Here is a 57,671-nt window from a genome sequence, read left to right on the forward strand (position 1 = left end):
CCGTGCGTGCGCGAAGCTGGTGGCTCGAATTCCGTGAAATCATCCTCAAAGCCACCGTCTACAACCTTCGCCGGAGCGTCCGATATCCGTGAAATCCAGCGCAGTGTACCGAAACTACAGAGCCGAAGACGCTAAATTCTGATCGAAATCAAGAAGCTACAACCGCCTCCTCGGTAAGCCCAAGCTCCAGTACAATTGGCGACTCAACAGAAGTCAAGACATCTCCGAAGTCACGCAAGGACATCGGGAATGCCTCTCAACAGCAATCGCAAAAACCGGCAGTCGTGGATTTAGAACAACTATCCTACGATTGGCGATACTCCCAAACTACGTTTGTGGATATCGGCGGGTACTACGAGGTGAAAGAAGCGCTAAATCAGCGTGTTCTAAAGCCACTGAGGACCACACTCGAAGGCGATGATCGGTACGAGCGGTTCGGAATCCAGCCGTCTCGAGGGATCATGTTCTACGGGCCGCCAGGAACAGGGAAAACGATGTTCGCTCGGGCACTCGCCGGCGAACTCGGGATTCCCTTCGTGGAGCTGTCACCGGGCGATGTCACTAGCAGATGGGTCAACGCCAGTACTGAACAGATTCAGGTCCTGTTTCAAGAAGCGCAAGTGCTGGGCCCCTGCGTGATATTTATCGATGAAGCGGAACATCTCTTCGGTGCTCGTACTCTCGGCGACGGGACGATTCATGCAGAGGATCGCAAAGTGACCTCGGAATTCCTCGTCCAACTCACGAAAGAGAATCGCGAAGCTATCGTTGTCTCAGCCACGAACCGCCCTGCCGATATCGACTCAGCAATACTCCGTCCGGGTCGACTATCGGCTCACTTTGAGGTCGGCCTCCCCGACGAAGAGGCACGTCATGCCATACTGAACGTGCATCTCGCCGCTGTTCCATCGGAACTCTCCGGTGAAGACCTGACCGAACTCGCAAGCCACACTGCAGGACTCACCGGGGCAGAATTGAAAGACATCGTCGAAGATGCGCGGAGAAAGGCAGCTGAACGCGATGCGGAGTGTGTTGAGCGAGAGGACTTCCCACCGAATGAGGAATTAGAGGAACTCTCCGATATGAGGAATCACGACATCGAGGAGCTACCCCGTGTTGACGAAAACAATGCGACGGGGACTAGTACGCCAGACACCACGGATATTGATGCGGAAGACTTCGAAGACTCTGGACAAGGCACGCGCGGGTATCACTGATATGGCGATTCGTGCGGTGTTACTGGGAGAATGGATATTGCACGCCAGATTATTTTTTTAGTCTGTTCTTCTGATCCGGCTGTCAGAATTAGTATGCGTATTTGTCAAACCCGATTGCTCGCGCTCAGCCCCATATTAATTCTGGAGCCAATATGAGGAGAACAAGAAAGACAACGAGGATACCAAGCCCAAGCATCCGTAATATTCCTGCTGAACGTTGTCGGTTCGGCGGAAGAAATTCGGCTAACCCAGAGAACGCAAAGGCAATACCCAAAAAGAGCATGTTGTGAGGACCGTCGAGTACAATACCGAAATACACCCATCCAAGGATGCAAATGAACGAGAAGAGTGCAAAGAGGAAACCCTTCTGTCGTCCGTCAGGCTCACGAAATAATATCCGTTGAACTGCCGCCATACGTACTAACACAAGGGTGACACGATAAAGCGTTTGGCTTTAGACAGCGTTCTCCTCGACGCTGTACCACTCTCCGCAGTTTCCACAGGTCGTAGATCGGCGGACCTCCCCTCTCGAAAGTGGGTCATGAAGTTCAAGATTTCCACAACTAGGGCACTCTGCCGGCTGCTTGTTATTACGAATAGCAACCCCGGCGGCGTGAGTCTCCCTCAATTTCTCGCGGTAGAAACCAGATCCCGTCTCATCGAGCAGCCACTGGACCAACGGGACTGTTATTTCATACTTTGTAATTTCGCGGTCACTAGTCGAAAAGCTCTCTGTCCCGCGGAATCTGGCCACCCAGGGCGTTTTCTCCCATTGTTCGCGGGGGGTGGGAAGCACCCAGTCTTTGATGATTTCAGCATGCACCTCGACGGCTGGGAATTTGCCAGTCCATTGCTTTTCGATATGATCGAAAGCGGAGATCCCCCACCACTCTCGTTGTTTCGGGACGTGTTCGGGCCAGACGGCGTCACGAGCGAGCTTGCGAATGTCCGCCTCGTTCAGTCGACAGTGATCGGTGGCGTAGTCGTCTTCAGAAGTCCAGACCGCCGCAAATCCTTGAGCGATGTAGTCCGCCGTCGTCTCATAGATGTCCTTTGACTCGTTCCGGTGTTGGACTTCGATGACGACGCCGTTGCCGAGTTGCTCGTCGGGCGTCTCGAACTCAACTACGGCGTCTCCGACCCGACGGTCTTTCCCCGATACCGGCGCGGCCAGCTCACGTTCCATCTCACAATCCTCAACGTTCCCTTGGAACAGTCGCTCCAGACGGTCCGCTGCAAAGGATTTCCAGACCCGGTGTTTTTGAGATTCGCCAACTGACTCACAGGCCGCTCCGCCTCCTCCCACTCCGCTGAAGTTCTCGATATGCCCGAAATGGCGAGCTTTCCCATCGCTAGATTTTCGCCAAACACGCATGGTTTCTCCACACTCTGGACACTCAACGTCTTCCCGAATGGGAACCTCTCGGGGAACGGCTTTCTCCCCATCGTAGATTGCGACCCAGGGCACATCACAAAATCGGTCCGGTCGCTATTAGATATTCAGATGCCAGGGTGAAAGTGGTAGGGAAAGACAACTGGATCCCTGTGGCTCAAGTAGAATAAATTCGCAAATTGTTCACTGCTCTTCAGGTATTGACCGATACACAGTCCTGATTGGAGTTGGAGACCACTGACTGAAATACGCTCTTGATTCAGCACGGAATCAAAATATTGTCAGTAGCTAGTGATTTAGACAAGGCCAAGATTATCCCGAAATAGAGTCTATTTCGAGGTACGGTTGGGTACAGACATAACGGGCCGGCATGGACGGCGCAGTCCGGACCGTTTAGTTCGTAATCCCAACGGTGACCCTACATGAAACTGGAAGACACACGAATCGCGATGTTAGTCGGACCCGGATTCGAGGACCTGGAGTTCTGGGCCGTCTACATGCGCATGGAAGAGGAAGGGGCAGATATCGACGTCGTCGGCATGGAGGCCGGCGTAGAGTACACGGGCAAGAGCGGCGGACTCACCGCCGAGACCGAGGTCGCGGCCAAGGAGGTCGATACGGGGGCGTTTGACGCGGTCCTCGTGCCCGGCGGCTGGACGCCAGACAAGATTCGCCGCGACCAATCAGTGCTCGACCTCGTAAGGGACGTCTACGAGGACGGCAACATCGTCGGGCTGATCTGTCACGCCGGGCTGGTCGGCATTTCCGCCGGCATCGTCGAGGGTTCGGACGCGACAGGGTCCCTGGGCATCAAAGACGACCTCATAAATGCAGGCGCGAACTGGGTCGATGAACCCGCCTTTCGCGACGGCAACATCGTCTGGGGGCGCGTCGTCGCGGACATCCCCGATTACAACCGCGTCCTGGTGAACACACTGGCAGAGCACTCTGCATAGGAACCAGTCTCAGTTCACGGTGCGCGTGGCTGCATCCGAGGTAGCGTCCACGCACGAGTGCAGGTGTTCTACTTCCAATGGCCTGATACGACGAGCGGGTTGGCTAATTTTTATTACACCACCTTAGGTACGGTCTCAGTGGGACACGGATCTGAGGTCCAAACCCCCCTGATAGCTCCCGACCTCAAATCCGAATCCCGTGTGTCTTTGGCTGGACGTTGGTTACGTTCAGCCAGTCGTCGACGTCGCCAGCAATTGGAATAGAAGAAACTCACCACAAAACGTATATCTGGGGTAGAGAATTTTTCCGTGTGGGCGGTGGTCCCCGCGAGTTTCACACCTCCAGTTTCCAGTTGCCGGGACCTCGCCCAACTGCATCCCGCCGGGTGTTGCCCACGCCCGGTTTTCTGATACTCGTTTCGGGAGGTGACACTGGTGTTACGGGAGAATTTATGTCGTCCGCAAGTAATGTACAGATGCCGATTGGATAACGGCTGTCAGAGGCACCGGTAGATGGTCTACACACCAGCTACCGTTTCGAAACTCAGACTGAAAGCTGCTCAATTCTCCCAGAGCGTTTGGATACGCCCCTCGATAGCATCAAGAACCGTAGAGTAGACATCTAGCGGATGGCGCGATGACAGTGACAAGTCGGTGGCTTCCACTGCGGTTGGTGGTTGGTGGAAGTGTAGGCGTGCGTTGTGTGGATTGGGATGGCGATCCCAGCGGCACTCCCATCGGCTATCATCCTCGTGTGTTTCGACGTAGTGGAACGAGAAATCGCCCGTCGTGAACCAGCGAATATCGAGTCGAGCGGCTACGACGCCCTCGGGGTACTGTCCCGCGTCGACCAGTGCGTGAAGCAGGCGAGGCTCGTAGCTGTCGGGATCGAATTCCGTCTCGACAATGAGTGCCTCAGTTCGAAGGTGCCGGGCTAGGAGTTGCAGCGTCTGTCGGTCGGGTGGACCGGGAGAACCTGAATTCGGTGTGGTTGGGTCTGGCCCCATCTATGCCGGGATGAGGTGCCCATCGTTCTCTGCGAGCTGGCGGGCGAGTTCGTACAGTCGAATATCCCGAATGACACCGCGCCACTCACTGACTGCAGTCATCCGGTCATGAATAGCCTCGTGACTGTCCTGGTCGTAAACGCTCACAGCAGTTGGATCGGTAGCGTCAAATTCGTCTTCATAGTCGGCCCGTTCTTCTTCGAGCTCACTGACCCGTTCGATAATCTCCTCGACGGTCAGTTCGTCAGCAATCCGGCTGGCATCTTGCCATTCTAGATACCCCTCGTTGCGTTCGTACTGCACGGGCCGGCCGTCACGGTTCACACTGACGATACCCATCTTCGCCAGTCGATCAAGATGCTTTTTGGCAGCGTTCGGAGAGCAATCTGCGACATCTGCAATCTCGGCAGCGGGGGTGGGTGACGTAATCCCCATAGCGACATCGTAGACACGACTGAACGTATCCTCTCCCTGCTGCCACCGTGGCTCGGTGGCTGTTGACTCTGGCGCCGGATCAAACTCCGTCATAAGCATGGATAGGGTACGAAGCGCAATATATCTTTGCGAGAATCAGATATGTGCGTTTTATCGAGCGATATACCTTGGACGGAGATGAGACCTAGTCGCTAGCGATAGGAGCGCGGTACGGGCCGGGCTCGTTCATCACAAGATCGTCGAAGTGAGCAGTCCGGGCGACTAATCGGGGTACGTCGGGTTCCAAGTCAGTCGTCAGCGAACCAGCGAAACCAGGCTCTGTGAGATAGATGTAAAAAGCCAATTCGACGATCGCGTGGACAGCGTACAGCATCTCAAGAGAGTTGACGCCGGGAATGAGTCTATCCTCAGCGAACGCGTCCGTACTGGGAGAGTCTGCTGAAAGGCCACCAGGCATACCACTCCCCAACTCGGAGCTCCGAGTTGCGAACGGTTCCTCAGCGAGCGAGTGCTGCCATGCGGGGTCGACGACGCAGAGAAATTCATCGAGTATCGTCCGGACGAGACTGCCGCTCGCGAGCATGATTTCATCGAATCCAGGAGAGTGGTCCGTGAGAGCTTGGGTCGGCCCTTTCTTGGGTTCGGAATGAGTGTCGATGTGAAGATATTTCGAGGATTTCGCTTTGTTCGCGAGTTCTACAGAGAGGAAGGCGCCACCCTGTGCGGTCGACAGCGCGAGCTGGAGTTCATCGAGGGCTTGAGAGACCACAGGAATGTACTCTTTCGAGTAACCAAGTTCGCCAATAGCAGCGTGTGTCGAACTGAGTGTGACTGGGCTGTACTTAGGCGTATTGCTGGGGGTATCGACGTCTGATGACCCGTTGTTTTGGGAGGGTGCAGTCATATGCGGTGGTTAGTTACGCCGGCATCGGATATGAACTCGCGCAGTAGCCACGTGCCGCAGCAGGATATCCGAAGCAATTCATCCATTTAGTGCTAGAGTCTGAAGATTGCTAGCGAACACCCCCCGTGTGCGATATGTATTCTCGAATAAAATGGCACTCAGCCCTGACTTAACCAACAATACTATGCATTTAGTCGCCTTGTTGGTTAACGCGAGGCGACTACTGATGTCCTACGAGCCACCGACGCCGCCGGCCGAACTCCCGACAAGCATCATCGACACGCTGAACGGGTACTCTCCAGACCAGCTCCAACACATCGCTCACTACGCCGAGGAGCTAGCAGAGCACAAAATTCGTGAGGCCCGGATAGAAGATGAGTCGGCTGGTGACGAGATCGAAGACCGGCCCGATGACTTTCCGGACGACGTCCCATCAAAGGCCACAATCACAATCAAGGAAATCAATGACAACCGCTACTATTACTGGCAGTGGCGGGAAGGCGACAAAGTGAAGTCGAAATACAAGGGACCGGTCAACCCGGACGAATGAATCAGAGTCCGCCTATGGTCCTGTGATGTCTCCACGGAAATCCACCAATTGGATTGCTCTGGGGCGTTACTGAAAAAATAGAACTACTCCAGATACTCGCACTGTAGAGCCAAGGCTTTAACCAACATTGAGTGATGTAATGTTGGTTAATATAGTCTGTCAGCGCACCAACCACACCGGGTTTCCGGTGAAAAAGGACCATTATGTGACGAGAATGGACTGTAGGAATCTCAGGCGTGGCACACCACGTTTCCGGTGAAATCCGCAGCGTACAGCCGAATATCGACGTTTATCCTCTATCGAGAGACACCGGATTTCCGGTGAAACTGGATGCATCCCAGAGATTCAGAATAGTGGTATCTCGCCGAGTTTCCAAAATCGGTTCAGCTGATAGTATCTTCGAGCACCTGTTGTACGACATCTGGGTCCTCCAGAAGCTGGTGCTCTGTATAGCTCCCCTCTGCACTACCACCACTATGGCGCGTCTGTTCGATGATATCCAAGAAAGCATGTTCCTTGAGAAGGTCGCGGACGCGTCGTAACGAAAGCGACTCAGAACCTTCCTGACGGCAAATTTCTTCGTATACATCGTAGACTCGGGTTGTTCGGAAGCCGATATCCTCAGCGTTATTGTCAGCATTGTCAACCGAAAGGATAGTCAGCGCCTGTAGTACGTATCGAGAATGCGGCGTGGAGCCGCTAATGAGCTCACGGAACCGATCAGTCTCAGCCCGCTCTCGAGCTTGAACAACGAAGTCTTCGGGAACCGTCTTCATGTCCGACGATTGGGCGATTTCACCTGCATATCGAAGTATATCAATCGCTTTCCGTGCATCGCCGTGCTCACGAGCCGCCAGTGCAGCTGCCCGAGGGATAACACCATCTTCGAGTACCCCCTCTCTGAACGCATCGCTCCGCGCACTCATGATCTCATTGAGCTGATTAGCGTCATAGGGCGGGAACACAAATTCACGCTCGCAAAGACTGGACTTGACCCGCTCGTCCATCCGGTCCTTATACTTGATTTTGTTGCTAATCCCAATAACACCAATCTTACAATCTTCAATCTTTCCAGCCTCACCAGCTCGTGACAGCTGCATCAGGATGTCGTCGTCTTCGAGTTTGTCAATCTCGTCGAGGATGATGAGGACAACGTCATAACGCATATCGAGAATCCGCCAGAGACGCTTGTAGTAGGTTGCAGTGCTAATGCCCTTGTCGGGAATGTAGATATCATTCTCGTCGGTATTTACTGAGTCAGCAATCGTCTGTACAGATTGAGTTTCGGTGCTATCTTGAGCACAATCCACATACGCGTAGGCAGCGTTGATACCCTCTTCAGCTGCGGTATCGACCAGTTGGCGGGAGACATATTTTGCACAGAGAGACTTCCCAGTTCCAGTCTTCCCATACAGGAGAACGTTGCTAGGACTCTGGCCAAAAATGGCGGGATTAACCGCGTTAGCCAATTGCTTGATTTCTTCATCACGACCAACAATGCGGTCCTCTTCCGGAAGATGGCTGATTTCAAGCAGTTCCTTGTTCACGAAGATTGGGTCTTCAAGAATGAAGAGATCGTCAGAGTCGGACATTGCTTGTACACCGGGTTTCCGGTGAAACGTCTTGATACTTTCCCCGAGACACGCACACCACGTTTCCGGTGAAAACCGTTCAGAGGGTGTCTAGTGTCCAGATGAAACGGGGGTTAGGATACACCGGAAACCTGGTTTTGTTACTATCTGCCTCAACCGCATTGGCGAAACAGCCCGTGAGCAGCAGGAGATGAATATACTGAAACAGCCGAAATAGACTGGATAGAAGCGTTCTATTCAGTGATTTCGATTGGAGTGAGTACAAACCACAAGCGAGAACAACCTCGCTTGAAACTTTAGAAAGCGATTCAGTTACTGGAATATCACGCTAGGATAGTATTTAAAACTATGTCAGACAGCGCAATAAAGATAATTTCTAGTCATTTTCTTGCTTGTGTGAGTTCTATACTGTTCTATCTCCTGTGGACCTCTTTGAATCCGCTGAAAATAGGGTTAAATCCTTCTCTGCTACAACTGGGCTTAGTGGCTACCCCCTCTCTATTGGGCTATTTCACCGGAAATCTGGTGTGTCTGTACTGCGGTTCCGAGATCACGCTGTAGTTGTTGGTGCTAAGCGTTCTTGATTACTGCCATTGCTCTCTGTTTCACCGGAAACCCGGTGTGCGTGTGGCTTAATTCCGAAGACAATTCTGGGGTGGCTTAGTTGAGTTGCATTTCACCGGAAATCCGGTGTGCGTGTGGGATCTCAGTATCTCTCAGATTTCACCGGAAACCCGGTGTCCCCCTATCATGTTTCAGCAAAAGTCTCTTAGCCGACTCGTAGTCGTTTCAGCGAGTTCCCGTCGAATATCTGTCTGATCCCACCCTTTTGGAGAGAGGACACTCTCGACCGCTCGAACGAGCTGTGTCTCGTAGTACTCGGGATCGTATTCCTCAATCTCTTCATGAGCTAGGGCGACACGGTCCCGAGATGATTTCTGATCGTCGACGACCACGTACTCGATGTCCTGTCCCGGATGGACGCCCAATTCTTGATCTCGTGCCCGTTTGAGCGCGGCCACGTTCTGCGTGTTCTGGGTATACCCTTCCAGTGGTTTTGAGACTCGATTCCGTTCGACAAGTTGGTCGGCAACAACCTCCCCGGAATGCAGTCTCGCAATCGCCGCTTTGAGCCGGTGGATGACTACGTCTGCTGACCGTGTCTCATCAAGCACCTCTATACACTCCCGTTGTACCGCTTCGATGAACGGCGGTGTCGACCGCTGGCGAGCTTCGATGCCACGGAGCTTGAACTCCTCCTCGCCGCTGACTTTTCCAAAGTACTTCGTCAACGCGCCGGCGTTGCTCTCTCGCTGCGGGACGAACGCCACCCAATCGTAGTGAGCTTCGTACTCGAGGCGAATCTCGACTTCGTCGGTAATGTCCATCGCGAGCGTTTCGAGGTCCTCGCGGTACGCGTTGTCGACGTCTGGATCCGGCGTGACCCAGATTGAGTCGACGATACCATGGACGACGCGCCAGCCGCCCGCCTCCAGGCGCTGTTTCGCCAAGAGCAATATCTCACGAGCGTAGGCGTTGATGGCTTCGTGGCACTCGATACGACCGAATTTCGCGTTACTGAACCCCTGATAGCCGAAGCATGCGACGAGGATCCACTTCAGCGCTCCCGAGCGACCCTCGAGCTCGTCGAGGCGCTTTTCGTCGGGCTCGTCACGTTGGCGTTCTCGACGGATGGCTGCCTTGATCTCGTCTCGGGCGTCGATAATCGGCTGGAGGACGTCGACGAGGTAGCCACGCTCGTCACAAATTGAGTACCCCAACCCGGGCACATCGTCACGATCGCTGTGGCAGTCACAACGGATGACGTCTGGTGAGACGTTTCGCGTACAGATGATGTTCGGATACAGACTCGAAAAGTCGAGTTCGTGAACGTTCTCGTGGAAACCGACCTCCGGCGCGAAGATGAAGCCGCCGCGGTCGGCGTCGTGCAGCGTGCCCATCGGCTTGAAGAGTTCATGACGCCAGGAGTTCCACGGGACGAGCACGCCGCGGTCGTGGGCTTCACAGATCTGAATCGCCGTCAGGACGTTCCCGATAGATGCCCAGGCGAGTTCTTGGACGGGCTTTTTCGAGCGCGACACGAGGTCGAGGACACCATCGAGGTTCGTCTCTCCGTAGAAGAACGTGTTCGACTCGTCGATGATGGCCCGGCCCGGAACATTGTACCGTGCTGGTGAGTGGCCCACTTGGCCGTAGCTGGCGTAGGTCGACGCACCTGCGAGTTGCTGGTAGTCCACGTCCGGCCACCGACTCAGCGAGAAGTCGTCGACGCCGGCGTCTGTTCCCATCTCGTAGAGTGTCGGGACAATCTCACTCGTCGAGCAGACCAGGACGTCCGGATCGTATGCGTCGAATGCTGCCTGTACGGCGGCCAAGAGCTCCGAGGGCGAGCCGGTGACGGTGTCGCCGGCGACGGACAGCTCTCCATAGATATCGTTGCTCGTTTCGGTCACCGGGACACTGAGCCGGAGCGTCGACAGCTCGCTCGCCGGCGTGGGATTGACGCCCTTCTCCAAGCAGTACCGGAACTCCCGCGAGAAATCAACATTGAAGCATGCGAGATCACCGATCGGATAGTCGGACAGCTGGCGTACCTGCCGGGCGAGTGGAGTGACGCGGTCGATGTGGGCGGCGTCGACGGCGAGGACTGTCTCTTTGTCCCGTCGAAACCCGGGCCGTCGCGCAACCGTCTCGGTCGCGACGACGTCCGGGTGCTGGTCGTACACCGATTCGAGTGTCGTGAGGTCGAGGTCGGTCTCTGGGTCGCGAGGGGCGACGTAGAAGCGTGGGGTGTAGTCATCGCGCTCGGTCGCGACGGCGCCGTCGTCGGTCACTTCCCACTCTAGGACGCGGCCGTCATCCAGGAAGTCGATAGTGAACACCATTGCCTGTTACCCTCTCCAGCGATATTTTGAGCAGTCCAATATAGCGCGTGGCGTGTCGTTTCCGGATTTCTTAGTATCGCTTGGATTCCGGTTTTGACGACGGCTACCTGTGTCTCTGTATCGTCTGACCGTGTTTCCGGAACGTGGGTGGGATTTGTTATCGCCGGCTGTTAACCAACACTTCTGACGAATCTGCATAATGTTGGTTAACGTCCTTACTGCTTCCAGAATCAAATCGTATACTGTGAGCATGGAGATTAAATATTCCAATCACGCAGTTCGACCACGAAACGACCGTGGTAGGGCTGATAGGCGGTAGTCTTGTTGGACTATCAATTGCGTCAGGTATTGCGAGTGTCGGATTAGCGCTGTACCTATCCAGACACCGTGGGCGACCTGGTGCGACGTGGTTCATGGCCTCGTTGACTGCACAAGGTATCTGGGCGGTCGCATACGGGCTGGGACTCACACTGACTGACCCAGGACTTCGAGCGGCAGCAGAAGCGCTGGCTTGGATCGGAATGAACTGCACTGGCCCGTTCTTCCTCGCCTTCGCACTCGAGTATACTGGGCGCAGTACAGTGACACAGAATCGATGGGTGCCTGTACTCCTTCTCTCGCCGATGGCGACGCTGGGACTCGGGGTGACACACCCGCTCCATACGCTACTCTGGCGAGACTTTCGGTTTGCATCGGTATTCGACCTTGGGACGGTCCTGTACTCGATTCAGCCGCTGGGCTACGTGACGGTTATCTTGAGTCTCTCGATGGCGGGTATTGGTGTGCTCTTACTCGTCGAAACCATGCTCGCCTATGGGAAAATCTATCGCCGGGAGACCGTTGCTATCGTGCTCAGTCCGATCCCCGCCTCGATACCACTGCTCGTATGGCTCGGGCAAATCGGTCCGTATCCACAGCTCAATTTCACGCCTGCACTGCTGCTCACGCACGTGACCCTTGACGCGTATGCGTTTTCGAGTACGTCGATGTTCGAGACGAATCCGGTGACACAACGAGCGGCCGAACGCAGTGCTGTGGATGATTTGGATGACCCACTTCTGGTGGTCGATGGGGATCAACGTGTTGTGAAGCTCAACGACAGTGCTCAGGCTCTTTTCGAGATCTCGATGGAGCAACTCCCACGTAGTTTTGCAGCACTCGTTGGAACCGATTTAGATACACTCCGGACCACCGGAGACTTGTCGCTCGACTCGCGTACCTATGGCGTCTCGTATACTCCATTAGAGACACCTGACGGCGGGCGTGTCGGCGGTATCGTCGTCCTGTATGATATCACCACTGAACGGAACCAACGACAGCAACTGTCCGTGCTCAACCGTGTGTTGCGACACAACCTCAGAAACGAAATGACGATTGTCAGAGGACATGCCGACTCGGTACAATCGAACTGGACTGATTCACAACTGCTCACACAGATGAATTCTATCATCGGGGCAAGCGACCGGTTGCTTTCGATTTCCGAACAGATGCGCGATTTCGAACAGGTCGTGGATAGAGAGATTGAACAGCAGGCGGTCGACTGTTTGGATTTCATAGAGACAGTCCGTATGGATGTTCGTGACACGTACCCTGAGGCGAGTGTGGCCGTAGTGGCCGATGCAGCACCCGATCACGTTCGGACTGATCCGACAGTCCTCTCGCTCGCGCTGTCCACTCTTGTAGAGAACGCGATTCGACACTCCGATGACCCTGTCCCGACTGTCGAATTATTTTGTAGCGATGATGACGCCGACGAGACGGTCATATTCCAAGTGAAGGATACTAACGACCGGATTCCCGAGAATGAGCTAGCAGCGCTGGGGGCAGATGAGGAACAACCGCTTCAACATGGTCGCAGTATCGGCCTCTGGATCGTCAATTGGGCCGTCACGGCAGTCGGTGGGCAACTCAGGTTCCAGTATGAGAGTGGGAACGTCGCTACAATTGAACTCCCTGCCGATACCCACAGAGACTGAACTCGAGTGTCTTGTTACAATCGTGACTTACGGAGCGTTCGTTGTGGCTGTGCTGAACGCGGCGAACGTATGAAACTGGCCGCAAGATGCTTCGAAGAATCGTGCCGAGTGCTCGGTACAATGGGTGTCCCTTACAGAACTGCAGCAGGCTGTCCGGAGGAGCCATTACCGAGCGGCACCAATTCCACGTGACCCACAGATGGAGCATGATCCCCGGTTTCAGGAAGTACAGCGATTTCGTCAGCCATGGCTCTGGGTACTTTTAGGTGGGGTCGGACTTCTCACGCTTGTATTAGGGCCCATCTCGTGGGGAGGGCTCGCTATCATTGTCGTGGTTGCTGGACTAATCTACAGTCTTCGCCTCCAGACGGCGGTAAGAGACGACGGTATCTATTTCAAAATGTGGCCGCTCCACCGTTCGTTCCGACGCATTCCGTGGTCGGAGATTGCGCGATACGAGTCCAAACAGTACGGCCCACTTCGCGAGTTCGGCGGCTGGGGAATTCGGTGGGCTCCTGGGAAAATAGCGTACAACGTCAGTGGCAATCGTGGAGTCTGGATTGAACGGACGAATGGACGTGCAGTTCTTCTCGGATCACAACATGCCGAAGAGTTTGTTCGGGCTATCGACGAAGTAACTCCGTAGTTCTCTGGATTTGTCCCTTGGACCCTACGAGATTCAAGGGATGCAACGTCACTCAATGTCGCACGAAACTGTACCGAGGCTCGTCATCAGTTTTCTTCCTCCTGCAGCTCACTGCCTGTGACGTTGCTGTCTTGTACGCTCCCCAGCGAAGCTTCGAGTTCGTCAAGCCGGTCTGCGTGGTCGTCGAGACGCGCCTCTTGCTCAAGGTCGATACTGAACAGTGCCGGCAGCATCGGATTCTGGTGGTTCAACAGCCCGCTCGCGTCGGCGTGCTCGCGGGCGTACTCGAACAGTCGATCAAACTGAGGCTGGTCGCGACGCCGCAGTGCCCGGCGGAACTCCGCCCAGCGCTCTTCGATGGCTCGGAGCGCATCTCGGTACGTCGGGTTCGTGCGCCCCATCGCTATCGACCTCCTGTTCCGGTTGCCGTCCACGCATCGAGTAAGGGGTCCGCGGTGGCCGATACCGTCTCACCGTCAGTTGTGACGCCTGTCCCGACACCCTCCGTGGTCGGCGTCGACGCGGCTGGCGTCGTCGGTTCCATACCGACCCGCGTAGCGCGTGCCGCGAGCAACTGTCGCCAGTAGGCAAACGTCGTCTGGTAGTACGTGCCGCCGTCGACGGGATAGACGAGTGTCTCGAAGCCCTCCCCACTGATTCTTGGCCCCATCCGGGTTTGCTCACACTCCAGATGGTGGTCGGCGGCCGTCGCGACCGGCGCGGTGAACTCGTCGCGCTTGCTTCGAGTGACGAGCACGGGGATGTCGTACCCCTCGGCGTAGGTCGCTAACTTTGCGAGCGCTCGGGCTTGGAGGGTCTCGGTGTGTGCCTCGCCGAGGGTATCGTTGGCACGGTACTGTGCATCGACGGCTGGGGCGACGATGAGCGAGGGTGTGTGAGGAGACGTCTCCCCATCGCAATCCGTGGACTGTCGCTCTCGCAAACCATCCACGGTCGTCGATTCCTGAATACAGTGGTTCACTGCCGTCGGGAGATCACAGACAGCGCCGTAATGTTGGTAGGCGGTGAATCCGCGTGCAACGTGGATCCGGTCGAGCAACCGTTGGCTGGGAGCAATTCGTGAGAGCGTGGTGGTCGTGGCGTGTCCGTTGGCGTCGACCCAGAAAGCGGGCCCGTTGTGCATGAGGAGATGGTCAAGTACTATCGACTGCAGGATAGGCACGCCCCGACTGCCGTCGACGTCCAACAGCGTGATGCCGTCCTCAAGTGAGGGAAGTAGGACGTCGCCGCTCGCTGTATCAGGTTGGCTGGATATGGACCGATTCCGGTCAGCTCCTCGCGTTGGTTGCTCAATTTCCAATCGATTCGAGGGTGGGTGGTCTGACATACATGAGTAGAGGTTCACAGACCCGATAATCTGCGGCGTGTCGCTTCCGAGTTTCAGGAAATCGACGGGAGCAATCTGGAATAGACCGTTGTACCCGGGATTTTGAGTGTCTCGCCCGCTTCCGCGAAACTCTCCGAAATCGTCTGCAACAGTTTAACCAACAAAACGAGCCAAGGCAGTCCGAATGTTGGTTAACAGGGCAACTCTAGCGTCGAATCGCTGCGTGGGACTCAGTTCGCCGGCGAACTGACTGGTTCGGTGACGACGGAATACTGCCGGTCTCGGCTCGTCCCGTTGGCTTCTAGAAGGTTGTACTGGACCATCTTCGAGAGGTACGTCCGAATCGTCCGTTTCGTTCGCGGGTCTTCGACGGCGTCGCGATAGCGCTCGTGGATGGCTCCTGGTCCGAGGGGACCATCCTCATGAACGATTTCGTAGACGGTTTGTTGGTGTGGTGTGAGTGAATCGAGGCTCGTCTGCCTGATTTGTGCCCGGGCGTCATCCGCAGCGTCCAACAGCATGTCGTCTGTGATTCGCTCTTCATCTTCTCTATCAGCCTCGCTAGCGGCGGTACGGAGAATCCCTATCGCGAGACGGGCGTCGCCGGCGGCCGCATCGGCGATGCGATAGAGCTGGTCGTCGGTGATGACATCCTCGTCGAGACCCCATTTCGCACGGGCACTCAGGATGTCGTAGAGTTGCTCGTCGTGGTACTTGTCCATCCGGACGTGTTCGCTGGAGCGGAGTCGGCTCACGAGCCGGTCGTCGACACGGCTGAACAGCTCCTCTTCTTTGTTAGCGATACAGACAAGCGCGAACTGCTCCAAGCTGTGCAGGTCGTAGAGGATGCCCGGATCTTCCAGCTGGTCGACCTCGTCGAGGATGATCACCGTTCGCGGTCCATCGTACTGTTGGATCCGGTCGACGAGTTCGTCGTGGGGTGTCGACTGCCGATGGATATCAATGGTCTGGCCGAGGTCGTCGAGAATCTGGTAGAGCGTTCGGAAGCGGGTGTAGTTGCGCCAGCAGTTGACATAGGTGGTCTCGATGTCCAGCACTTCCTCTCGCAGACGCTCGGTGACGAACTTCGAGATGCACGTCTTCCCGGCGCCGCTGGGGCCTGTGACGATGGCGGTGTCGGCGGGTTCCCCGTTCGTAATCGGTTCCAGAACGCTGGAGAGGTGGTTCAACTCGGCGTCGCGATGTTCGATTTCCTTCGGTATGAACCCCGCCCGAAGCACACGAGCATCGCGAATCATGGATTGATTAGTAGATTGGTTTTCTAGCGCGGTATATAATGGTGGCTGGGTAGTTTCCGGAAATTGGGGTCTACAGTTTGTTCTTATCGCCAACTCCGCCGTTGTCATGCGGTTCTGTTTCCGGTAAACCGTCGCTTCCAGGATTTCCGGAAAGGATGCGAAACTCCCTGAGTGCAGTCCCGATTACGGCGATAATCGTGACCAATTCTTTTTCAGATACAGTCGTCAGGGACAGTCAACACCTGTGATTAGTGTGAGACGAATGTGCGGCAATCGAATACGTAGACAAGGAATCAAAGGGCCGTTCTCAAAAGGTCAATTCGAAAATTATTGGGACGAGCCGGCTCTTTAGTAGCTTATCAACACACCATCTACGGCTACCAACCCACTGCCACAATATATTCAGCTCAAGTCTTATTATAATAAGCCATGAGATATTTTCAGATGGCCATCGTGGCGGTTGTGGTCGGTATAGCCATGGGCCTCGGTAATTTCGATGACTGGGGCATCGCAATCAGTGTCGTGGCCATCTGTGGTGGGGGACTCGCGTTTCTGCTTGGGGCCGCACAGAACCACCGTCAGCAATTGTTCGTCATTGGCGCAATGGTGATGCTGGGATTGCTGTTCGTGGCTGCAGGGATTTACGAAGCGACCATCAGTGTACAAAAGGAAGGAATCCCGATGATGATCGCGATAGGGTTCACTCCGCTAGCGATGTTGGTCTCGTATCCGCTGTATCACGCCGGAGCCATGTTCCGGAGAGAGCCTGCCAACAGAAGCCACAGACTCCTCCTGACAGCTGTGGCGCTTCCCTGGATTATCGGTGGTTTCGGGTACTTCACCCTCCAGCAGGTTCTGAGAGCGACCCAGTCTCTGTACAGTTCGGAAGATCTATTCATACGATCCTTGTTCGATATCTGGCCCACTGTCGGCATCATGATGATAGGAGCAGTGTTTGTCTACGGTGTTCACCGAGCGAGACGACCCGATTTGCGGTAGCTGTCCTGCTACTGGAGCAAGGAGAGTGCATGGCTTGATCAACTCGTCGTGAACAGGCGAAGTCTCCCAACCTCTGGCTGTGTACACCCGGCGTCATTTGGAGAAAATCCTGTGTACTCTCTGTACTGACCGGTGGTCTGCTCGGTTGAGCATGCGGTAATAATCACGACCAGTTTTCTGGAGAGAAGTTCTATCTCTGCTTAACGTGAGAGGTAAGAGCAGAAATCGAATAAGCAGGTACAAGGCTAAAGGACAGTTCTCACAGATATCAGTTCTCCGCAGCTTCTGTCTCGAGTACATCGAGAAGTAGGTCGACGTAGTGGAGAATCTGCATGGCACGCTTCTGATCAATAGATTTCTCATCACGGTGACTAGGAGGATTCCGTAAAGCACCGAACCCTCCTGCATATAGATACATCCAACCAAGCTTCTCTGCTTCCACGTCGGCAAAAGTAAGCGGGCCGTGGTCAGCGTTGAAGGCATCTTGAGCCAGACTCACTCCGGTGTCATCTTGAGAAAAATCGCCCTCCTCCCTGATCCGCTCTTCGAGGACTCGGAACGCAGTCCGGACGGAGCTCTGGTAGTGCCCGTCAACGTACTCGGGAACTGCATCACTGCGTAGATCTGGATGTTCCAAGTGCAGAATCGGTTCTTCATTCGTATCCTGGAACAGTTCATCGACCATATCGAGAAACGCCATAGCGTTTCGCCGGTCCTGATGTGTGTAGTCCACGGTCTTGCTGTAGTGGCGTATCTCGCCTCGGTGCCCGTTTGCATCCACCTCAAGCCCATAGTCATCTACTGTGAACCTGGCCTCCTCAATATCCTCTATATGCCTTCCAAGTCTGCTATTGAATCCGTTTCCAGAATCCAGAGGAACAGTTATCGACCGCTTTTGATCATCCTGCTCGCGGATGTAACGCTGCAGTAGTTCAGCTACGTCCTGAAGGTCAGACCAGTCTGAGAAAACAAAGGTCCCTCCAAAAGATTGGGTCGCCGTACTATCTCCTGGATAGTGTTCGTGGGTGCTGATGTCGAAAACGCTCTCCTCACTGTCCAGGCTCAGGATCGTCTCGATCCGGAAACCAGGTTCATCATCTTCTACGGCCTGCTCCGAAGGATACTGTTCAGAAATAAACTCCCGTGAGATACGCATCTTGGTCAAATGGTGAAACGAGAGTGTAATAGGCGTTCCCTCAGAAGTCGGGTCCACCAGTTCTTTCAGCGATTAGAGGTCAGTCGGCGGCATGAGATTATAGAGGATAGGAGCCTGATTGGGAAGCTCAATATTATTACTGGCCTCACCATTTGCTAAGTTATTCTGATTTACTGAACATTAGGGAGTTCAGGAATGCTGGGATAATCACGACCAGCTCTTCAAACAAGCCGGTACTGGAAATCCCTCTTCGTTTCAGCGTCTGTTGAGCGAATATGTTGCTCACTGCTGATGCGCACGCCTCAGTCATCCTTTCGAAGGCCGAAGACGTCTATTTTCGACCTCTCACCGATTCTATCTCTAATCAGTAAACTTATTGACGAGTCGAAATACGCGATAACCAATGCCCTACACACCGCTATTCGCTCCGGATGAGTTTTTCGCTCCGGATGAGTTTTCCGCTCAACGGCCTCCGTCACTAGCCGGTGCCGCGATCATCTTAATTTTCACAAGTGTCGTCGCCGTTGCGAGTGGGGTGCCGTACGCAGACCAATTTCCGTCCGAATTCACGCCCGAAGGACTTGTGTTCGTGTTTCTCATTGCCGGTTTAATCGGCGGTGCTGCTCTCTGGACCGTATTGACAGTTCCCGTGTATCTCCTGACCGCGATTGTTGGCGGCACTGGCTCGATCGCCCGGACTGCGGCAAACATCGGATGGGCATCGCTTCCGCTCTTGTTGCGACACACGATTCTGACACTCACTATCTGGGTCCTCACGCTTACCGGAGACGCTCCACCGATAGCGATGACTCAGATGCAGCCTCCGTCTCCGTTGTTCCTATTTAATCTCCTCACCGGCGTCATCGCCTACGTTTGGCTCGGGTATCTTTTCACGTACGCCATCCGGGATGCTCGAAATCTGGATATTCGACGCTCGGCTGGCGTCGCAGGAATTGTCATTATGATCCCGCTGCTTAACACTGCTTTGAGCCTCTTTGGAGTGTTTTAGCAGTAGTTTCGATTCTGATGATCTGCTGAAACCCTCCAGAACTGAGCGGAAATGGTTGTTGGGTACAGAGGATGCACTGATCGTTGAACGGCTTGGTCGAACATTTGGCGATAAGCACGATCAGTTTTCCTGAGAGTGCTGCTATTTCTGCTGCTCTATATTTTGTAAGCCAGCCGGTGCCAATCTCACAATGGCTACTGTCGGCGCGTTCATCCCGCTAATCGGCAAGCTCGTATTCATCTGGAACCTTCTCCAGTCCCGGTTGGAGGAGCCAAAAATCGAAGATGGCGACCCTTGGAACCTCGAACGCGACGGGATGCTAGACATGGAGTGGACTTGGTTCGACTGCAAGCTGGAGACGGACATCACCGACGGCGGTGAGGATGAGGAGGTGTCCGCGTTGACCGACGTGGGTGAGCAAAAGGACGACTGACGCTGGTAAAATTGATGACTATGCCCATTTTGGTAATATCCGCTCAAGTATTACAGTACGTTGTATACTCTGCATCGAATTCTCGCGGCGGTGGTTGCTGGAATTGTGACCCCATATCCGTCGATGTATAGGGATTTTCCAACACGGTCAGTAACCCCTTGAATTTGGAGAGATCTCCAGTTTCGAGATACTCGTCCAATGCCTCTTCAACGAGATAGTTGCGGGGGATATACCGCGGATTGGCTTCCTGCATCAACTCCTCATCTAGGCCGACAGCAGCCAACTTATCCCTGAGCTGTTCGAATTCTGCAGTTGCAAACTCCGGGTAATCAAACGTGCCAGGCGTCTCTAATTCGAGGAAGGTATTGATATAGTCTGCGTTCGATTTGCGAAGCCACTCGATAAATTCATCGACGAGTTCGTCCTCGCCATCTGAGTTGATTCCCAGTTTCGACCGCATCATCGTGTAGTAGTGTGCATCAAACCGCTCCTCAAATTCGTCCAGTTTGCCTTCGAGTTCATCGTACGTGAGCGCTGTTTGCGTACACAGGGGTTGGAGTGCCTCTGCAAACCGTTCAAGATTCCACCGCAAGATGGGTCGCTGGTTTCCGAACGCATATCGGCCGTGCTTGTCGATCGAGCTGAAGACCGCCTGCTCGTCGTAATAATTCATGAACGCACAGGGGCCGTAATCAAATGTCTCGCCATCGATACTCATGTTGTCCGTATTCATCACACCATGGATGAATCCGACACGCAGCCAGTCAACGACCATCTCGATCGACGACTGCATGACTGCATCGAAGAATTCTAGATAAGTGCGAGCCGTTGCATTTAGCTGCGGATAGTGCCTGTCGATAACATAGTCCGTGAATCGCTGTAGTTCGTCGGATGCGTGACCTGCAACATACTGGAAGGTTCCGTATCGAATGTGGCTGTTCATCACTCGGACAAGGATGGCTCCAGCTTCTCTCTGTCGTCGTTCGACTACGTCGTCAGTTTCGATGACTGCCAGACTTCGCGATGTGTTGATGTTGAGACGCTGCATCGCATATGAATACAGATACTCTCTGAGCATCGAGCTGACAGTCGCCTTGCCATCGCCTCTTCCGGAGTAGGGGGTTCGACCGGACCCTTTCAGTTGAATATCCCACCTACTACTGTCGTGTACATGTTCGCCAAGTGTCATGGCCCTCCCATCGCCCAGGACGGTAAAACTTCCATACTGGTGGCCTGCATATGCTTGGGCGATTGGTTCTTCCAGGAGCTCCTGGCCTGCTAGAATGGTAGCATTGAGCGCTGCTGTATCTAATCCAAGATCAGTACAGAGACCGGTGTTTAGAAGCAAAATTTCCGGATTAGCGATACTCTTGGGCGTTACTCTGGAATAGAGGTTCGCGTCTAAATTTTTGTACGTGGTGTCAAATGAAAAGGCCATTTAGTTGCATATAGCGTTACCTTGCTTAGGGTAATAACCTTCTCTTTGAAAATGCAAAGAACTGGTCAAGCAGAGCGGTACACTGGCGTGTGTTGTTTATAGGTAGCTCCCGGGCTTTCACCACTCCGGAACTCGGGCGCTCGCTCGGGATGCTTGTGCGACCGCCACCGCCGAAGATTGGACCGCAGGGTGGGAGGAGGGATAATGCACAGTTTAACCAACAAAATGGCTATATTCGAGTTATTGTTGGTTAAAGGCACGAGAACCCATCCAAGCAGCGACGCGCGAGAGACCAGAGAAAACAAGCCGCAATGCTCTAACTTCAATAGCCCAGTGTGAAGCGACTTGAAATGCGGTGATAACACCTATCATCGCCAATTTCGATATCACCTACTTTCGACATCCAAACAGGCATGATTGACTGTGTAGTCACTCGTCACTATCTTCGTCTTTAGACGTTGTCTGCTCAAGTTGTTTTCTAAAGGCCGCCATCGGGTGTAGCCAGGTGTAGAGTGACGAACTATGGTAGAACTGCTGCATGCGGGACCGGCGCCAGCTGCATCTAATTTCGATTATAAAGGACCCGACAAAGAGAATGCCTCCTACACCAAACCCAGCAAACTGTAGTTGCGTAAAGAAGATCGTGAGTGCCCGGTAGAAGCCAGGTGCAAAGCTAGTACATGCAATATGCAGTGGTCCACCCGAATAGGTTCGGAAACAAGTCCATCGTCCGATCTGGAAGAATGCGAGTCCCATGGCTGCAAACCAACCGAAACCAAACACCAGGATGGGCCGTGATTCGTGGCAGAACTCGTAACTCGACTTCGCGTCCAGTTGATCGAGGTTGACAACTAATGTCGCTAGCCGACTGAGTCCGGTGAATATCAGGAAGGCATAGCTCCGAAGCCGGTGATATATGATGTTGACCAGCAGGAGACTAAGGAACACTGCAACCCCTACTTGTGTAACGCCAATTTTGTTGAGCTGGGCTGCCCAACCAACAGCTATCAGCCCCCAGCTCAATAACAAGCCACCAATCCCGACAGAAAACCCAATCAGACCGCCCATCGTGGAGAGATACCAGAGTTGCTGCTCCACCACCCACCACTCGTCGTTAGTTGCGTCAGCAGAGGGTGGCATTCATTTGATAATATATAATGGGGAATATATAGTTCCATGGTGGCTTGTCCAGAACGCGACATAGTCCCCGTCGTCACGGACGTTAATCGGTCGGCTCAGTACCTGCTTCGACAGCAAACTTGAGGCACCCAGCCTGCCGTCGACGCGGAGCCGCTTCCGACGATCTCCGCTGGGGGTCCATCGCTCTGGTCGAGTCCGAGGCGCTGGTTATGCCCCGGAAGGGGGCTCATCGTGGCTTGCATTCTGGTCCTCTCCACGAGCCGACAGAGCGTCCGCTGCATACCGTGACAGCTCGGAATACAGACGGCTATCTGGTGTCGCCGTACCTTTTGCCGCTGTACAACGGTCGCGACTGCTGCGCGCCCGGGCTTTCACCCATCCGGCACTCGGTCGGGATGCTCGTGACCATGAGCGTGAATCCTATATTTTTGCGGTGGCTGGGACGCTGAGTGCACATATACTACCTTGGCGAGTGGGAGATTACCGACGACCCCCGCGAGCTGTGCGAAGGGCTGGCCGACGCAACCGGTGACGATACCTACCAGAACATTCTGGAATCGCGCTTGAGCGAATACTGAGGGGCGTCTTCCGACCCGATATAAAAGAGAGGCGAAGTTGGTGAGAAAGTTTTTTCGTTAGCGCTCATGAGTCCTAGTATAACAATGACGCCAGAGGAGAGGGACACTTTGTTGGAGTTATTGTCCCACGTATTCGAATCAGATGACGAGATCGATGGTCTTGTCTATCTCGACATCCAGAAGATATTCTATCATCTCCGAGAGCGATTAGACGATGAAAACACCATTAAAGAGCTGCTCCCGTACTATTGGTATATCGATGGTGTAGTTAGCGACACTGTTCAAGAAACTGTGAACCACGGGCTTGATACGGGTGTTCTTCAATCAAAACCGACAGCGGGTACTGGAACCGGTGAATGGTACGAACCGGGTCAGGAAGGGGTCACTCCTGCAGAGGGGATTGGGGAAGACGACATTGCGACAGCGAAGAGAGAAATTAAATTGGCTATCGAGGAGGACTACGATGTTTTCCGTAGTCATGAAGACAAAATCCAAGATGTCTACGGTGAGGCCCCTTACGATTTCCAGCGGTACTTCAAGCTAAATATACTATTCGCTATCGAACAATTCTCTAATGACCGCCCACTATATCTTGGAACGGACAACCTAGCCTCAGAGATCAGTACTGCTGAAGCATATCTGCCGTTAGATACTGAATTTGATGAATTCAACACTCTGTTTAGTCGATACGTGAATACTGCAAAGCGCTATCTGTCTGCTGTCGGGGAGCAGAACCGAATACTTGCAGACCGTTTCAAGCAGTTGTCGGACGGGGTTTGGCGTCTATATTGTCAGCAGCTTCGTCTTCTTGAACACGATTCGTACTATGACTCGAAGAGAGAGGAATGGGAAGATGAGTATCAACGAACTAGGCAGTTCGTAGCGAACGACCTAGTTGAGTTCCGTCAAGCTATCGACGACGAGTTTGACGAGGCGAATGAGTCAAACAGAGTTTCAGAAGATAGCAGTTGGGGGAAAATTGCCGCAAAGTACCTCGATAATCAATCGTCTGGTGAATAACCTACTCTTCTACTAATGCCGAATCATTTCATCGAGACAAATATTATAATAGGATACACTGTTGAGTGGGATCGTCAAGCACCCGTAGTGAGGTCGTATATTGATTCACTATCCGGAATTGACCTTCATACCAGCCCGAGAGTTCTATCGGAAGCGGAGGATGTCGTCAATGAACGCCGTCGGCTTGCCAAACAGGCTGCAAAGCATATCTTCCAAGATTTCGAAGCAGGATATTCCCGACCAGGAGTGGATGAAATAGTCGATTTTGTCTGGAAGAAACTGAGTCACTGTAGAGATGCTGCAGTCGACCACGTGATTCAGCATATCAAAGACAACGAACACTATTATACGGGATTGACACAAGTGAGCAGCCGGACAGGACTACAGTCCACTAGCGATGATATTGACGATGACTTTAATGCAGCCGTCAATATGATTGCCAATATCAGAAACCAGAATTGTGACGGGTTCAAACCAGAAATATTCAAAAATATCAACCATAATTATAATAACTATTCAGTGTTCAGTACTATCGACAAGATTTTATCTGGGAAACCTACAGACAGAGATATTCTACTTGATTCATACCACCTAACTCAAGAAGAGAGCCTAAGTCTACTGTACTTCGTCACTATGGATGGTGACTTCCTAGATAACGAATCTGATATTGAATCGTGTCTTAGCACAGTAGATGTGGAGCACCCAAGTTCAATCTAGTTATATATACCCATCTACGGTCAACCGATCTCTTCCAACATCTTAGAGACGCCCGCCTCAACTGGCCCGTTTGAGTGACTCAACCATCTCCATCTCCTGTCGAGTACGGTGAGTCGGGGACGACTCCTGTTCGTCGTGTCTGGTGGGGAGTTTCCGTACGACGTCGTGGAAACGGACCAGGAGCAGCCGACGCGCTACGGGAGATGGATCCATCGGTGCAGTGGCGGTTCCTGCGGGCGTACGAGACCGGTGCAGTCGAGAGTGACGAACTGGCGATGGCGGTCACCTGCTACGCCAGTCTGGACAACGATTCTAGAGACGAGTTCAGGACACTGCTGGCAGGAACCGGGAGCGCCCCGGTCGGGTTTGCTGGGCGGTGCCGACGAGGTAGGCATCGCCCGAGTCGTCGATGAACAACATCGCGTTTGTCGGGGCGGATAGGCCCGCCCGGTCGGCGACGGTTTCCAGCCGCTCGAGGTTCGTTGCTTCCTGTTGGGCCGAGGCGTTGATTGTGGATCCCTCTAAGGTCTCGTCGGCGGCCGCTGGCGTCGACAGGGCGGCTAGGGCGAGACAGACGAAGAGTAGGGTTAGGCCGAGGCGCCGAGTGTTCACGATTGTTTACTCTCAGTTTCCCTGATAATTCTGGGGGTTGTGTCAGAGACTGTGTCGTTGCGGTATTCTCGTGGCTTGGTGGTAGACCGACTAACTCCAAACCCTCTCTATCAATCTGACCAACGGCGCCACGAACAGGCGACGGACGGCAGTTCGCCGCCTGCGACTCCGGCTAATCCACCGGGCGATAGGTGGGCTCAGGGCGTAGTACATTGAAATCAGCCAGCGGGTCAGATATGATTTGGCGAGGATGTCGTCGCGGAATCGACGGAGGACGTCTATCTCCGATGCTGTCGGTGACCCATACGCCGCGGTGGCAATGAAACAGCTGTCGGAGTCGGTCCGTTGGAATCCCATCTCGTTGGCGAGATACTGACTGGTGTCCCAATCTGCCGGCGGGATGAACGTCTCTGGCTGTAGTTCGACCCACTCGATCCTGGTGGGCCTGAAGATTCGGATTTCCTCGCGGTAGTAATCGTAGCCCACCAGGTACTGGATCCCTTCGTGCATGGCCATGCCGTATGGGTCGAGTCCGCGGACACGGGTGCCACTGGACGACCGATATTGCATCCGCAATCGCTGGTTGTTCGTGAGTGCCTCGGAGAGCGTGGTTTTGACAGGGTGTTCGGCTGCGTGGCAGGCCCGACAGATCGTCTCGAGGTTGTCTAGATCGTGGCTGCCACCATCCGAGATGGGTGTTTGATGGTGGAATGCAGTTCTGTGTCGGTGGCGCCACACTGTTGGCAGGTGTATTCGTCGCGTTCTCGGACCCGCTGTGTGCGTTCCTCCCAGTCGTCCGGATACTCGCCCCAGCGCACTGTGTCGGTGTTTCAGCGGTGGGCGGATATAGTATGTGTCAGTTTAGTTTAGGCCCAGTGTGATTGCCTGCCTTAGATCTCAGGAATGTATTCTGGTGGGCAAGAGTACTGAGATGACTATTTTTCACGCTAAAATGTTCACCCCGGTCGTCCCAACTCTGAAATAGCTGTTCAGATAGGTAATATGTAATGAATAACTGCAATTACTCAACTGAACTCCCGCTTGGGGAAACAACACTCCCGTTGAAGGGAAGTGAGGGAATTCGCAAACTCGCAGAAAAAGCCGAGATTCGGACTGAAGACCAATCTTCGGAAGCGATAGAGTGGGAGTGTCCACACCCTATTCATGATGAAAGCGAGTCCCGTTGTATCTTCCATTTAGGCGAAGAAGGCCGCGCATCGACCACTGTTGCGGAGGTGCGAGATGCATTCGTAGATCGGTTAGAGGCTAACAGTTCCCGGTCCAATCAGTTCGTCGATGCAGTACTACCGGTTATTGATTTAAAACATGAGAGAGTAGATATCGGGGGCACTCCGCGAATCGTACTGGATGGTGCAGCTATCGTCTCTTTAGATTGCAGCGACAGTGAATTGCCAGCTAGCATAACTGGGTATGACGTGAAAATCAAATCCTTCAAAGCTCACTTCGCGGATATCGATGGACATCTCCGATTCGAAGACTCGAAAATTGATTCGTTCTCACTGATCGGTGCCACACTGAGCAAACGCATGATTATCGACAACTGTGTAATGGAGACAATCTCCGGCCATCGAACTTCATTCGAGAAGTTAGTTGAGATTAGTCAGTCAGAGATACTGGAAGCCGCTGACTTCTCGAAGGCGACATTTGAATCGGATGCGAGTTTTGTCGGCACGAGTTTCAAGAGTGAATACGCTGAAACCGAGCTGGAAGAGGAAGAGCAACGTTATCGGTTTATGCACATGACTTTGCTCCCACTCCGTGGCATTAGACGAACCAGCACGGAACCGGACCCGGATGCCTCATTTGGAGGAGAGCCTGATACTGACGATCTACAAATATACTACGGTGGCCGCCTATATGAGGATTCACGATTCTTCCAGTTCAGCGACATCGACCCTCATGGTGCTGACTTCCGCGATGTTCGGTTCGAAGGTTCTGCAAATTTCGATTGTTCCCGACTGGAAAATGCCGAATTCAGTCGAATCGAGGCGACTGAATTATCATTCACAGAAACAGAAATATTTGGGTTAATTCATCTCTCGGGCGCTACAATCGAACGCCTTGAGTTACGCTGTATCCCGCTCGACGTACTCTCACCGGAAGCCGACGATTCGGACGGAACGTTTGCAGGTCTGAACGGGACGGGCCGTATCTACCTACACGACAGCCATATCAAATCCGGTCGGTTCATTCAACCAGATTCTGGCACTGTATACTACAGTCTTAGGGGCGCGACCATTGGCGACATCGATATCATACCACAGTCAGGCGCCTTTGAGCATATTATAGCGAACAAGACCAATTTCGATGGATTCGATTTCCCGGACTATCGCGAGAGTCTCCAAAGCCGCAACTGGACCATCGATGTCGATCCTCTATCTCCGCTTCCAGCTGAAGAGCGGGGTATGGACCAACGGGAGGTTACGTATTTGAAAGCCAAACAGGGTGCCAAATCTGTCGGTGATACCGTCGCAGTCTCGGCATTCTTCCGAAAAGAGATGCACAATCGTATCAGCCAGTACCAATGGGGATATCACGATGACCCATCACTGTTGGAGATTCTCGGTTCCATAGGACACATTCTGTCGAACCTGGCCTACAATGCTGTCACCGGCTACGGAGAGGACCCTCATCGCGTAGTCGCTTCTTATATACTGTTGACGGTAGGGATATCCGCTTTTGTTGCCTTCCCATTCGTTCTCGAGGAGCCGTCATCCTTCGTCGATGCAACACTCGCACTCTCCCGAATACTCGTTCTGGGTAGCAGCAATGAACTACCGCCTTGGCTCCAACCGCTGTACAGGCTGTTCGATCGCCTCGTAGTGCCGGGATTCGTGGCACTGCTCGTGTTCACTCTGACCCGGTCCGTCGAACGATGATAGAAGCGATACTGGATTTGGGTAGTGACAATTAAAGCTGGGTATTGGTTAGTAAGTAGCCAGTTTAGCATCGACCGTATTTTTAAACAGCAACCAGTGGGGGTAGGCAATGGTCGTGGAACCAGCATGGCTCCAAGCCGGTTCGACTGTGATCCTGGTGGCTGTAACTGCATACTATACCTATTTACTCCATCGTCAGAACAAGCGAGAGCGTCGCACGTATCACTCGGATACACTCCGTGACCGTGTACAGGCTTGGCGGGACAATTTGCCCGAAGTAAAGCGCTCAACTGTGACGACAGCAGAACCATCGTATTCGATGAGCGATGAGAGTGAGTTCTATGTTGCGCCGGACCGACTTGAGGAGGATCCGTATTTTCAGGATTTGCTGCGCAACCACGCCCCTGAGCTCGCCGAACAGAAGACCAACATCGAGGCTACTTATTCGGATTTCACCTCCTTGCGGGACCAATTTATCGAGAACTTCAACGACTATGAGCCGATCGAATCGGCGTCGATTCCGCTTGAGCCGACAGAGGATTACCCAGGGTGGGTCTTCGATATGGCAGTCTCCCTATCACGAACCACAGATACCAAGACAGACTTGCAAGAGAGGGCGATTTCGCATATCGAACATGGTGTCAGTTCGACTGCTGGCCAGACCAGGTACCCGACGGGGAGACGGAATCAGACGCCAATTCTGACCCGGCCACGGGATAACTCGATCAAGAACGACGTAGAAGTCGTTTCTCGAGTGGTCGCTGAGGCTATCGACCGGATAGACACACTGGAGGAGTACGACCTTGCAAAGGAGGCTGGCGCTCAGCTCGATGAGATAGCTGGACTGCTGGAGGAACTCGAGGCTGAGCTGGTCGAATACGATGGGATGGCAACCTATCCTGGCACTTGTCCGTATCTGAAGTAGAAGCTAACTTGCCCTCTGTCTGTTTCTCACACTACACAGCGCTAGTCTGTAATCAGCTGTCGGCTCTCTCGGAAAAACTGTGAAATCACACCCCTCAATGAACTTCCTTAGCAGACCGTAGGTCCCACAGATAAAGTGGAATCCACGCCATCACTGCTGCTGACCCACAGATAGTCAGCAGCCCAGCCATTCGGAACCACCAAATGAAGGTCGCGCCAGCCAGGGTGTCGGTCACGAACAGTGGAATGAGGCTCAGGACCGCAGTCAGAATCCCGAGGAACCAGATTACAAACGCCAGTAGGAGTGTCCCTGCCGACAGCTCCAGTGTGGCAAGCCACGCTTTGACCGACTCGCCAACAGTGGCCAATCGTCGATTAGGTCGACGACGCCCTTCTCCCTCCCACTGGTAGAAAGATCGTTGGTGGTGGGCAATTCGGTCATGTTCAGTGTTCAGGTCCGAGAGTGCGTTGGCAACGGTACCCGAACTGTTGGCAGGGCAGTCCGCTTGGATAGCCTCGAAAATCGTTTCAGGGTCATGATCCCCGACCGGATTGTCATACAGATAGTTGATAACTTCTCGTTTGGTCTCCTGATTGGGGTGGTCGTACTCGTCCAGCAACTCTTCGCGGGATTTCATTCCAAACCACCCCACAGCAAAGGCTCATGATGGCCATCATAGGTACTGCTGAGGGCCGTGATTGCCATCACAACAACTTGAATTATTGAACTATCTCCAGTGATTATACGAGCCCCAGTCATACCAATCTCCCGTCCATGCGTCCAGACGACTCGATACACCATTCGAGAGGCGGAAGCACTGTAAATGATACTGGTCAGGCTGGTGAGAGAGGCAACATAGACAGTGGGACACTGATGGGTGTGGTGTTGTTGGTCCTTGTTGTTCCCCCACTGGTGATGGCAGCCCTGGATACGCTGCCGCGGGTGGTAGCGGGACCAGGCATATCGTGGCTGTTCGGCATTGCGATTCTCCTTCTCGTTGTCGGGGTGCCGATAGCAACCATCGTGGAGAAGATGTGAATGCCCACGCTCAGTGCTCTTAGACGGGCAGACATCACACGGCCGTCTACCGAAACACTGCTCGATCTCGGTTGTATTGCTGGGATTGGCCTGCTGGTTGCAGCGGTTCATGTCCTGGTACCGCCAGCGCTGCAGCACAGACTGGCCCTGCAGTACCACGACGTCGAGGTCCACTCACTGTTCACGAGTGCGTTCGTCCACCACAGTGACCGGCATCTGCTGTCGAATCTGTTCGGCTATGTCGTGGCAGCTGGATTGGCGTACGGGCTGGCACGGTTGGCAGGCCGCCGGCGCTGGTTTAGCAGGACACTGCTGGCACTGGTGCTGGTGGGGCCGGTCGTGGTGAGCGTGTGCAGTCTCCTCACACTCACGGGCCTCGTCCCGGGGGTTAGTGGGAACAGTCGTGGGTTCTCGGGTATCGTCGGTGGCTGTGTCGGGATGGGATTCGTAGCGCTGTTGTGCTGGATTCAGGACCGCCACGGGTGGGCGACAGCTGGCTGGGTTGGCTTCGGGATCTATCTCGTTCTCATGGTGGAGTTGTCCGTTATCTACAGTGGCGGTGTTGCGCTCGAGGTCGGCGTGTTCGCTGGTGGTGGGCTGGTGGTGACCGGGTGGCAGCTCTGGAGTGGATTGGGTGGGGTTCGGATTGACCTCGTTGTTGAGGGTATTTTCACTGGGCTTGTGGTGGTGTTGTTGGGGCTGTTCGTGTTCGTGCTCTTTCCGAGTCAGCTGAGCGTTGGGGGTGGGGCAACGATCAATATAGTTGCGCATGGTGTGGGGGTGGTGTTCGGAGTGGTTGTCTCGGGTGGAGCCGCTATAATCGGAAACCGACGCTAAGAATTTCTATCTCAACGCCGAGATTAAGCATTCAGAACACGCGATAGAACTTCTGAGATGAGCGGTTAGAAAAGCCACCCGATTTTCTCCCCTAGCCTGCGCCAGATCGACCCTTGCCCCTCACCCGTCTCCCGTTCCTGCTCGGTTGACCTAGCGATGTTGATTGAAAGATTAAACGGAGCTATCTGCTTCTCGTCAAGCTTCTCAATTTCTGGAAGATTCACGCCCATGAACTTCTCCGGGATATCCACCCCCTCCACGTCTGGAGATCCTAATCGCCAAATCGTGGCTATTCCAACCATCGGATATATGTATAGGTATCATCATCGGTCAGATGGCCCTCTACTTCCTTCCTAAACCCTGCAATACTATTCACAACTTCAGTGTGATCGGAGTCTACGAGATTTTCGACGTCTTTGAATGTCGGACGAAGAGTTCCCTTACGGACAAAGTACCCGAGAAAATCTAGTTCATCGTCACTCTCAAAGAACCCCTTTTCATTAGCCTTGATTCGCTGTTCAGAATACCGTATGAATTCTTCAGGTGTATTGAGGACTCTCGAAATCAGATCGAGATGATGGGCGCTCACTATGTATGGCGTCTTTCCTCCTTCCAATAACCGGGTGTACTTAGTGGTCGCTAAATCTCCGTATGTGGTACTCATCACACCGATTGGAAGATACGTCTCTACTTGATGAAAGTCGATGCCAAGTTCATTCTCCAGAGTTTCATCATCTGTATTCTGAAGATAGTGGATACGGTGTGTTAATTGCGATGCGGCCTTTCCAATCCCCTCCGAGAAATCTTCACGGATTGCATCCGGTCTTCCTTGAAATGCCTCTTTAGTGAGCTGCTTTGATTTTACCTCAAAGATTAGTACGGTATCCTCATGTCGAAGAAGTATATCTGTCTCCAGGTCTCCCAAGTATACACTTGAGCGTATCTCTGTATCTGGGAACAGTTTTTGAACACTATCGATAGACCAATGCTCGATAACGTCTCCCCATATCTGGCTTTTGTTGCCTCTGATTTGATCACTAATATCGAAAAGGTCGTGATAGAAGGTGTTCAAGAGCGCATCTGTAAACTGGGTAGGTAGTGGAACGAGGAACTCTCCTTCACACTTGACTAACGGATGTTTCTCTAGAGGATTCAGTTGGCTATAGGGATTGTTGAATTCGATTTCACCAACTTCTGTACTAATACGATTAAGGAACGCATCAAATCGAGCCGGATTTCGTATTCCGGCCCACGCACGTAGCACCTCTTTATCAAACCAGAGCAACCGGGTCGCACTTTCTAGTACGTGAGACCACTGCATCTTTTCAGCAAAAAGACGTTCCTTGCCGATGCTAGAGCGAGAGAATTTCTCCGCATCGATATCGTCACGTCGTTCCCAGAAACTGCCAATAACTCTAAGAACGTCAGCATGATACCAGCGAATAACCTGATAGAGAAGCTTCCTCCTGTGATAAAAGAAATCGAGCATCTGTTTGCTATAGTCGCGTGCATCGCGGATCTCAAATCCGAACTCCTGTAGCAAGGCGAGATTGAAGGGACTGTACAGCCGCTCCATTGTCTCAATTGAATAGCCTGAATAGAGGTAATCACTAGCTGAAATATTTGCCCGTCGCACTGAAGCTCGCACTCTATCTAAGTCATTTACTGGGTCAAATTCGTCGAACTTCTCGCTCACGTCATTGCATGATTGGAAAAGGATTCCAAGGAGGTCTATCAGAGAGTGCAACTCAATTCCGTAGAGACTATCGGATGTAATCGATTCTGACGATTCAGTTCCGAACACTTCAGAGGGGTCTGGATACTGGTCACAGAGACTGATGGATGTCTCTGGTTCAATATGTGAGGAAGACGCAATCCCGACTGCTAGCTTAATCGTCTCAGCTGGATACCCGGCTTCAGACCCCAAGTGATCATTCTGAGCCCACATTTCACCCATAGCATTAAACAGATGAAAATATGTCAAAGACGACTTTTGACCCACCGCTTGAATCTGTTGGGATAAAGCATCAACCGCTTGCTGTACCTCGATCGATGGGACGTACTCTCGTTGGAAGGAACGACCATTGTGGCGGGCTGCCGTCTTCCTAAGGTCAAACCACGTAATACCCGAAATAAGCGGCTCTAATTGTGTAGTAAATCCAATCTCTTTGAATGCCTCAATCCCAGCGGTAAGAGTAGTTTCGACCTCCTGACAGTATTCACAGATACTGATTGAGGGTTGATTATCTTGCGTCGGACTTCCACACAGATAGCATACAGTCTCTTCCATCCCGTTCTAATGCCTGAATCTAACTTCTATATTTTCCCATAAAAAGCCAATGAGGGGCCGAGATTTGTACTTGATTGCGTACGTGAATGCATATGAACGTCTTCGTTGAATCCAGTCTCATAGACTCCCCTGATTGCCACTGTTCTTATTGTGTTAAGGAAATCGCCAGTACAACGAGCTCCTCACCTATTAGAGGGGGTAATAAACTCTATTCATAGCTGAAATGCTTACACGGTAGAAAAAATGAAGTACGGCTTACAGAACAATTATTACACTTGAATAAGGATTCTGTCGATAATGTGTCTTTCCCGCCTGAAGGAGGTGATACTCAGGTACACAACCTTCGGCGGGGAACTCGATTTTCCAAGATTTCTCTTCAGACGTGGGCTTGCAGCCATCGGGGGCCTATTCGCACTACGCATGGCCCTTGTCGGTCCACAGATTCCCGAGACGGACATGGCGATAGGAGTACTTGCCATTCTGTTCATCGTCAGCCTCGTTCTTATGTTCTACTTCATCCGGAACACCGTCCAGTATACAATGAAAGAAGAGATACGACAATTGCGAGGGATATTGGCCACCGGAATCACCTATCTCCTCCTCAGTGTAATCGTGGTAATCACCCTCTATCCGCTGCTGAATATCCTTCGCCCAAAACCCTTCAGCTATTCCTCGACTGAAATTGCCGCTGGACTCAACATCGCGAGTTACGCCGCTCTTCTGACTATCATCGCCAACAGGAGCACTCTGAAATCTGAATACCTAAGTCTTCAAACCATAAAAAGCCGCTTTGCGGAGGAGACAAATCAGGCCCTGAACCGAATACAGACCAATATTGATGGTATCGGTCACATCGAACGGCCAGAAACCGCCCGGGCAGCAGATCTGCTTTCCAACGGCGAGAACGTTATAGTAACCGGGGAAGGAGGCGTCGGTAAGAGCGGAGTTCTTGCTGGCGTAAGGGAAGAATGGGAGGAAGATGTCCTGATCATCGATTCTAGTACCCATTCGGCAGTCCGGAACCAAACCGAACTCTCGACCGCTCTCGGATTCGACAACGGGATACAACGGCCTATCAAGCAACTCGCCGTCGCCAACCACATCCTCCTTATCATCGATCAGTTGGACGATATTGATCGTGAGGCTGGCAATGTCTATCAGGACTTCATTCTGACTGCCGCAGACCTCGACAACGTCGCCGTCGCATTCGCCTGCCGCAATCACGACCTCACCGTTCGACGGGAGTACGAATCACTGGACAATGCTGAATCGTTTACAACCCGCCTGACCATTGGCTTACTTCGAACAACAGACGCAGAAGAGCACGTTCAGGACCTGATCGGGGAATCACCGAGCGACGACCTCATCCAAATCGGCCGGAAAATCGAGAACCTCGACATCATCGCTCAGCTCGCTAAGGACGGTGTCGATTTCAGCGGCATCAGCGGTGAAATTTCGCTCTGGGACAAGTTCCGGGAGCAGCTTGGCCGCGAGGATCACCCGGACGACGGGGCACGGACCGGCGACGACATCATCGAACGACTCGTTGAGTACGCCGTCGACGCGATAGAGGACCAGTCCGACGGACTCAACATATTCACCGTCGGCACCAGCCAGGACTGGATCGACCAACGATTAATAAACAGGGGCGTCATCGAACAATCAACCGACCGACCGGGCAACCGTAAGTACCGTTTCCGCCACCTCGACTTCCAACGGTACCTCTACGCCTGGAACGCCGTGCAGGACAACAGGCCCATCCAAGAAGTCACATCTCGACTTGATGAACGGCTGGGCAAAGACATCTTCCGATTCATGCTAGTGCTCTACATGCAGAGCGACGGCGACATGGCCAACCAGATTGGCGACATTTCAGTCGACTCTGACACCACCGACCACGCCCGACAGTACCTCGAAGAGATGCTTGACGACGAAACGGGCCTCGGCGACTACACCGCGAAGACGATTCTGGACGAGATCAAGACGTGGGATATCTCCGGGAACGACGAATTCGCAGGTCTCATACTAGACAACCTCCAGGACCGTGATACACTCTACAACTATTTTTTCGATAGTAACACCCACATATCTTGGGCAGAAGCTCTCCACGACCGGGGCGACTACACCGACCCTCCTAAAATCCTATTCAGTTACCTCCGCGAGCTCGCACCATACCATCCCGAAATCGTGGCCGAAATCGTTCGGGACATCCAGACTAACGATCGCCACTCGCTCGGCTTGGTCGTCACGGTGATCCGCGAACTACCGTTCGACGTAGCGGCGGACCTCGTCGATGTAGTTCAGGCCTCCGTCACGCAAACGCCATCCGACTGGCACGACACCCAAGCAACCAGACTTCTCCAAGATCTCATTGAAGCCGGTGAAACCAGTGCGGGTCTGGACCTACTCGATACACTTCTCCAACCGCGCCATCCCACTGATGACGAATACAACAGGGCCCAACCCGTCACCCGCCTCTACAGTCTGGAATCCGTATTGAACGAAACCCTTGACACACTCGTTGAAGCAGAAGGAGAGAACGCGATAGATGTCCTTGAATCACGCCTTCGGGAAGCAGTCGTAATAGAATCCGAGATTCAGGACAAGGACATCAACGCGATCGTGGGGCCAATAACGACCAACATCGTGGGCTCAGACCTGTCGAACCAGAGCCAAACCTCCCTCAAAACCTTGCTCATCGGAGCACATTGCGGAGCGTTAGACCATTGGTTTGACCAGAACCCTGCGGACGAGTCGCACCACGACCTCGTCGAACGCTACCTCGGCGACATTACCCTGTTTCGACGGCTTGGACTCTATGTGCTCAAGGAGCACAAGGATCACTACCCCCGTCTTGTAACTGCCGAACTCCTTGATGCATCCAACTACAAGGAGGTATGGATCAAAGAGGACTTCCTCCGCCTCCTCCGCGACGGGTTTACCGTCCTGTCTGAGGAAGACCGACTCCACGTCATCGAAATAATCACCGACGTCCCCACCCGTGACTCAATCGACGAAGCCGCTGAACAGCGAAGTAAACGGTTCGACGACTGCACGGAGGACGAACTTGCGGAAGCTGAGATAGCCCGATGGGTCCGCGACCGACTCTGGCTGATTAGGGACCACCTCCCGGACGATCATGCGCAGCACCTGAACACCCTCATCGACGAGTACGGTGAACCGGATGATGTCCTCTCGTTCGTCAAGACCAGTGGCGGATTCGTCTCACAAGAAAGTCCACTCCCTGAAGAGGAATTCAGCGAGATGCCTCCTAGCGACCTCATCGATTACTGCATCGACGAACCCTTCGAGACGACTGGCTGGGAAGGACGCGAATCCGGGGCTGGTGGGCTCTCCGAGATCAGTCCACGAGGACTCGCTGAATCCGTTATTCCACGCATTCTTGAAGAGGTCACCGCGTTCCAAGACGACATACCCCGGTTACAGGATGCCCCTTCGATATACGTCAGCGAACTCCTCCGCGGATTACGAATGAAGATCGACGATAACCCCGATTACATTCCCTCCGACTTTCCGTGGACACCGTTCATCGATCTCTGCGAGGCCGTTGCCTCGAACCCCGAGGAATGGTCCGAATCGGCTCGGATGAACGTCGCACGACTCTTCCGCGAGGCGTACAGCATAGACTCAATCGAATCTATCCACGCCCACAACGATAAAATCAAGCAAATCCTCTTTGTCCAGCTCGACGACCCCGATCCAACCGATGAAAGAGAACACCCTCCGGAGGGATACGCCGGCTACAACGACCCCGCACACGTGGCAATAAATTCGGTCCGACCGCTCGCCCTTGGGGCCATCCTTATGTATTCATACCGTCGAGCCAACCAGCAGGGCTACGAGGGATACACCGAGGAGCAGAAATCTGGCTTCGAACCAGATGTCCGCGAACGAATCGAGAATATAATGCAGAAAGAATCTCTTTCTTCGCGTGCAACCCTCGGACGCTGGCTGAACACCATCTGGAGCTTCGACCACAACCTCGTACTCGACAACTTCGACAAATTATTCCCCCGTAACCAGACCCACCGCGCGAAGAAAATGTTCTCCGCCACCTGGGATGCCTACCTCGGATACAGTCGCCCGCATGAAACATTATTCGACCACCTCCGCCCCTGCTACCTCCACGGCATCGACATGCTTGTCGCTGGCGAGAACACAGCTATCCACGGGGTTGAACGTGGACTGGCAGCCCACCTACTTAACGCCTACCTCAACGGGTATGATGAACGTGATGACCGTCAAAGTCTCCTATCCTACCTATACGATAAGGAAGAACCGGAGCTAGCCCGACAGGTGGCGTGGCAGCTCTGGCGCTGGGGAAAAGATAAAGAAGAGATTCGTGAAGACTGGGACAAAGTCCAGACACTGTGGGAACAACGGATTACGCAGGTTGATGATGCGGGCGCCTATGCCGTGGAATTCCAATGGTTCGTCGAGTGGCTTCCCCTAATTTCGGAGCGGACTGCGTTCGAAGACATAGCGCCCTTGATTATCGACACAGCCCCGTTCATCGCGCGTGAGAGACGGGCATGGGAGACTGTCGAATCATACTTGGAGGAATATGCCGAGGCATATCCCGGTCTGGTCGTTGAGGTATATGATTCACTCATGGAAGAAGAAACTCGGCCGAATTGGATTTCGTTCACCGACACTACCGCAGCCATTCTTGAACATGGCCTTGACGAGGATCCTGAAACGAGGCGAACTGCGCTAGACATCGCTGAGGACTATTTCAGCGATGGGGACGATACCGCAGAACAGTTTTTGGACGATCATACATAGTTCCGGCCTATATCTTTCACCCCTCATGTCTACATTTTACCTACAATCTATTTCTTAATATTTTGTAAATGTGATTTGTCATTGAATCGCTCGCTGATGTAGATTGTGATAATGTCTTTCTTCGCTGCTTCTTCTACGCCCTTACGAAATTCTTCACTGGTTCGGTAGTTGTCAAAGTAGAACGCCCAGTATTCCCGCTCGCTGAATCCCCACACCGGCATATTGCCCTCGTATCCGGTCCGCCAGATCAGGAATTCGTCGAACAGATTTGCCTCGTCCTCCTGAATGAGTTGGTAGAGGTCGTAGAGTGTGATGACCACTATCCGTTCATGCTCTGCGATGTGGTCGTGGATATCGCCCATTCCCAATTGTTGATCCGCCCGCGCATTACCAGAGTACAACGTGGGAAGAAATCCGTCAAGAATGACTATGCCGCCTGTATCAATCTCATCGGAGTTCTTGTTGCCGGTAAGATTATATACCAAACCGAATTCATCATCGAGACCGTCAACATAGTCTAAGGCGTTCTCTATCTGATCGACAGCCTGAGTCACCTTCTGTGTAAATCGATTCTTGATAATCTCTACACGGTTCGGAATCTTCCGAAAAATCGGATGGGACTTTATTTCAACCACCCAATATGAATCCTCAAAAAAGAGTAGCCCATCTGCTTCTCCAGGATTGGGATCGTGGATATACTCGAACTCCTTGACGAAGTTTCGACAGGGTATCTGTTGTAATAGTTCTTGAGCTAGTTCCTCAACGACACCGCCCTTCTCTTTGTTTTCTACTTCCTGTACCTGCTTGAACTGCCCAACGAATTCCTCAATACGGTACTGTGCTGTAGTCAACAACACTTCAGGGAAGGGGACAACGATCTCACGCTCCTTCACCCCTTTTACTTGGAAAACAGGATTCGAAAAGAAGTCCAGCGAAGAATCATCTCCCGAATATGAGAGGAAATCAAGAATATCCTGAGCCTTTTCGATTCGCTCCTGATGTCGGCTTGGATCAATAGTTGGATCGTCAGGTAGAGTCCCCTCTACGAATGACTTAATTATCTCCTTTCGACTGAGTGTGACCCTCCGATTCCACATCTGCTGAAACTGCTTGCTCGGTTCTTCGATATTCGAGAAATCAGCGTAGTCTTCTTTCGATTTGAACCGGTTCAAATCAGACAGGATCGGCTCGGACTCCTCCAAGATTGTATCTCGAATTAATGCTTCGAACGAGAGGAGATCAGAAATGGCAAATTCATCCTGATTGGATAGTGGCTCCTCGAGATGACTATATCGGAATAGTAGATATCCTTGGAAATCTTGAGGGTTGATATCCTCTGGAAGTGTAAGCAGCGACTCTTTGAACCTTTCCTCGAAATCGAGATTGGTGTCCTCTGCTCTCGATTGCTTTTGACCGGCAAACTCTCTGATTTCGGCTACATTGAGTTTCTCTTGATTGAATTCGCTATTCGAAATGCGGTTGGCAAAATATTGTCGTATCACTGGACGTCGTTCGGTGTTGTATCGTCCCAGAGAAGAGATATAGCGGAGGTTCTTTCGAAAAATATCCGAACTCATTGTATCCAATCTGACGGACCAGCAGAATAAATATATGTGATTATTGCTTTCATGGACTGCTCATACCTTCTGCTGCGAGCAGACTGACGAGTTTATTATCTTGGGAATAGACATTTGGCATCTCAAGCGACACTAGAGTACGGCTTTCGATCTGTGCTGGTAACTCTAGGAGGACGGACCCTTTCCAGGTGATAGCAAGAAGTTAGTCCTTTCTACGGATCCCGCAAAAGGTGGATAACTTATACACTCGGTTGAGGCCGCAAGAAGTATGCCCGAGATCGGCACCTACGCCCGTGTCTCAACGACAGACCAGGACCCACAACGACAGCTCGACGAACTTCGAGAGTTTGGCAAAAACACGTATGACGAGCCAGAGATCCACACCTACGCAGATATCATCAGCGGGACTGAAACACAGCGTGGTGAAGAGTACCAGCGACTCCGTGTAGATATTGAAGACGGACCCTGGACGTCGTCGTTGTCCACGAACTCTCACGTCTTTCTCGACTCGGCGCCGGCGAAATCCACGGGTTCCTCGAGTTCTGTCTGAGTCACGAAACTGGCGTTCAAGATCTGGAAGTCGGACTGGAAATTAGCCTTGAGGATGGCCTCGTTGACAGAGCGGTGAGTCAGCTTATCGCCGGTGTGATGGGTGACCTCGCCCGGGTTGAGCACAAACAGAAGCTCCGTCGGATTCAATCCGGTATCGACGCTGCAAAAGAGGCTGGCCGATGGACTGGACGGCCCCCAGCTGGGTTCGATGTCAAAGACGGCTATCTCCAGGTCAACGCCGATGAGTTCCTGACTATTCGACGCGCGCTCGAACGCATTGAGCAAGGCTATACCTATGCTGACGCAGCTGATGGAACACGTGTCGCGGAATCAACGTTGCGGGTCCTCTATGACGACCGCCGTGACCTCTACTTCTACGCTGAAGCTGAAGACGAGCGCCTCCAAGCCGCCGCAGAAGAACTCGAGGCACTAGAGAAGCCGGATATTCCCGATGATACGAGTCTCCCCAGGCAAGAAATTCGAACTATCGTTCGCGATGAAATCTACCGCTATCAGCAGTAGTTAGGCAAACCTGCAAACTGTGCGATAACCCTCCGCATCGCATATTCATAGGAATAATGTTATTAACTAAATCAAAATATATTATTAGAATTGATGCTGCTTTGGGCATATATTAACAGCCAGTTTAATAATTCTGGGCTGTCCAGGATGAGAGACGAGACGATTGCAATGGAACATGATCATGCTACTGAGAATGGTCACGAGCACAGTGTTAGCGGCGGCGATAGCATCAGTAAACTCGGTGCCGTAGCAGGTATCAATCTGGTCGGATTCGTCGCTGAATTAGCTGGTGGGCTCTTGTTTGGTTCCGTCGCATTACTGAGTGACGCGCTGCATATGCTGTTTGACGCGCTGGCGTACGTGATGGCCTTTGCAGCTGCGGCCGTCGCTGACCGGTACGATAGGTCGCCGGAGTGGTCCTATGGGCTGCACCGACTCGAACCGCTCGCCGCGTTTCTGAACGGTGCGCTGTTGATTCCAATGGTAATCTACATCGTCTACGAGTCGTATCAGCGGTTTCTGAACCCGATTGATATTGGAACAGGCCCAACACTCGCAATCGCAGTGGCTGGCCTCGTAATCAATCTCGTGTCGGTCTATGTCGTCCAGGGTGGTGAGATGAATCTCAACGAACGCGGCGCGTTTTATCATCTGCTCGGTGATGCCGGCGGATCGGTCGCTGTTATTGTTTCAGTGGTGGCGATTGACCTCACCGGCCTTCGAGTCATCGACCCCGTTGTCGCTATTCTCATCGCCGGTATCGTTCTCTGGTCGGCTGGGAAACTCTTGCGAGGCAGCGGTATCATCTTCCTTCATAAAGGCCCCATCTCCGGTGAGGAAGTGGAGACAGCTGTCCTCCGTATCGACGGCGTCGAAGCTATCGAAGACCTCCACACGTGGCAGATCTGTAGCGAACTGACAATCGCGACGTTACACCTACGGACGGCAGTCGAGACGCTCGCCGCAGCGGACCGAATTCGCCGAGAGGTCCACGAGGCATTAGCCGATATTGGCGTGAATCACGCCACAATCGAATTCCTGCACAGTGAGCACGACGACCGCCTCGACGCCCACACTCACTGACGATGACTCCAACTACGACTCACGACGACACGCACCAGGACCACACTGGCACTCCGATGTATGAACTCTTGGGGGCAACCGAAGATAATGTCATCGCGCTCCGGATGCACAAGGGAACACGATCAGGGTACCAGGAGTTCTACGAGTTGTTAAGTGAGAAAACCATCCAATACGGGGCGATCCATGTCTACGAGGAGACCACTGACTGGACTGTGTGGACGTTCCTGACACACCTCGCCGGCCTGATTCCTGACCTACGATATGGATCGGAGTTCGCCATCGAGCGATACGCTGCAGTCGGTGACAACGTGTGGGCGAGGCTACTCTATGAATTGTGGAAGGTGATTCGTCCTCTCTGGCCCGTTGCACCGACGGAAATGCGGTATTTCGATGTCGATGACCGCGACGAAGCACTTCGCTGGGTCAAATACGGTGAGATAGTATGAGAATCTCTCAGGTTACGCGTAATCCCCAGAGTGTGGGGTTCATTCGTTTCTCGTCGGCGCTATAATCGCGACGGATTCCCAGAAAGTAGCGATACACGGAACGTTGACGATTGTCGTCTCTGCCCTCTTCCCATTTGCTGAAGAGCCATGGCTGCGGGAACACTATGGCGAAGAGTATGAAGCATTCCGTGAGCGGACCCCTCGGTTTGTCGGGTGGGATTTGCTGACCAAACTTTTGGGCGTGTCGTAGGACTCTCTCGGTTTCACTACATTCTCAGTCTGCTGGGCTGAAATCGGCAATTTCGCTGGAGCGTGTTGCTGATTCTATCGAGTAGACTAGACTCCCAGTGAACAAAGCAATACTCCCGGCGATAAAGAGTACACCTAGCGGTGATGCTGGGTCAACGAAGACCCAGTACAGTGGCGCCGCAATCGATGGCCCCGCTGCGAGAATCGCGATTTTCGCTACCAGCGGGCCACAGCACCCACAGGTACACGAGCCAACAACTGTCGCTGTGCCTGCAGTCCCCTCTGTAAGTCCAGCACTCTCCTCGATTCGCCAGTACCGAGCGATAATCCCTGCATTGAATCCGATGAGCGAACTCAGGAGACCAACAACTATCACCAGCCCTGGAGAGATTGCGAGGAAGAACGGAATGTGCGGCCGGACAACTTCGAGTGTCGGCCAAGAAACCAGTTGATAAATGACCGGTAAGACGACCAGTTTCGGCTCGTGTGGTAGCCCTTCTTCGGGAAATACGGAGAGATATCCTGTAATGAAGAGGAAAAACAGCCCAACGACGACCGCCACACCAATGCCGAAACGCCGGGCCACTGGGTCACGGAAGACGTCTCGAATAACGTGGGCTGCATCTTTTTTGAGGATATACCCAACAGCGATGGGGAGACTCAATGCCAGCAAGTATCCGAGGGGATGGGAGTTACTCGCTGGTCCTGGGATGAGATATGGGTAGGTCACCCACAGCCCCAAAATGAACCCAAGTCCGGTGTATCGAGGGCGCGTCCGCCATCTAAACCAACCGATTGAGAGACTCCCAATCATGATAGTAAGCCCGACAGCGAACGCTATCAAGGGGTACAACGACCGCGAAAACGGCATAGTCGCAGCCGAGTACTGGACATCAATCGAGAGTGCATCGAACAGAACAGCTCCCGTCGCTGCTGTTACGATACCGATAAAGACACCGGTGAGGGCCTGTTCGGGAGTGAGTCGACTATGTCGTTTGAATCCGACAGCTCCACCGACAATAGCAATCCCAACGAGGGTGAGCATGGCCCCATGTATCTCTGTGAGACCAGCGGCTCCGGTCACGCTATGTGCTGACGCGGTTGGGACCTGTGTCAATGCAATAATACAGGAGACAAGCACCGTGCCTGTCCGAACCCCGACGCCAGTCGAGCGAGTATTTGCTGACCCAGGTTGTATCTGCCACTGAGACCGGGTTCCCGTACTCATAGTACTATAGAATTTGGGTCCATCGTTTTGCATCCACTGGTACACCCTTCGAATTCCGTTGTCGTCGTCGGGATTTCTGAAACCACTCTGTCGATTCGCTCTTTTGCTTGCGATGCTTGTATGCTAGACGCTTGTATTTGCGTTTCATGTTCATCCGGAATCCATGAAGGCGATGAACTGAATGTGTTTGAGGAACCAAAACGGGAGGAATACACCGACCAGTGCAGCGAGTAGCACCGTCGTTGAAACTTGCCATACAATCTCTGCGATGACTGTTCCAAGAACTAGTACACCGTTGTACGCGATGGCGTTTATGACGATATCCGCTCCTGACTCAGGACGAGGCCAGTCGAGTACAGTGACTGAAATTGTGGGTGCCCGGCCCGTCCATATCACCAGTATGAGTCCTCCAACCCCACAAGAGAACCATGCCAGTACGGTTGGTGGCCACGAGAAGAGAATCGTACTGACGATAATCAGCAAAAGGACCGGAAGTACCGTTCCGACGATTTCGATGGCAGTGAACTCTCTAAACACAGAATAGTCTGTGCCACTCTGCTCAATCATAATAGGCGTTGCATCCATTGGAAGTTGGGTAAGTCCTATTCACTTCGTATCTCGACACTGGGGCTAGCAGCGCTGAAACTGCCAACATTTGTGCGCTATTCTCTATTTCGGCTATCGCGGTTCGGGTATATCAACGCATGGCGATGTCCTATGATGTGGGAAGCCGCACCTGTCTCATAATCAGGTACTGTATATTGACCAGTATGGAGCGCAGACAACTTCTCAAAACTACCGGCTTGTTAACGACCGGTGGAGTCATTGGCCTCGCTGGATGCAGCTCTGCGGAAGAAAACGGTAGCAACCGGACCAATACTAGAGAGCCGAACACTGTCCTGATGATTACTGAGGGCGGTGAGTACTATTTTGACCCAATCGGATTATTCGTCGAGCCTGGTGAGACTGTCACGTTTGAAATCCGGGGTGGCCGTCATTCAGCGACAGCGTACACTGAGGAGGCTACTTCGGCATCGGTAACGCGCATTCCTGCGGGTGCTGACTCTTTCGATAGTGGCACTCTCAATGCGCAAGGGGCCACATTTAATCATACGTTTGAAACAACAGGGACATACGATTATTTCTGTATCCCACACAAAACCATTGGAATGGTTGGCCGCATTGTGGTCGGTGAACCTGGTGGACCGGCTCAGGGGAGTATGCCACCGGACGGTTCTGTCCCAGAGAGTCAAACAATCGTTAATCAGGGCTCGCTATCTTATGAAGACTTCACCGGATGATGTACGGTATGACCGATAGCTTGTGTCGATTCACCGTGTAGAAGAAGGAGGCACATACGAGCTATCAGAATCCACCTGTCGAAGAAATATATGCACCTGCGAACTGTAATGCGTTGTACGCGCCGTGCATCAGGGCTGGGACGGTGAGATTGCCGGTGTACTCGTATGCGCCACCCAAGACCAGTGCCAAAATAAAGGCAATGGCTATGTAGACAAGTTTCCCCTCGCCCGACAACGAGAAGAGGTGGATTGATGCGAACAGTGCGCTTGCCAATATCACTGCTCTTGTGGGGTGGAGTGACTCTGCGAGTGTCCCCTGAACGAGTCCTCTGAACAGCAGTTCCTCACCTGGGCCCACTAACAGAAACGAGAGCGGGATGAGAATGAGAAACACGACTGGGTTCTGTTGACCGATGGTAACAACGGTGTTCTGCGCTGATTCGATATCCAGTATTGAGATTATTCCTGAGACTGACAACAGAAGAAGGATAAGAGCGATTGTCCCAACGACTGTGACTGCGATATCACGCTTATTGGGTACCGAAACGGGGACGAATCCGAATCCGAGCCCTCGAATTTTGAGATATACGAGTGCAAGGCCGCCAAAGGTGAGTCCCTGCAGTAGAACTGTACTCAGGAGTAGCCGTAGCGATGGCCGTGATGAGACATCGATTCCGACCACAAGCAGCACTGACGAGGCTCCAAGGACTACCATCGACCCGATAACGATTGGGACAAAAGTCAGTCCGATTGCAGTTGCGACAGAACGGATTCCTGTATCGAACCCGGATGTGTTATTCAAAATGCAACCCCACCATCTAGCAACTGCTTATTTTTGCCATGGTTATACATCTGGCGAGAATCATCAGTGACTCTGCTGTCAGCCTGTTTCTGAGACATTGTAATGCGCCGATAGCACGATTTTTGGGCCAACAAATTCAGTCAGTAATTCACAGTTCAATACTATAGTGGCACCTCGGATTCCTACCAACTGGGACACCGCCGCATGTTCATACGATACGGGCACCTTCTGTGTGATAAGGACCACCATGACTTCCGGAGGGACGTAACGATGTCTGATGATATCACTACACGGACCAGCGGTGACCGTGAACATGAGTCCCAGAAGCAGGAACCAGAGCGCGATGGCTCTGCCATCGAAGCCTGCCCAGAGTGTGGTGGTGGTATAATTGAAGACGAGGCTCACGGTGAACAGACCTGTGAGAGCTGTGGGTTAGTTTTCGAGGAAGCTCTCGTCGATCGAGGACCAGAGTGGCGAACCTTCGAAGCTGGCGACAACAGCAAAAAGAGTCGTGTAGGCGCTCCGACAACTAAGCTGATGCACGATAAGGGACTGAGTACAAAAATCAGCTGGCAGGACAAAGATGCCAATGGGGCAGCCATAGCTGCTCGGAAGCGGGCACGCTTACAGCGTCTTCGAACGTGGGACGAACGATTTCGGGCCAAGGACGCCACTGAACGGAACCTCAAACAGGCGTTCGGGGAAATCGACCGGATGGCATCCGCATTAGGTATCCCGGAATCTGTTCGTGAAACTGCTGGTGTACTATACCGGCGGGCAGCCGAAGAGGATCTACTCCCGGGGCGGTCAATAGAGGGCATGTCAACAGCAGCGTTGTATGCAGCCGCGCGGCAACAGGGAATGCCCCGTCCCCTTTCAGCGTTTGCTGATGTCAGTCGAGTCGAAGAGATTCGGATCCAACGGGCCTATCGATATCTCTCCCGTGAGCTCGGACTGACACTCGAACCCGAGGATCCTACGGAATACTTGCCTCAGTTCGCTTCTGCACTCGATGTGAGTGAGGAAGCACAGCGAGTGGCTCGCGACATTCTAGAAGTAGCGACTCAAAACGCGATTCAAAGTGGGAAGAGTCCAGCCGGATTAGCGGCCGCAGCATTGTATGCTTCTACCCACCTTACGAACGAGCAGTTAACACAAGAGACTGTGAGTAACGTCTGTCACATCTGCCAGACGACTATCCGGAGTCGCTATCAAGAACTCCTCGAAGTATACGCGGAACATCAATAACAGTGCCTGCATGTTCGAGACCCTTTCAGCGACTGAACACACCGAGTTGTATCGAATACACCGATGGTCGATTAGCATTCAATACCGCCATAACAAAACTCACATCTTCTCTCGCAAAAAAACGAGGCAGACAGCAAATGGGTGACAATCCGGGTTCTACCGTCGACACACCCCCTTTTCAGGCTGTTGTTGACGCGTTAGATGACCCAGATTGTCAAGCAATCCTCCGTGAAACAGTTGACCCTATGACTGCAACAGAACTTACCGAAGCGTGTGACATCCCTAAATCAACGTTGTACCGAAAACTGGACCTATTGAGCACGGCATCTCTCGTTCGAGAACGGGATCAAATAAATCCTGGTGGTGGGCGTGTCACGCAGTATGAACGGGACTTCGAGGATATCACCATTTCCATGACCAAGTCTGGTGAGTTCTCCGTCGCTGTTGACAGAGACCAGCGGACGACGGACGAACGGCTTGCAGATATCTGGTCCAAGATGGGTGACGAGCTGTGAACGCTGTTTTGACCGCAATTGCGGCCGTGAAGTTGGTGATTTTGCTCCTTGGTGGCGCAATTACCTATATTGCGTTTAGGGCTTATCGGCATACTAATTCCCCCTCGTTACGAGTGCTCGGTGTCGGATTCGGAATTATTACCTTCGGAGCGTTTCTCTCGGGTATCGCCAATCAGTTCTTTGCCGTCTCACTTGCAGTCGGCGTGCTCGCAAATAGTGTCTTCGTCGCTGCTGGTCTTGCTGTAATCATGTATTCACTCTACATCCAGCAGTGAATTTTCTCGGCGACTGGATTGAGCTTAATAGGTTTCATCCCCGATGATGTTATAGAACGATTCCCAAGGTGTTGTTTGCATCCGCAATTAGGTGAACTAGCTATTAGAACGAGCATGCGAACCTGATGCTGGCACAAAGTGTTTATCGACGAATCCAGACATTATCTCTATGAGCAGATTCAGCCCGGTCGTCTGGGGAAGCGTTCTCCTCATGCTCGTTATTCTCGCGTTCACGCTCTATCGGTTCAGTAGAAGTAGAGTCGCGTAGAGCCGACGCGTGTGGACAATAGGTCAACTGTATCGAACGATTCGCAATGCGAACACTACAGTGTGTGGAACTGTTCTATAACACTCTTTACATCTCTTACTTAGCGAGGTCTACTTGATGAGAACACACAATCAAGGAGTGGTAGTTCAGGATTATTCGATGTCCTTTGAAGATGAAGTATCTACACTTTCCGGGGTGTTATTTTGAGTGTCTCCTCCTTTTTCGCTCGGTACTTTTGCTAACTCGCCCCATCCTGATATTTCCCATTCTGGGCCGTCTTTAGCTGATGAGTCGGCAGTTGTATCTTCGTTTTTAGAACTATCGCCCGTCTCTCGACCTGCCGGCCCAACGAGTTCTACCGGTCGGAGCCAGACAACCCATATAATGCAAACTGCGACACCATAGCCGAGTATCCACACAAAATCGGCCACTAAAGGGAGATTCGCCTGCTCCATGGTGTAGACTAGCAGTCCCGAACCAGCGACGACTGTGGCACTAAGCAGGACAAGAAATGGTCCGTAGGGGAGTCCAGATTGTTCATCGGCAGTGGGACTCTGTTCGGTGTCTTCGGATGTGCTACTCATCGGTGTGAACCTCCGCTGGAAATCGTTTCAGCCCCGCTGTCTTCTGGTGGACGAATTCTGGAGAGGCGCATTGCATTCCCGGTGACGGCAGTCGTCATTCCTGCATCGCCGGCGAGCACTGCCAACCAAATTGGGACGTAACCAAACGGTACTGCCAATGCCAGTGCGGCCTTGACTCCGAGACTGGCCCAGATGTTCTGCTGGATAACGCCGTTAGCGTCATTGGCCAGTTCGTAGAGATACGGCAGCTTGCCCAGATCATCACCCATTAGTGCGATATCGGCCGTCTCCAGTGCCGTGTCCGTCCCAGCGGCGCCCATAGCGACGCCTACGGTAGCGGTGGCTAGGGCAGGGGCATCGTTTACACCATCTCCAACCATCGCGACACCGTCGTGCTCATCGGTGAGTTTCTCGATCGCAGTGACCTTATCTTCCGGAAGGAGTTCTGCGTAAAACTCGTCGATACCCACCTGCTCGGCGATAGCCTGTGCAGTCCGCTCATTATCTCCCGTTAGCATCACTGTTCGTTTGACGCCGAGGTCTTGGAGTCGGGCTATCGTCTGTTTCGCTGCTGGCCTGACTTCGTCGGCGACGGCGATGAGCCCTTCTAGTTCTTCGTCTGTCCCGACAAGCACCACAGTCTTCCCTTCACTCTGGAGTTCTGGGACCGTCTCTTCCAGCAAATCGAAGCAATTATGCCGGTCACATAGTGACTGGGCTGTGTCGGTAACCACGCCCCCATCGGTGGTCGCGTGAACGTGTGACAGATCGAACTCAAGTTCTTCAAACAGGCCGGGCTTCCCGGCAAAGTGATCGGTCCCGTCAAGCTCTGCCCGAACCCCCTTACCGGTGATACTCTCGAAATCCGAGATTTCGCGCTCTGCGACGCTTGCACCGTCTGCTTCCGCGACTATTGCTTCTCCGATAGGGTGCTCGCTACGTTGTTCAAGGCCACGGGCACACCGAAGGACGTCGTCCTCGGAATTTCCATTGAGGGGGATGACATCAGTTACCGTGAGTTCTCCCTTCGTAAGTGTCCCCGTCTTATCGAATGCGACGGCGTCGACTTCGCCCATTGCCTCGAGATGGTTTCCGCCTTTAATCAGCACGCCGTTCTTCGCCGCGCTCGTAATGCCCGAGACGACCGAGACTGGCGTCGAGATGACGAACGCACAGGGGCAGGCGAGTACGAGCAATGTAAGCCCGTAGACGATAGCTGTTGGCCACGTCGTGCCGAGAACGTAGGGGCTCCCAATCGTGACGAGGATAGCAAAAGCGACGACAGCAGGTGTGTAGTACGCGGAGAATCGCTCGACGAACTGTTCGCGCTCGGTTTTGTTCGACTGGGCGTCCTCAACCATCTCGACGATACGCGAGAGGGTATTATCGCTCGCCGTAGCGGTGACTTCCACTTCGAGATACCCCTCTTCGTTGATTGTCCCGGCGTACACCTCTTCACCCTCGCTCTTATCCACTGGAACACTCTCGCCAGTGATTGGTGCCTGATTCACCGCACTCTCCCCGTCTACGACCGTGCCATCCATGGGAATCTTCTCTCCTGGCCGAACGACGACGATGTCACCGACCGTTATTTCCGCAACAGGGACAGTCTCTTCGCCCCCGTTGCGTTTGACGACCGCTTCATCCGGAGACAGATCCATCAGCTCTTGCAGCGAGTTGCGGGCACGGTCCATCGAGTAGCGCTCGAGAAGTTCGGCCACGCTGAAGAGGAACGCAAGCGTCGCTGCTTCAAAATAGAGACCCTCCCCGAATGCAACACTTGCCACCAGGGCACCCAAGATCGCAATGGACATCAACAGATCAATGTCGAGGTTCCTATTTCGCAACGAGTAATACCCGTTGCGGAGAATTTCGTGGCCACCGAGCGCAATCGCGACAAGAAAGAGGGCGTCAGCTAACACCAGGTCGCTTCCGAGGAGGCTCGCGACCTGTATATTCTCCCCGGGTAGGAAGAATTCCAGCAGGAGTCCACCGGCGAGGAACACACCACTAATCCACGTCTTGATAGCCCGGCGGCTTCGCCAGATACTGTCACCAGATTCGCTATTATCTTTGTTACCCTGCTGTGCGGTCGTATCTGTAACTTCGTATCCTGCGCCCTCGATGGCGGCACTGATGTCTGAACCCGTCACGGTTGCAGAATCGTATGTGACTGTGATTTTCCCAGTCGTCGGGTGGGGTTCCGCCGTTGCAATGCCGTCGAGACTGTCCAGTGCCTTCGTGACCTTCTCCGCACAGGACGGACAATCCATTTCTGGGACAGAAAACTTCTCCGTGACCTCGTCGCTGTTTTCGACAGTGTAGCCAGCTTTCTCGACGCGCTCGGTGATAGCCTCCGTCGACGTGATGTCGGCCTCGTATGTTACTGTGAGAGTTCCTGTCGTCACCTGTGGCTCGATTTCTTTGATTCCCTCGACCTTGCTAACACTGTTTTCAACTTTCCCCGCACACGACGGGCAGTCCATATCGGGCACTGAGAGCTGTGCCACACTTCCATCATGGGCTATCGAAGGATCCGATACTTCATCTCTCTCTGAATGTTCACGATCAAAATGGTCATGTGAATGATCGTGTTCATGCGAGTCGTCTGTTTCATCTGACTCGTCACTGTTCTCGTCTGATGAGGTCATTAGCGAATTCTAGACAATCGTATTTTATTAAACTAGCTGTTATAAAAGCCGCATATGACAATAGATACTATTAACAATATGCGCATAAGTTAATAATACAGCCATCGATAAGATCTCGTTTTCGAGATTCCGTGTTCTCCGTCGCTATTCCATCGGTTGGGTCGTTCGTTCAGACGTCCTCTCGGACCGCTGCAAAGTTACAGTTAGTCGAGCACTGGCAAGGACAGAACTACCGATCGCTTCGACGGCGTCGTCATGTTTCGTGCCCGCCTCGATATCCAATATCTCACCGAGTGCATAGAGTTGGAATCGGTGCTCGTACGGTTGGCCGGGCGGTGGACACGGTGCTTTGTATCCTACTTCACCGCCACGCTGTCGACCCTGAGGAGCACCACCCAGTGTCTCTACAGTCGGTGTCCGCGGTATACCGGCGGGGATCGTGGTCCGCTCAGGAGGGATATTCCATATCGACCAGAACACTGGCTCATTTATCGGCCCACGGTCGTACTCTCCGGTAATCGCCAGTGCCGCTGTCGGATCCGGGTGATTCCGTATCTCGAACGGGGGTGACTCTCCAGCCCCATCACACGTGTACCGGGCTGGGAGTGTCCCCCCGTTTTCCATGGCAGGACTCGAGATACTAAATGAGCGTTGCGTATCGGTTGTTCGACTTGCACATCCAGCGATCAGTCCTGTAATTGAGGCGCTGGCCGTCTGTATCAGTCGTCGTCGAGTCAGTTTCATTGTATTGTCGTTTTAGAGGGTTCTGTCGTATGTATCAGGTCAGACAAGCGCGTAAACCATGAGCAAGCAAAAATACAGCAGTATAAGCACACCAAGAGCTCGGAGGCGGAATCGTCCGAGTTCTCCTTCCTCTGCCTCGTACGCTGTCTGAAACGCTGAAATATGCTCCTCAGATAATTCGTTAGGATGCTCTAGCCCCCGGTGTAAGTCTAGCCACTCCTGCTGGCTGAAAGGACGACCGCAGTACTCACACAGATGGGGCGATTGGTCCTCTCCGATTGTATATTCGTGATTGCTCATATGTATGGAAGTGCCACCTCGGGGCGAGTGATGACCCACAGACTGGTCATCGTGTAGAACACCATCACCGCGATAAACGGATACTGTGACCTGATCGCCTGAATCCGACTGGGGAACAGGTCATAGGCCGCCGCATGTGCGACCCAGATAGCAACTAGATGGCCAATAACCACGGCCGCAATACCAACTCCACCGAACCAACTTGGCGGTTGATATACTGGGACTGTGCCGGGATCTGAAAACGGTGAGAGGAGTGCCAACCAGAGAGCTGGTGCGAGTTCAAGAAAATACCCGAGATAGTGAGCGAAGTGATACCCAGCAGCAATTGCAAGCAATGGTGGAGCAAACTGAACTGCCACCATGCGTGACTGGAGATAGGTCTCTGCAGTTCGTCGACTGAGTTCAACCGCGATGAGGTAGATTCCAAAGAAGAGGCCAAAGCCAGCGAGGAGCGCTACCGGATACAGTACTTGTGGAGGGAAACCACCTGCGACAAGAGGTTCCGTCAGGGTACGCCACCCAGGTGTCGTAACGAATCCGTCGAAGGTTGTCCCCCACAGCAACGCTATAATAAATGCGACTTCATCGAAATCGTCTACCAAACGGGGAACGGAAAGGTCCATACCGAACAACCGAAATTTAATTTTCCGTCCAGTTTTTCCGATGGGTGCCACACGACCGTAGTAGCGGAATACTCTCTCTACGGGATCCGCCTTGTCAAACCACGTGTCCCGTCCAAAGATAACGACACCAAACAGGGTCACTACGCTGTACGCGACCACAGCGGTAGCGAGTAATTGTGGGTCAGCAGCTAATGGACTTATGACCTCGATCCAGATTAACGCCAAGAGTCCAATTACGCTAGGCCATGCCCCGTACGAGTCGGGATAGCGTCGATTTAGTGAGGGCAGCACCAGTGCGATGGTAGAAAGTGGGTTGAGAGTCTGCCAAGTGTTCCCAACCAGATAGCTTGTCATCGCTAGTCCCGCCCACCAGCCAACCCACACAAGAAGTATCGCCGCATTGGTTTGTGGTGTGGAGGGACCGATGAATCCGATGACCAGGACAGTAACATAGCCCACCAACCCGAGTACACGACCCGCAGTAACAGCCACGTGACTGTTCTCAGCATGAATCGGGAAGCCCCACTGATGGAGCTGTCTGATAAATTGTCTATCTGTCACAAAGGAGGCTAACAAAAAAGATGCCCCGACTGCCGCTCCGCCCGTACTCAGAAACAGCCATGTCGGAACGCGTATGGGTTCACGTGAACCACTTGAGAGACTTGCTCCGTGAGCAGAGACTGTCCCAGCTGCAAGAATTAAGAGCAGGACGCTCACAATTAGTTGCGTAATCCGTTGCTGGTTTTCTCTCATCATTGGTGTTGATATATTCTACTGGGACTCATCAATCGAAACGTGCATATCTCACAGCAAAAAGATTCGAGTGTTTCACGCAGTCTATTATTTTTTACAGCGGTACTTTGGCCCAACAGTTTGGTCGTCATGTGTCGCGTTAGATAGTCCCCTGTGTAGTGTTGGATTCGTCTTGGCTACATCCGACTTTGGACATGTTCGGGAGATATAGTGGTACCAAATAAAACTCTCAGGCGGATTCCCACCTAATGGGACAGCGAGCTCAAGCAGGGGCTGGATGTATGAGTACGCCGAGGGAAGTGGTTCATCCCGAGTGACCTCGCAGTTGATACATCAACCACTATCGATTCATCCAACATCACACTAAAGGGGCTGATTGGGGGGTTTCCGGTACCAACCACGCCGGGACGACTCGCGTGAGGACCACCATACCCGTCAGCTCGACGAGCGTCTGAGTAACGACCACCGCTGGTGCGAGCCCATAGCCCGATGGCAGCGCGAGCGCCAGCGGAAGAATGACAAGCGAGTTCCGTGTGACAGAGGTGAACACGAGGGCCCGGCTCTCGCCAGCTCCCATCCCGAGCACTCCAGCCACTAACCGACCGAGCAACGGCATAATGACCAGAAACGCAACATAGATCGGGACGACCGACGCGATCTGTCCGATTGAATCCTGGACGCGCGGCAGTTGGGAGGCGATCACGACAAACAGTGTTGCCCCCATCATCGGAACCGGAAACCAGCCCATCGTGTTCTGCCACTGAGCGCCGCGCTCGGACCGGTCAGCCCAGTATTCAGTCGCCCATGCGAGCGTCAGCGGCAGCGCGATAATGACGACGAACGCCTCGATGAACGGCCCTGCCTCGATGAATTCGGCCACCTGCTGGCCCATGAACAGCCAGAGATACAGCGGGAGCAACAACAGCTGGATGAGCATCAGCGCCGGAGTCGCGGCAGTAATCTGTTCGGCGTCACCGCCGGCAAGTTCGGTGAACGTAATGACGTAGTCGATACACGGCGTCAACAACACCATAAACGCGCCAACGAGAATCACCGGCTCCTGTGGCAGGAACTGCGTGAGGCCAAATACGACGACCGGCACGACCACGAAGTTTATCCCGAGCGCAGCCGCCATGAACCGGGCGTTCCGGAAGGCCCGCCGGATTTGGACAAACGGTATCTCGAGGAACGTGACGTACAACAGGACAGCCAACACGGGATTGATGAACGGTTCCAAGAGAGAGCTCGCGCTTGGAAGTCCGAGGCCGACTCCGATCGCTAGTAAGACGGCAACGAAGTAGATACCGACTTGATTGTGCTGAACCCACTGTTTCGAGAGTCGTGTCATAGATTGATTTGAATCATTAGCGAATCATGATTCCCAGAGCGGTCACTACCCCGAGGACAACCAAGACCGGTACGGAGACGGATCGAACGAATCGTTTGCCTCCGGCAGACCAGTCAGGATATCGAACACTGATACCCGACGAAGTGCAAAGACCGGACTAGCACCGGTGAAGACGTCTTAGAGCTCACTCATGTGCTGAAATATTAAGAAGACAGGCGTAAGTTTCCATTGATAGCCACCTCACAACTGTCAGTATAGACCAATGGTTCGTATTCGGGACAGGAGGAATGAGTCACAGATGCGACAGATATCATAGACTTCACCGTAAACGAGTCAACTCTAGCTACACTTCCAACACTACCCATTTCCGACCCGAGAGTGAACAAGCAGCTATGCCCGGCGATTCCCATTCGAACGGTGTCCGCGTCTGGCTCGTCGAGCGGACGTATTCCGACGACGAGCAGAACCTTATCATCCTCACCTATGCGACCCCAGACGGCGAACAGTACTACCGCAAGGAGCGGGCGCTCACTTCCTTCACCGACGTCCGCGACACGACGGCTGCCGTCGATACCGAGCCGGACAATCTCGGTTCGGTCAACGATGCCGATCTGCAGGAGCAGTACGCCGCCGAGGCCCAACGAATGCAGGAGGTACACGACCCCGACGACGTGATCTGACTCTAACCAGTACGATGGAAGCTCCGAGCCGACGTGTTATATCCAGCCACCCTTTACGTGTGAGTATGCGCGAACTCGTCTTCGCCCTCGAATACGAGCCGGGGTGTAACAGGGTCGCGGACGCCCTCGCCGACCATCCCGACGCCCGCGTCCGCTCGCTCTCGCTGCACGCTACTGCCGAGCAGCTCTGGCGAGTCGACCACGCCAGCGGCAGCCCGGACGCACTCGACGCCATCGAGGATGCCTTTCTCACCAGCGACTACTACGCCGACTGTTTGGCTACCGAGGATTGCAGTGCAACCCAGACCACCCGCGTCCTCGATAGCACGGACGACACGCTAGTTCTCTACTCCGACTGGGAGCGAACCCCCACCTGCGCGTCCGTCCCCCACATCGCCCGCGACCACCTCGGTGACGGCGTGCTGTTCGAGACTCGTCACGAGGGCCGCCACTACACGTGGCGGCTCATCCACTCCGGAGAGGGCGACATGGCCGCGTTCTTCGACGCCCTCAAAGTCGCCGTCGGAGACTGCGCTCAGATGGAGATGCTCCGAACCGCGGAGACGACGGCGTCGATGGGGGGAGCTGACGAGAAGCATGGCGTCCTGTCGCCGGAGCAGGAGGCTGCACTCCAAGCAGCCGTCGAACACGGGTACTACGAGTCGCCCCGAGAGGTCGATGTCGGCACGTTGGCCGAGCATCTCGACGTGCCGCGGTCGACGCTCACCTACCGACTCCGTCGGGCGGAAGAACACTTGGCGAAGCAGCACGTCGCCGGCGAACAGTCGCCCGAAGAGACCCCGGCAACACGCTGATTCTCGGTTTGGAATATTCCAATTAAGGCTTATCGAACTGACGCCCCTACAGTGAGGTAATGACAGAGAATCCGAACGCAGCGGGGGACGCGAGCGGGGACGGCCAGCGACGGGAGCTGACCGCTCGCCTCGTCGTTCCCGAGATGGACTGTCCGTCCTGCGCCCAGAAGGTCGACAAGAGCCTCCAGCGCGTCGACGGCATCGTCGACGCCACGCTCCAGCCAACGACCGGCACGGCCAACATCACGTACAATCCAGATCGCACCAGTGAGGCCGACGTGGTCAACGCGATTGAGTCCGCCGGCTATGAGGTCGTTGGAGGGTCAGATTCCGATAACGGTGAGCAAGAGGAGGAGGGCGACGGCGTCGACATCGCGCCGCCGTCGGAGGTCTGGACGAGTCCGCGCGCGAAGAAGACGTGGTTCGGCGCGGCACTCGTCACGTTCGGCCTCCTCTTCGAGTTTCTCCTAATGACACAGAACGTCGCGGTGGCGAGCGTCCTCGATTACCCGCTTCATGTCGCCGACGTCCTGTTCCTCGGTGCCGTCGCCGCCAGTGGCATCCCTGTTGTCCGCAGCGGGTACTACTCCGCAAAGAACCGGAGTCTCGACATCGACCTGCTGATGGGGACGGCGATAATCGCCGCGACCGGCATCGGTTATTTCGTCGAGGCGGCGACGCTGGCCGTCCTATTCAGCATTGCCGAGCTGCTCGAAGACTACGCGATGGATAGGGCGCGGGACTCCCTGCGCGAGCTGATGGAGCTGTCGCCCGACGAGGCGACCGTCGTGCGCGACGGCGAGGAAGTCACAGTGCCCGCTGACGAGGTGGAGGTGGGTGAGACCGTGGTCGTCCGCCCCGGCGACAAGATCCCGCTCGACGGCACGGTCACCGACGGCGAGAGCGCGGTCGACCAGTCGCCGATCACCGGCGAGAGCGTTCCCGTCGACAAGACGGTAGGTGACGAGGTGTACGCCGGCGCCATCAACGAGGAGGGCTACCTCGAAGTCGAAGTCACGT

General features: G+C 53.5%; 53 protein-coding genes and 1 pseudogene (1 of these 54 running past the window's edge). 27 read left to right on the top strand and 27 right to left on the bottom strand.

The window, feature by feature from the left end:
- Both NDI56_RS20175 and NDI56_RS20180 read left to right on the top strand, forming a co-directional pair.
- Positions 1-92 (top strand): annotated as a pseudogene (locus NDI56_RS20175) (IS5/IS1182 family transposase); the annotation flags it as partial.
- A gap of 243 nt (positions 93-335) precedes the next feature.
- On the top strand, positions 336-1,217 hold the full coding sequence (locus NDI56_RS20180) for an ATP-binding protein (protein ID WP_310921613.1): 882 nt from the start codon (positions 336-338) through the stop codon (positions 1,215-1,217).
- Positions 1,218-1,341: 124 nt separating this feature from the next.
- Here NDI56_RS20180 and NDI56_RS20185 read toward each other — a convergent pair whose 3' ends face one another.
- Complete coding sequence (locus NDI56_RS20185) at positions 1,342-1,632, bottom strand: DUF8011 family protein (protein WP_310921614.1); 291 nt, start codon at positions 1,630-1,632, stop codon at positions 1,342-1,344.
- Positions 1,633-1,671: 39 nt separating this feature from the next.
- Positions 1,672-2,685, bottom strand: coding sequence for a competence protein CoiA family protein (locus NDI56_RS20190; protein WP_310921615.1), 1,014 nt, complete (start codon positions 2,683-2,685; stop codon positions 1,672-1,674).
- 347 nt (positions 2,686-3,032) lie between these two features.
- On the opposite strand from NDI56_RS20190, the gene NDI56_RS20195 reads away from it, so the two are divergent.
- The gene (locus NDI56_RS20195) at positions 3,033-3,566 is read left to right on the top strand and encodes a type 1 glutamine amidotransferase domain-containing protein (protein WP_310921616.1); all 534 of its coding nucleotides are present in this window, start codon (positions 3,033-3,035) and stop codon (positions 3,564-3,566) included.
- A gap of 560 nt (positions 3,567-4,126) precedes the next feature.
- On the opposite strand, the gene NDI56_RS21790 is transcribed toward NDI56_RS20195, so the two are convergent.
- From NDI56_RS21790 to NDI56_RS20205, 3 genes are all read right to left on the bottom strand, one after another.
- The gene (locus tag NDI56_RS21790; RefSeq protein WP_417936050.1) at positions 4,127-4,573 is read right to left on the bottom strand and encodes a toxin-antitoxin system TumE family protein; all 447 of its coding nucleotides are present in this window, start codon (positions 4,571-4,573) and stop codon (positions 4,127-4,129) included.
- Positions 4,574-5,101 carry a winged helix-turn-helix domain-containing protein gene (locus tag NDI56_RS20200; RefSeq protein ID WP_310921617.1) on the bottom strand — a complete coding sequence of 176 codons (528 nt, stop codon included), beginning with the start codon at positions 5,099-5,101 and terminating at the stop codon, positions 4,574-4,576.
- Positions 5,102-5,192: 91 nt separating this feature from the next.
- Positions 5,193-5,912: a hypothetical protein gene (locus tag NDI56_RS20205; protein WP_310921619.1), complete on the bottom strand. Its 720-nt coding sequence runs from the start codon at positions 5,910-5,912 to the stop codon at positions 5,193-5,195.
- Between the two features lie 226 nt (positions 5,913-6,138).
- Here NDI56_RS20205 and NDI56_RS20210 point away from each other — a divergent pair, with 226 nt between their 5' ends.
- Positions 6,139-6,462, top strand: coding sequence for a DUF6788 family protein (locus tag NDI56_RS20210; protein ID WP_310921620.1), 324 nt, complete (start codon positions 6,139-6,141; stop codon positions 6,460-6,462).
- A 383-nt stretch (positions 6,463-6,845) separates the two neighbouring features.
- Here NDI56_RS20210 and NDI56_RS20215 read toward each other — a convergent pair whose 3' ends face one another.
- Positions 6,846-8,054, bottom strand: a complete 1,209-nt coding sequence (locus NDI56_RS20215; protein WP_310921622.1) for a Cdc6/Cdc18 family protein — start codon at positions 8,052-8,054, stop codon at positions 6,846-6,848.
- A gap of 755 nt (positions 8,055-8,809) precedes the next feature.
- Positions 8,810-10,960, bottom strand: coding sequence for a type B DNA-directed DNA polymerase (locus tag NDI56_RS20220; protein WP_310921623.1), 2,151 nt, complete (start codon positions 10,958-10,960; stop codon positions 8,810-8,812).
- A gap of 296 nt (positions 10,961-11,256) precedes the next feature.
- Here NDI56_RS20220 and NDI56_RS20225 point away from each other — a divergent pair, with 296 nt between their 5' ends.
- Entirely contained in the window at positions 11,257-12,936 is a 1,680-nt protein-coding gene (locus NDI56_RS20225) for a histidine kinase N-terminal 7TM domain-containing protein (RefSeq protein WP_310921625.1), read from the top strand.
- A gap of 732 nt (positions 12,937-13,668) precedes the next feature.
- Here the strand turns inward: NDI56_RS20225 and NDI56_RS20230 are convergent.
- From NDI56_RS20230 to NDI56_RS20240, 3 genes are all read right to left on the bottom strand, one after another.
- Positions 13,669-13,983 carry a DUF8156 family protein gene (locus tag NDI56_RS20230; protein WP_310921626.1) on the bottom strand — a complete coding sequence of 105 codons (315 nt, stop codon included), beginning with the start codon at positions 13,981-13,983 and terminating at the stop codon, positions 13,669-13,671.
- Between the two features lie 2 nt (positions 13,984-13,985).
- The gene (locus NDI56_RS20235; protein ID WP_310921627.1) at positions 13,986-14,930 is read right to left on the bottom strand and encodes a hypothetical protein; all 945 of its coding nucleotides are present in this window, start codon (positions 14,928-14,930) and stop codon (positions 13,986-13,988) included.
- A gap of 230 nt (positions 14,931-15,160) precedes the next feature.
- The gene (locus NDI56_RS20240; protein WP_310921628.1) at positions 15,161-16,189 is read right to left on the bottom strand and encodes a Cdc6/Cdc18 family protein; all 1,029 of its coding nucleotides are present in this window, start codon (positions 16,187-16,189) and stop codon (positions 15,161-15,163) included.
- A gap of 444 nt (positions 16,190-16,633) precedes the next feature.
- Between NDI56_RS20240 and NDI56_RS20245 the strand changes: the two genes are divergently transcribed.
- Positions 16,634-17,188: a hypothetical protein gene (locus tag NDI56_RS20245; RefSeq protein WP_310921630.1), complete on the top strand. Its 555-nt coding sequence runs from the start codon at positions 16,634-16,636 to the stop codon at positions 17,186-17,188.
- Positions 17,189-17,456: 268 nt separating this feature from the next.
- Here the strand turns inward: NDI56_RS20245 and NDI56_RS20250 are convergent, their stop codons facing one another.
- Positions 17,457-18,344, bottom strand: coding sequence for a TIGR02391 family protein (locus NDI56_RS20250; protein WP_310921631.1), 888 nt, complete (start codon positions 18,342-18,344; stop codon positions 17,457-17,459).
- A gap of 403 nt (positions 18,345-18,747) precedes the next feature.
- Here NDI56_RS20250 and NDI56_RS20255 point away from each other — a divergent pair, with 403 nt between their 5' ends.
- The gene (locus NDI56_RS20255) at positions 18,748-19,353 is read left to right on the top strand and encodes a YIP1 family protein (protein ID WP_310921632.1); all 606 of its coding nucleotides are present in this window, start codon (positions 18,748-18,750) and stop codon (positions 19,351-19,353) included.
- A gap of 190 nt (positions 19,354-19,543) precedes the next feature.
- On the top strand, positions 19,544-19,786 hold the full coding sequence (locus NDI56_RS20260; protein ID WP_310921633.1) for a hypothetical protein: 243 nt from the start codon (positions 19,544-19,546) through the stop codon (positions 19,784-19,786).
- Between the two features lie 43 nt (positions 19,787-19,829).
- Here the strand turns inward: NDI56_RS20260 and NDI56_RS20265 are convergent, their stop codons facing one another.
- Together NDI56_RS20265 and NDI56_RS20270 are read right to left on the bottom strand one after the other, a co-directional pair.
- On the bottom strand, positions 19,830-21,224 hold the full coding sequence (locus NDI56_RS20265; RefSeq protein WP_310921634.1) for a protein adenylyltransferase SelO: 1,395 nt from the start codon (positions 21,222-21,224) through the stop codon (positions 19,830-19,832).
- Positions 21,225-21,653: 429 nt separating this feature from the next.
- Positions 21,654-22,364, bottom strand: a complete 711-nt coding sequence (locus NDI56_RS20270) for a hypothetical protein (protein WP_310921635.1) — start codon at positions 22,362-22,364, stop codon at positions 21,654-21,656.
- A 449-nt stretch (positions 22,365-22,813) separates the two neighbouring features.
- Here NDI56_RS20270 and NDI56_RS20275 point away from each other — a divergent pair, with 449 nt between their 5' ends.
- The 3 genes from NDI56_RS20275 (at position 22,814) to NDI56_RS20285 (ending at position 24,679) form a co-directional block, all read left to right on the top strand.
- Positions 22,814-22,942, top strand: coding sequence for a hypothetical protein (locus NDI56_RS20275; RefSeq protein ID WP_310921636.1), 129 nt, complete (start codon positions 22,814-22,816; stop codon positions 22,940-22,942).
- An 84-nt stretch (positions 22,943-23,026) separates the two neighbouring features.
- On the top strand, positions 23,027-23,962 hold the full coding sequence (locus NDI56_RS20280; protein ID WP_310921637.1) for a hypothetical protein: 936 nt from the start codon (positions 23,027-23,029) through the stop codon (positions 23,960-23,962).
- An 87-nt stretch (positions 23,963-24,049) separates the two neighbouring features.
- Positions 24,050-24,679: a hypothetical protein gene (locus NDI56_RS20285; RefSeq protein WP_310921638.1), complete on the top strand. Its 630-nt coding sequence runs from the start codon at positions 24,050-24,052 to the stop codon at positions 24,677-24,679.
- Between the two features lie 324 nt (positions 24,680-25,003).
- Here NDI56_RS20285 and NDI56_RS20290 read toward each other — a convergent pair whose 3' ends face one another.
- Entirely contained in the window at positions 25,004-25,291 is a 288-nt protein-coding gene (locus NDI56_RS20290) for a hypothetical protein (RefSeq protein ID WP_310921639.1), read from the bottom strand.
- Positions 25,292-25,381: 90 nt separating this feature from the next.
- Positions 25,382-26,029, bottom strand: coding sequence for a CFI-box-CTERM domain-containing protein (locus NDI56_RS20295; RefSeq protein ID WP_310921640.1), 648 nt, complete (start codon positions 26,027-26,029; stop codon positions 25,382-25,384).
- Positions 26,030-26,298: 269 nt separating this feature from the next.
- Here NDI56_RS20295 and NDI56_RS20300 point away from each other — a divergent pair, with 269 nt between their 5' ends.
- A complete protein-coding gene (locus tag NDI56_RS20300; protein WP_310921642.1) occupies positions 26,299-28,191 on the top strand; it encodes a hypothetical protein in 1,893 nt (630 codons plus the stop codon).
- A gap of 319 nt (positions 28,192-28,510) precedes the next feature.
- On the top strand, positions 28,511-29,116 hold the full coding sequence (locus tag NDI56_RS20305) for a hypothetical protein (RefSeq protein WP_310921643.1): 606 nt from the start codon (positions 28,511-28,513) through the stop codon (positions 29,114-29,116).
- Positions 29,117-29,210: 94 nt separating this feature from the next.
- Here NDI56_RS20305 and NDI56_RS20310 read toward each other — a convergent pair whose 3' ends face one another.
- Positions 29,211-29,753, bottom strand: a complete 543-nt coding sequence (locus tag NDI56_RS20310; RefSeq protein ID WP_310921644.1) for a hypothetical protein — start codon at positions 29,751-29,753, stop codon at positions 29,211-29,213.
- A 137-nt stretch (positions 29,754-29,890) separates the two neighbouring features.
- Here NDI56_RS20310 and NDI56_RS20315 point away from each other — a divergent pair, with 137 nt between their 5' ends.
- Together NDI56_RS20315 and NDI56_RS20320 are read left to right on the top strand one after the other, a co-directional pair.
- Positions 29,891-30,154 carry a hypothetical protein gene (locus tag NDI56_RS20315; protein WP_310921645.1) on the top strand — a complete coding sequence of 88 codons (264 nt, stop codon included), beginning with the start codon at positions 29,891-29,893 and terminating at the stop codon, positions 30,152-30,154.
- Positions 30,155-30,991, top strand: a complete 837-nt coding sequence (locus tag NDI56_RS20320; protein WP_310921646.1) for a hypothetical protein — start codon at positions 30,155-30,157, stop codon at positions 30,989-30,991.
- 65 nt (positions 30,992-31,056) lie between these two features.
- Here NDI56_RS20320 and NDI56_RS20325 read toward each other — a convergent pair whose 3' ends face one another.
- Entirely contained in the window at positions 31,057-31,293 is a 237-nt protein-coding gene (locus NDI56_RS20325) for a hypothetical protein (RefSeq protein ID WP_310921647.1), read from the bottom strand.
- Positions 31,281-33,281, bottom strand: coding sequence for a hypothetical protein (locus NDI56_RS20330; protein WP_310921648.1), 2,001 nt, complete (start codon positions 33,279-33,281; stop codon positions 31,281-31,283). The genes NDI56_RS20325 and NDI56_RS20330 overlap by 13 nt, the downstream gene beginning before the upstream one ends.
- A 297-nt stretch (positions 33,282-33,578) precedes the next feature.
- On the opposite strand from NDI56_RS20330, the gene NDI56_RS20335 reads away from it, so the two are divergent.
- Positions 33,579-38,087 (top strand): NACHT domain-containing protein, encoded by a 4,509-nt coding sequence (locus tag NDI56_RS20335; protein ID WP_310921649.1) that lies wholly within the window; start codon positions 33,579-33,581, stop codon positions 38,085-38,087.
- A gap of 47 nt (positions 38,088-38,134) precedes the next feature.
- On the opposite strand, the gene NDI56_RS20340 is transcribed toward NDI56_RS20335, so the two are convergent.
- Entirely contained in the window at positions 38,135-39,664 is a 1,530-nt protein-coding gene (locus tag NDI56_RS20340; RefSeq protein ID WP_310921650.1) for a hypothetical protein, read from the bottom strand.
- 268 nt (positions 39,665-39,932) lie between these two features.
- Between NDI56_RS20340 and NDI56_RS20345 the strand changes: the two genes are divergently transcribed.
- The 4 genes from NDI56_RS20345 (at position 39,933) to NDI56_RS20360 (ending at position 42,267) form a co-directional block, all read left to right on the top strand.
- Positions 39,933-40,214, top strand: a complete 282-nt coding sequence (locus NDI56_RS20345) for a recombinase family protein (RefSeq protein WP_310901744.1) — start codon at positions 39,933-39,935, stop codon at positions 40,212-40,214.
- The gene (locus NDI56_RS20350) at positions 40,187-40,738 is read left to right on the top strand and encodes a serine integrase family protein (RefSeq protein ID WP_310901751.1); all 552 of its coding nucleotides are present in this window, start codon (positions 40,187-40,189) and stop codon (positions 40,736-40,738) included. The genes NDI56_RS20345 and NDI56_RS20350 overlap by 28 nt, the downstream gene beginning before the upstream one ends.
- Positions 40,739-40,885: 147 nt before the next feature.
- On the top strand, positions 40,886-41,821 hold the full coding sequence (locus NDI56_RS20355; protein ID WP_220619733.1) for a cation diffusion facilitator family transporter: 936 nt from the start codon (positions 40,886-40,888) through the stop codon (positions 41,819-41,821).
- A 56-nt stretch (positions 41,822-41,877) separates the two neighbouring features.
- A complete protein-coding gene (locus tag NDI56_RS20360) occupies positions 41,878-42,267 on the top strand; it encodes a SpoIIAA family protein (RefSeq protein ID WP_220619734.1) in 390 nt (129 codons plus the stop codon).
- A 274-nt stretch (positions 42,268-42,541) separates the two neighbouring features.
- Here NDI56_RS20360 and NDI56_RS20365 read toward each other — a convergent pair whose 3' ends face one another.
- Positions 42,542-43,561 carry a hypothetical protein gene (locus tag NDI56_RS20365; RefSeq protein WP_220619735.1) on the bottom strand — a complete coding sequence of 340 codons (1,020 nt, stop codon included), beginning with the start codon at positions 43,559-43,561 and terminating at the stop codon, positions 42,542-42,544.
- Positions 43,562-43,894: 333 nt separating this feature from the next.
- Positions 43,895-44,311 (bottom strand): hypothetical protein, encoded by a 417-nt coding sequence (locus NDI56_RS20370; RefSeq protein ID WP_220619736.1) that lies wholly within the window; start codon positions 44,309-44,311, stop codon positions 43,895-43,897.
- A gap of 335 nt (positions 44,312-44,646) precedes the next feature.
- On the opposite strand from NDI56_RS20370, the gene NDI56_RS20375 reads away from it, so the two are divergent.
- On the top strand, positions 44,647-45,045 hold the full coding sequence (locus NDI56_RS20375) for a plastocyanin/azurin family copper-binding protein (protein WP_236035639.1): 399 nt from the start codon (positions 44,647-44,649) through the stop codon (positions 45,043-45,045).
- A 64-nt stretch (positions 45,046-45,109) separates the two neighbouring features.
- Here NDI56_RS20375 and NDI56_RS20380 read toward each other — a convergent pair whose 3' ends face one another.
- Positions 45,110-45,760, bottom strand: a complete 651-nt coding sequence (locus tag NDI56_RS20380; RefSeq protein ID WP_220619738.1) for a CPBP family intramembrane glutamic endopeptidase — start codon at positions 45,758-45,760, stop codon at positions 45,110-45,112.
- A 357-nt stretch (positions 45,761-46,117) separates the two neighbouring features.
- Here NDI56_RS20380 and NDI56_RS20385 point away from each other — a divergent pair, with 357 nt between their 5' ends.
- The 3 genes from NDI56_RS20385 (at position 46,118) to NDI56_RS20395 (ending at position 47,885) form a co-directional block, all read left to right on the top strand.
- Positions 46,118-47,095, top strand: coding sequence for a transcription initiation factor IIB (locus NDI56_RS20385; RefSeq protein WP_220619739.1), 978 nt, complete (start codon positions 46,118-46,120; stop codon positions 47,093-47,095).
- Between the two features lie 137 nt (positions 47,096-47,232).
- Positions 47,233-47,610 carry a winged helix-turn-helix domain-containing protein gene (locus NDI56_RS20390; RefSeq protein WP_121512959.1) on the top strand — a complete coding sequence of 126 codons (378 nt, stop codon included), beginning with the start codon at positions 47,233-47,235 and terminating at the stop codon, positions 47,608-47,610.
- A complete protein-coding gene (locus NDI56_RS20395; protein WP_121512958.1) occupies positions 47,607-47,885 on the top strand; it encodes a DUF7521 family protein in 279 nt (92 codons plus the stop codon). The genes NDI56_RS20390 and NDI56_RS20395 overlap by 4 nt, the downstream gene beginning before the upstream one ends.
- Before the next feature lie 420 nt (positions 47,886-48,305).
- On the opposite strand, the gene NDI56_RS20400 is transcribed toward NDI56_RS20395, so the two are convergent.
- The 5 genes from NDI56_RS20400 to NDI56_RS20420 form a co-directional block, all read right to left on the bottom strand.
- A complete protein-coding gene (locus NDI56_RS20400) occupies positions 48,306-48,737 on the bottom strand; it encodes a DUF7996 family protein (RefSeq protein ID WP_147439938.1) in 432 nt (143 codons plus the stop codon).
- The gene (locus NDI56_RS20405) at positions 48,734-51,388 is read right to left on the bottom strand and encodes a heavy metal translocating P-type ATPase (protein WP_220619740.1); all 2,655 of its coding nucleotides are present in this window, start codon (positions 51,386-51,388) and stop codon (positions 48,734-48,736) included. Before NDI56_RS20405 ends, NDI56_RS20400 begins: the two co-directional genes overlap by 4 nt.
- 144 nt (positions 51,389-51,532) lie before the next feature.
- Positions 51,533-52,132 (bottom strand): YbhB/YbcL family Raf kinase inhibitor-like protein, encoded by a 600-nt coding sequence (locus tag NDI56_RS20410; protein ID WP_220619741.1) that lies wholly within the window; start codon positions 52,130-52,132, stop codon positions 51,533-51,535.
- Between the two features lie 296 nt (positions 52,133-52,428).
- Positions 52,429-53,775, bottom strand: coding sequence for a hypothetical protein (locus NDI56_RS20415; protein ID WP_417936052.1), 1,347 nt, complete (start codon positions 53,773-53,775; stop codon positions 52,429-52,431).
- Positions 53,776-54,166: 391 nt separating this feature from the next.
- The gene (locus tag NDI56_RS20420; protein WP_220619743.1) at positions 54,167-55,156 is read right to left on the bottom strand and encodes an arsenic resistance protein; all 990 of its coding nucleotides are present in this window, start codon (positions 55,154-55,156) and stop codon (positions 54,167-54,169) included.
- Between the two features lie 392 nt (positions 55,157-55,548).
- Here NDI56_RS20420 and NDI56_RS20425 point away from each other — a divergent pair, with 392 nt between their 5' ends.
- The 3 genes from NDI56_RS20425 to NDI56_RS20435 form a co-directional block, all read left to right on the top strand.
- Positions 55,549-55,836, top strand: coding sequence for a DUF7967 family protein (locus NDI56_RS20425; protein WP_220589750.1), 288 nt, complete (start codon positions 55,549-55,551; stop codon positions 55,834-55,836).
- A gap of 65 nt (positions 55,837-55,901) precedes the next feature.
- Positions 55,902-56,651, top strand: a complete 750-nt coding sequence (locus tag NDI56_RS20430; protein ID WP_220589749.1) for a helix-turn-helix domain-containing protein — start codon at positions 55,902-55,904, stop codon at positions 56,649-56,651.
- 59 nt (positions 56,652-56,710) lie between these two features.
- A protein-coding gene (locus tag NDI56_RS20435) for a heavy metal translocating P-type ATPase (RefSeq protein ID WP_220589748.1) crosses the window boundary here: on the top strand, positions 56,711-57,671 show its 5' end (the start). The gene runs 1,409 nt beyond the window's last position; the window shows 961 of its 2,370 coding nt (coding positions 1-961); its start codon is at positions 56,711-56,713; its stop codon lies beyond the right edge, outside the window.

This window comes from Halomicroarcula saliterrae, from assembly GCF_031624395.1.
GTDB lineage: Archaea > Halobacteriota > Halobacteria > Halobacteriales > Haloarculaceae > Haloarcula > Haloarcula saliterrae.

Coding starts and splice junctions, on each gene's coding strand:
- NDI56_RS20185 (WP_310921614.1), bottom strand. CDS start 1,632: ATGGCGGCAGTTCAACGGATATTATTTCGTGAGCCTGACGGACGACAG.
- NDI56_RS20195 (WP_310921616.1), top strand. CDS start 3,033: ATGAAACTGGAAGACACACGAATCGCGATGTTAGTCGGACCCGGATTC.
- NDI56_RS21790 (WP_417936050.1), bottom strand. CDS start 4,573: ATGGGGCCAGACCCAACCACACCGAATTCAGGTTCTCCCGGTCCACCC.
- NDI56_RS20200 (WP_310921617.1), bottom strand. CDS start 5,101: ATGACGGAGTTTGATCCGGCGCCAGAGTCAACAGCCACCGAGCCACGG.
- NDI56_RS20205 (WP_310921619.1), bottom strand. CDS start 5,912: ATGACTGCACCCTCCCAAAACAACGGGTCATCAGACGTCGATACCCCC.
- NDI56_RS20210 (WP_310921620.1), top strand. CDS start 6,139: ATGTCCTACGAGCCACCGACGCCGCCGGCCGAACTCCCGACAAGCATC.
- NDI56_RS20215 (WP_310921622.1), bottom strand. CDS start 8,054: ATGTCCGACTCTGACGATCTCTTCATTCTTGAAGACCCAATCTTCGTG.
- NDI56_RS20220 (WP_310921623.1), bottom strand. CDS start 10,960: ATGGTGTTCACTATCGACTTCCTGGATGACGGCCGCGTCCTAGAGTGG.
- NDI56_RS20230 (WP_310921626.1), bottom strand. CDS start 13,983: ATGGGGCGCACGAACCCGACGTACCGAGATGCGCTCCGAGCCATCGAA.
- NDI56_RS20235 (WP_310921627.1), bottom strand. CDS start 14,930: ATGTCAGACCACCCACCCTCGAATCGATTGGAAATTGAGCAACCAACG.
- NDI56_RS20240 (WP_310921628.1), bottom strand. CDS start 16,189: ATGATTCGCGATGCTCGTGTGCTTCGGGCGGGGTTCATACCGAAGGAA.
- NDI56_RS20245 (WP_310921630.1), top strand. CDS start 16,634: ATGGCCATCGTGGCGGTTGTGGTCGGTATAGCCATGGGCCTCGGTAAT.
- NDI56_RS20250 (WP_310921631.1), bottom strand. CDS start 18,344: ATGCGTATCTCACGGGAGTTTATTTCTGAACAGTATCCTTCGGAGCAG.
- NDI56_RS20255 (WP_310921632.1), top strand. CDS start 18,748: ATGCCCTACACACCGCTATTCGCTCCGGATGAGTTTTTCGCTCCGGAT.
- NDI56_RS20260 (WP_310921633.1), top strand. CDS start 19,544: ATGGCTACTGTCGGCGCGTTCATCCCGCTAATCGGCAAGCTCGTATTC.
- NDI56_RS20265 (WP_310921634.1), bottom strand. CDS start 21,224: ATGGCCTTTTCATTTGACACCACGTACAAAAATTTAGACGCGAACCTC.
- NDI56_RS20270 (WP_310921635.1), bottom strand. CDS start 22,364: ATGCCACCCTCTGCTGACGCAACTAACGACGAGTGGTGGGTGGTGGAG.
- NDI56_RS20280 (WP_310921637.1), top strand. CDS start 23,027: ATGACGCCAGAGGAGAGGGACACTTTGTTGGAGTTATTGTCCCACGTA.
- NDI56_RS20300 (WP_310921642.1), top strand. CDS start 26,299: ATGAATAACTGCAATTACTCAACTGAACTCCCGCTTGGGGAAACAACA.
- NDI56_RS20305 (WP_310921643.1), top strand. CDS start 28,511: ATGAGCGATGAGAGTGAGTTCTATGTTGCGCCGGACCGACTTGAGGAG.
- NDI56_RS20310 (WP_310921644.1), bottom strand. CDS start 29,753: ATGAAATCCCGCGAAGAGTTGCTGGACGAGTACGACCACCCCAATCAG.
- NDI56_RS20315 (WP_310921645.1), top strand. CDS start 29,891: ATGCGTCCAGACGACTCGATACACCATTCGAGAGGCGGAAGCACTGTA.
- NDI56_RS20320 (WP_310921646.1), top strand. CDS start 30,155: ATGCCCACGCTCAGTGCTCTTAGACGGGCAGACATCACACGGCCGTCT.
- NDI56_RS20325 (WP_310921647.1), bottom strand. CDS start 31,293: ATGGTTGGAATAGCCACGATTTGGCGATTAGGATCTCCAGACGTGGAG.
- NDI56_RS20330 (WP_310921648.1), bottom strand. CDS start 33,281: ATGGAAGAGACTGTATGCTATCTGTGTGGAAGTCCGACGCAAGATAAT.
- NDI56_RS20335 (WP_310921649.1), top strand. CDS start 33,579: ATGTGTCTTTCCCGCCTGAAGGAGGTGATACTCAGGTACACAACCTTC.
- NDI56_RS20340 (WP_310921650.1), bottom strand. CDS start 39,664: ATGAGTTCGGATATTTTTCGAAAGAACCTCCGCTATATCTCTTCTCTG.
- NDI56_RS20345 (WP_310901744.1), top strand. CDS start 39,933: ATGCCCGAGATCGGCACCTACGCCCGTGTCTCAACGACAGACCAGGAC.
- NDI56_RS20355 (WP_220619733.1), top strand. CDS start 40,886: ATGAGAGACGAGACGATTGCAATGGAACATGATCATGCTACTGAGAAT.
- NDI56_RS20360 (WP_220619734.1), top strand. CDS start 41,878: ATGTATGAACTCTTGGGGGCAACCGAAGATAATGTCATCGCGCTCCGG.
- NDI56_RS20365 (WP_220619735.1), bottom strand. CDS start 43,561: ATGCTCACCCTCGTTGGGATTGCTATTGTCGGTGGAGCTGTCGGATTC.
- NDI56_RS20370 (WP_220619736.1), bottom strand. CDS start 44,311: ATGATTGAGCAGAGTGGCACAGACTATTCTGTGTTTAGAGAGTTCACT.
- NDI56_RS20375 (WP_236035639.1), top strand. CDS start 44,647: ATGATTACTGAGGGCGGTGAGTACTATTTTGACCCAATCGGATTATTC.
- NDI56_RS20380 (WP_220619738.1), bottom strand. CDS start 45,760: ATGGTAGTCCTTGGAGCCTCGTCAGTGCTGCTTGTGGTCGGAATCGAT.
- NDI56_RS20385 (WP_220619739.1), top strand. CDS start 46,118: ATGTCTGATGATATCACTACACGGACCAGCGGTGACCGTGAACATGAG.
- NDI56_RS20390 (WP_121512959.1), top strand. CDS start 47,233: ATGGGTGACAATCCGGGTTCTACCGTCGACACACCCCCTTTTCAGGCT.
- NDI56_RS20400 (WP_147439938.1), bottom strand. CDS start 48,737: ATGAGTAGCACATCCGAAGACACCGAACAGAGTCCCACTGCCGATGAA.
- NDI56_RS20405 (WP_220619740.1), bottom strand. CDS start 51,388: ATGACCTCATCAGACGAGAACAGTGACGAGTCAGATGAAACAGACGAC.
- NDI56_RS20410 (WP_220619741.1), bottom strand. CDS start 52,132: ATGAAACTGACTCGACGACGACTGATACAGACGGCCAGCGCCTCAATT.
- NDI56_RS20420 (WP_220619743.1), bottom strand. CDS start 55,156: ATGACACGACTCTCGAAACAGTGGGTTCAGCACAATCAAGTCGGTATC.
- NDI56_RS20425 (WP_220589750.1), top strand. CDS start 55,549: ATGCCCGGCGATTCCCATTCGAACGGTGTCCGCGTCTGGCTCGTCGAG.
- NDI56_RS20430 (WP_220589749.1), top strand. CDS start 55,902: ATGCGCGAACTCGTCTTCGCCCTCGAATACGAGCCGGGGTGTAACAGG.